Below are 57,671 nucleotides of genomic sequence, written 5' to 3' on the forward strand. Positions count from 1 at the left end.
TGCAGGGTATCGGGGATACCTACATAATAAAAACGTTTATCGGGTAACCTGCCCAGGTGAAACTTGCTGTCATTATCTGAAAAAGGGGCCTCCACCGGCCGCGACCAACTGCTGCCGTTATCCTTGCTTTCGGTAAGCCATAAATGGCCTTTCCAGCCTTTACCGGTCACCCTGAGCAGCATATGCAATACGTTGTCATCAGTTTCAAAAAATGAGCCTTCGCAAAGCGGGGGGAGCCCCGATTTTGCAGCGGGAGCATAAAACATAGCCGGGTTATCCTGCTTATAAAGTGAATCAGGATAAAAACTGCTTAGTTTCCAGCCCGTAAGTCCGCGGGGATCATCTGTGTAAGGGAAAGTGAAATTACCACTAATGATCAGTCTGCCGCTATTGGTAACTTCAGGCCCGTGGTTGGGTACAACAGGCAAATGCATATCAAGTGGTTGGCTCCAATGCTCACCGTCGGTACTGGTTTTAGCCCATAAATGGGTGTTATTGCGATGTTTGTCGTAGTCGCCATAATAGGCTACCAGGGTTCCTTTATATTGATAAAGCCCGGCGGCAGTGAGTACCGTGAGGGTATCGTTGATTTTGCCCGGAGTAGCTAATATTTTTAATGGCGACCAGTGTTTGAAATCTTTAGAAGTAGAATACACTACTCTTTGCCCCGGCGAATCCTCGTCAATCATTCCGTTGCTCCATATGGCCACAAAACGGTCTTTAAAATGAATGATGGATGCGTGATGGTTATAAAGCCACTCTTTATCGGGCGAGTAGATCATTGACCGTTCAATGTTTAACCTGGGTACTCCGGCTTCGGTTTGATAATTGTTGCGAATGGCCGGGGTTTGAGCATGGATATTAATGAGGGATAAAAAAAGGCAGATAACAAAAAGGAACTTAAATTTTACAGACATGATCCTAATTAACGTAAATTATCCGGTTAGTGGAAACGGAGTTGATAATTGGCGGACCATTTTGGACTGGTATCTTTAGTGTGCTGCGACATTAATATGCGAAAATTTTATAACAAAATCATGGCAATCCTTTTATCCCATAAATCAAGGTTCTTTTACTAAATTACGGGCTCTATCAAAATACATCATTTATGAAGCGAGCCTTACTCTTTATATTCACGCTTTCTGCTGTTTGTACCGTATATGCCCAACAAAAAAAAGCTTTAAAACCGGCTGATGTTTATCGGATCCCAACGGTAAGCGACCCGCAATTGTCGCCCGATGGCAAGTGGGTGGCTTATAGCGTTTCTGAAGTTGATACCGCAAAAGACCGTCGTGTATCACACCTGTGGATGCAGAGTTTTGATGGCAAAGAATCTATCCAGCTAACTCACGGCGACGAAGCGGCCTCGTCGCCGCGCTGGAGCCCGGATGGTAAATATTTGTCGTTCCTCTCTTCGCGCGATTCAAAAACAGGTTCGCAGGTTTGGCTGATCGACCGGCGTGGTGGTGAGGGTGCTAAGCTAACCAATATTAAAGGTGACTTAGGCGACTACGCCTGGAGCCCCGACGGCAAGCGCCTGGTAATGGTGATAGGCGACCCGGAAAACAAAGGCAAAGAAGAGCCTAAAACGCCAAAGCCAATAGTTATTGACCGTTATCATTTTAAGCAGGATGTAGTTGGATATCTTCAGCACTTGCATAACCATCTTTATTTAATTGATGTCGCCACTAAAAAGCTTGATACTTTAACCCGGGGCGATAAAGATGAAAGTTCGCCGGTGTGGTCGCCGGATAGCAAAACCATCGCTTTTGTCAGTAACCGAAGTGCCGATCCTGACAAAAACCAAAATACCGATATCTTTACTATTGACGCCCGCCCTGGTGCCAGTATGCTGCAGCTTACTACCTGGAGTGGGAGGGATGGCAACCCGCAATGGAGCCCTGATGGCAGGTATATTTCCTATCTCCGTTCAACCAGCGATGCCGATTACATGATGTACGATCAGAGCGTGGTATGCATTATGGATGTGGTTGGCCAAAATAATAAACCGCTTACCCTGCAGCTTGACCGGCCTGCTGCCGCACAAACCTGGGCTAAAGACAGCAAGAATATTGTATTTATTGTAACAGATGACCGCACGCGTTATTTAGCCAATATCAATATCAACAGCGGAAAGATCACTACGATAAACAAAGGCGATTACGTTTTTAACGATATAGCTACCAATCTTTCGGGCAATTGGATAGTACAAAAAACAGATCCATACACCCCTGCGGAATTATTTGCCTTGGAAGATAAAAAACTACGCAGGCTTACATTTCATCATGATGAATGGCTAAATACCGTGCAACTTGCTTATGCCAAAGGTTTTGAATCAACAAGTTCTGATGGTACCAAAGTGTCGGGGATAGTTTTAACGCCTGATAGTGTTCCAAATAAAAAGTATCCGCTAATCTTGTTTATTCACGGTGGCCCGGTTGGGCAGGATGAATTTAGTTTTGATGCTATCCGGCAAACGTTGGCGGCTGCCGGGTATGCCGTAGCGGCGGTAAATTATCGCGGTAGCAACGGTCGAGGATTAGATTACTGTAAAGCCATTTATGCCGATTGGGGCAATAAAGAGGTTAAGGATTTGCTTGGTGCTGTTGACGAATTAGAGAAATTAGGCATAGCCAACCCCGACAAGCTGGGCATAGGAGGCTGGAGTTATGGAGGCATCCTAACTGATTATACCATTGCATCTGATACCCGCTTTAAAGCAGCGGCCAGTGGTGCAGGCAGCGCGTTACAGCTTTCTGTTTACGGCAGTGATCAGTATGTGTTACAGTATGAAAGCGAGATAGGTGTGCCATGGAAAAATGCCGATAAGTGGATCCAGATCTCATACCCGTTTTTCCATGCCGATAAAATAAAAACACCGGTAATGTTTATGTCAGGTCTGCGGGATTTTAACGTACCAACCATTGGCAGCGAACAGATGTACGAGGCGTTAAGAACACAAGGTATCCCAACCGAATTGATATTGTATCCTAATCAATTCCATGGCCTTACTAAGCCAAGCTACCAGGTAGACAGGTTGCAGCGTTACGTGGAATGGTATGATAAGTATTTGAAAAAATAGCATTTTGATACGTCTCAACTGAGGCTTTTTAATCGTGTTTTTATGAAGTATGTTATGTTGATTTTGGTTGCATTGGCTTTTAAGCCCATATGTGCCCAAGTTGTTAAAAAGCCGCTTAAGCCCACGGATTTATATAAACAGCCAACGCTGATGGCTCCTCAGTTATCTCCCGACGGTAAATGGTTGGTTTACGAACTATCTGAAGTGGATACGGCTAAGGATAAGCGCATATCTCACTTATGGATGCAAAGCTTCGATGGCAAGCAGTCCATTCAGCTTACTTATGGCGATGAGCCCGCCTCTACCCCCAAGTGGACACCGGACGGTAAGTTTATTTCTTACCTGTCTGAAAAGGACTCGAAAAATGGTGGCCAGATTTGGCTGATGGACAGGCGTGGAGGAGAGGGGCATAAGCTCACCGATATTAAAGGTGAGATTGAAGAATATGTTTGGTCGCCGGATAGTAAGAAACTGGCATTAATTATAAAAGACCCGGAAAACAAGGGAAAAGAAGCACCCAAAACTACGCCACCTATCAAAATAGACCGCTATCATTTTAAACAGGATATTGAAGGGTACCTGCAGCATTTGCATTCGCACTTATACCTGTATGATGTGGGCTCAAAAAAGCTGGATACCCTCACCTGTGGCAGAATGGACGACGGCTCGCCACAATGGAGCCCCGACGGGAAAACTATTGCCTATGTAAGCAACCACACTGCCGACCCCGACAGAAATGAAAATACAGATATTTTTACAATAGAAGCTAAACCGGGTGCTGAACCTAAACAGCTTACTACCTTTACCGGTCATGATATTAATCCCGTTTGGAGCCCGGACGGTAAGCGTATTGCCTATCTCCGTTCAACAAGCGATGCTGATTATTTTATTTACCAGCATGATGTTTTATTCCTGATGGATGCCGACGGAAAAAATAATCGCCCGTTAACTGATCAGCTGGACAGGCCTGTTAGCAATATTGCCTGGAGCAAGGACGGTAAAGACCTTGAATATGTAGTGAGCAGCGACAGGATCCGTTATATCATCAGGTATAATTTGCTTCTCCGCAAATCGGTATTGGTTTATAAGGGAAATGAATGTAGCTTTTCTGATATAGCAGGCCATTCATTAGGAATATGGGTAGGGCGGATGACCACACCATATATGCCTAACGAATTGGTAGCTATTGAAAATGGCAAGGTCCGCCGTTTAACTTTTCACCAGGAAAAATGGCTGAGCGAGGTTAAGCTGGCTTATGTGAAAGGTTTCCAGTCGTTTAGTAACGATGGTACTTTGGTATCCGGCATTTTATATATGCCGGATAGCGTGGTTACCAAAAAAATGCCATTTATTCTTTACATCCATGGTGGCCCTACCGATCAGGATGAGTTTGAGTTTGATGAGATCAGGCAAACGCTTGCTTGTGCCGGGTATGCTGTAGCTGCTGTAAATTACCGTGGCAGTACCGGGCGCGGTATAGAATTTACCAAAGCCATTTATGCCGATTGGGGCAATAAAGAAGTTAAAGACCTGCTCGGAGCAGTAGATGAACTGGTTAAACTTGGCATAGCCGATAAAGATCGCCTTGGTATTGGTGGTTGGAGCTACGGCGGCATCCTTACTGATTATACTATAGCGACTGATACCCGCTTTAAAGCAGCTTCAAGTGGGGCGGGCAGCGCATTGCAGCTAGCTATTTACGGATCTGATCAATGGGTAATGCAGTACGACAATGAATTAGGGGCTCCATGGAAGAATGCTGATAAGTACATCAAATTATCTTATCCTTTTTTCCACGCCGATAAAATAAAAACGCCAACCCAATTCATGTCGGGCTTAAAGGATTTTAACGTGCCGACCGGTGGAGGAGAACAAATGTATGAAGCACTGCGGTCGCAAGGTGTACCAACACAATTGGTACTTTATCCCGGTCAATATCATGGTATCACTGTGCCCAGTTACCAGATTGACAGGTTGCAGCGGTATATCGAATGGTTTGATAAATATTTAGCCCCCCAGCCCCCTAAAGGGGGACCTTTTTGATAAGTTTAAACGAAATTTGAAAAGGCTTGAAATTAATTACTCAAGCCTTTTCAAATTCTTTAATTCATGAAATTCAACAAATTCGGGTTCAGACATTCTGATTTCAGATAGTCAATTTTCCTTCTACCGAATCATCAATGGTTTTGCCTATGGCTGCTCCTGCAAGTCGTTTTACGAATGCTATTGCATTGCCATGTTTATTGTCCCAATAATACCCCTCGGTAGGCTCAACTTTGATTACGCTGATACGCGGATCATCAATGCCTTTAGTAAACCATACTTTTAATGTCGGTTCCCATAGCTCTTTGATTTTTTCCTTGTCTTCGATAATGGTAGCGATACCATAAAGGTTCAAAAAGTCAGAGTATCCCGATCCCTGGAAAAGCAGGTGAACAAACGGATCTTTAGTTAACTCATCATTTTTATGACTGTCATTAGCGCTCAGGAACCAGAAATTACCTTCATCGTCAATTTGCTGTGCCGACATTGGCCGTACAGAAGCCGGCACGCCGGTTTTAATATTACTTACAAAGAAGCAGCTCTTTGCACTTTCGACCAGTTCCTTGATTTTAATCAGGGCTTCCCGGCCATTCAGGTCCTGCATGTTGTCTTCAGGCTGTTGTTGATTGATGCTATCCATTTTTAAGTTTTTGTTGGTAAATGATATAAGAGTAACCAATCAAAAACTCAATTGTGTGGGATTTGTTAACTTAATAGATAATTATTTATTTAGAAGTGATATATGGCGCCCCGATGCATTTCCGTTACGTCATTGCGAGTAACCACCAGAGAGACCCTGGAAAAAATCGTGATGACGTGCAAAATATATTTTAGGGAGTTGTGCGGAGGCCGCGTTAGGGACTGCAGTGTAAAGCCAGCAGCGTGTGTAGGGAGTGAGGGCAGGAAAGGCGAGGACTTGTAACGGAAAGCCCGGGCCGCAGGCAACGCCTATGTTATAAAATCAATTTGAAAAAAATATTTAATAATCAACAACTTACGATCACGTCATTATAAGGTACGAAGCAATCGCGAACTTTACAGAGGCATTAGCATGGCTTGGTCACAAGTCACCCCCTCCAGGGGCCACCACACAAGACTTGCGCCATTAAAAGAGAACATTGGCTGCCTACCCAAATACCACCATCCTGTCCGGATACTTAGAAGCGTAAGTGGCTACAATATTTTTGATATAATCATTCCCGGGATAGGGCGTAAGATAGCTTTTGAGTTGCTGCACATTATTGGCATCAAAGTAATGAGAGATATAGCCCATGCCATAAAACTGGCCTTTCTCAACTAAAATACAGCTATGCTCATCGCCCGTGCGACCTTCATCCCTGATGGCATAAGTAGGCAATGCCTGCTTGAGCTGATCGATGGCATTATTTACTTTTTTGTTATAGCTATCGATAGGCTCAACGCCTTCGCAGGCGCATGCGTTTCCGGCTGCGCCGGTACATGGCTCATTGTTTTTTTGTATAAAGCAAAGCTTAGGGCACAGTTCAAATGCTTCTATCAGTTTATTGAGCAGGTTATATCCGTCAAGCAGGGAATTGTAGGTATATATCGGATCGCTGTATTTACGATATTTATCCACCGCCAGGCGAATGTAGCCGCGCTGGTCTTCAAAAGCGTAAAGACAGAACGCGTTTTCGAAACGCTTTAACGAACGGTTGTATTTTGGCCAAAGGCGTTTGATTTCGATGGCCTCCAATACAAAGGCTATGAGTTCGGTGCCACAAACCTGGTAGGTTATCTGGTGGATATTGCGCAAAAACTCCTGTCGCTGAAAACCAGGATTATTGCCTGTAAAATGGCTGCTTACCCGTTTTTTAACGTTTTTGGCTTTACCTACATATATTACCTTGCCTTTTTGATCATGAAAGTAATATACGCCTGGTGTATATGGTAGCTGGTCGATATCCTTTTTTGACAGGTTGGGTGGCAATAGCTGGTCTTTTGAACCCAGTTTGAGAGATTGTTTAATATGCCCGTCCGTATCGCTGTTTAGTAACAGTGTAAACAGTTCGGCCGTAGCTTCGGCATCACCCATAGCGCGGTGGCGGCTTTGGTTATCAATACCCAAATGTTTACATAATTTGCCCAGGCTGTATGATGGCAATCCAGGCATTATTTTGCGACCAAGCCTCACGGTACACAGTTTATTGGTTTGCAGATCATACCCCGCGGCGGCAAGATGGTACCTGACAAAAGAGAAATCGAAGTTTACGTTATGGGCAACGAAGATCTTGCCGTGAATGAGATGATAAATATCGGCTGCCACGTCTTCAAAAGGAGGGGCATCCTTTACCATTTCATTGGTAATGCCGGTTAAGGCGCTGATATAGATAGGGATGTCACGCTGTGGGTTTACAAGCGTTTCAAACCGTTTCACTACTTTTTTACCGTCATGTATGCATATGGCTATCTCGGTAATGCCATTTGCGCTGGCATGTCCCCCGGTGGTTTCTATATCGACAATTGCATACATTATTTCAAATGTAATATAATTTTGCTAATTATTTTAGTTGGATTTAAAAAAGTCGGAAAGTCCGCAGTCCGGAAGTCCGAAAGTTTTTTGTTGGGGAGAAATCGATCGATCCAACTTATAAAAACAGAAACTAATAAACAAAAAGCCCCTGGGAAATTTTCCCAGGGGCTTAAATATCTTCCGGACTTTCCGACTGCGGACTTCCGACTAAAGACTAAAAACTTAAGACTTCTTATTCTTGTTAGCCTGAATCTGTTGTTGCTGGCGCATCATTTCTTCCATTTTAGCGCTAAAACCTGATTTTTTCTTTTTGGTATCTTCAGGTTTCTTTTTGTTTTCCTGGATCTGGGCATGGATCTTCTTATCATCAACCATGAATTTGATCAGGTATTGTTGTAAGAAGGTGAACATGTTGGCCAGGAAGTAGTAGTAGTTCAAACCTGCAGGGTAGCTGTTAAGCGTAAACAGGAATACAATAGGAGTGATGTAACCTATATATTTCATCTGTCCTGTAGCACCCGAGATCTGGTTGTTGAAATAAGTATAGATCAACGTTGAGATGGTCATCAGCAAACACATTAAGCTAACGTGGTTAACGCCGCCAAGGAAAGCTACAGGAGCAAACTTGATAACCGAATCATAAGTTGAAAGGTCATGCATCCACAGGAAACTTTCGCCCCTTAGCTCAAATAAACTTGGGAAAAAGCGGAAGAACGCGATAACAATTGGCATCTGAATCAGCAATGGTAAACAACCACCCAATGGGTTAACGCCTGCTTTTTTGTACAGTTTCAGGTATTCTTGCTGTAACAAAGTAGGGTTATCCTCACCAACTTTAGCTTTGATCTCATCCATTTCTGGCTTCAGCACGCGCATTTTGGCCATAGAAAGGTATGATTTGTAAGTAAGCGGCGACAACACCAGTTTCAACAATACAGTTAATACCAGGATAATTAAACCATAGTTCCAGTTAAACTTGTTAAGGAAGTTAAATACCGGCAATACCGCAAAACGGTTGATGTACTTTAACGGTCCCCAACCCAGGTTAACCATTTTGTCAAGGTCATGACCCTGATCTTTTAAGGTATTAAAACGGTTCGGGCCGAAGTAAAACTCCAAAGGTAAAGAACCATCTGCAGCGCGTGTAAGCGACAGATCGGCCTTCATTTGTTTTACATCAGTAGTATCATTAACATCGGTAGCAACGGCAATATCTGTTTTGGCTATGGTGTTTTTCGCGATCAGCACATTTGAAAAGAAGTGCTGTTTGAAACCAACCCAGGCCATTTTTTTATCGCTGATATTTTTCTGATCGTCTTTAGCTTCGCTCAGGTAATCAACATCGCCGTCAGTATTGTAGTAGTATACTGTAGAGTACTGGCGCTCCTGTTTCATGTCCTTTTCCTGTTTGTGCAGGCTGGCTGCCCAGTTCAGGTTATAGGTACTGCTGTTGGCAATTACAGCATCAAGGCCGGTAGGCTTAATGGTTAAGCCAAGTTTAAAGCCATCGCCTTTTAAACTGTATATATAATCAATATACTGGGTTGGGCTGTAGCTTAAACGCATAGTCACCGAACCTGAATCTTTTTCGGCTACGGTAAGCGCTTTTGCACTTGGTGTAAAATAGTAATTGTTGGTGTTGATATTGGCAACCCCGGCGGCAAACTTTAACCCAAACTGGTTATTGTCGCCACTAAAAAGTACCAAAGGCTTTTTATCAAAAGTTTTGTAGTTTTTTAATTCAACTGAGGCAACTTTACCTCCCTGGGTGCTTAATTTAATAAGCAGTTCTTTATTTTCAATAGTAACAAACTCTTCTTTGCCAACAGAAGCGGCGCCGAAAGGCATTTTCAATAAAGCCGAATCAATTTTGGCTGTTTTGGCAGTATCAAATTTAGCTGCGGTTTTTGCAGCGGCGGCAGCGGCTACACCAGCTTTTTTCAGCGAATCCTGATGCTGTACTGCGCGCTCTTTTTTAAGGTCGGCTTCCGATGGCTTTAAAAAGTATATCGAGCCGGCAATGATCGCCATGATCAGGAATAATCCTGTAAACGTATTTTTATCCATTATCTAATTATCGTACAATTACTTATTTTTTGCGGGCATAAGCCAGCGAAGCGGCGACAAAGTTAATAAAAAGTGGGTGCGGATTAGCAACTGTTGATTTTAATTCGGGATGAAATTGCGAACCAACAAAAAACGGGTGGTTTTTTAACTCAACAATCTCCACCAGACCATTGTCAGGATTTATGCCAGATGGGGTAAGGCCAGCAGCCTCATATTGTTTAAGATAGTCATTATTAAACTCATAACGGTGGCGGTGCCTTTCCGAAATATGGTTTTTCCCATAAATGGCAGCAGCTTTAGTACCTTTTTTAATATCGCAAGGATAAGCGCCCAAACGCATGGTGCCACCTTTCAGGGTGATGTTTTTCTGATCTTCCATCATGCCGATAACCGGGTGCGGTGTTTCAGGGTTCATTTCGGTACTGTTAGCATCCTCAAGGCCTAATACATGGCGACCAAATTCCACCACGGCGCATTGCATACCTAAACAGATCCCAAAGAACGGAATATTATTTTCGCGCACATGACGGATAGCCTGGATCTTTCCTTCAAAACCACGTTCACCAAAACCCGGAGCAACCAATACGCCATGCATGCCTTTCAGTTTTTCAACAGCGTTTTCAGGAGTTAACTGTTCAGATGGGATATATTCAATGCGTACTTTGCATTCCTGTTTGGCACCTGCGTGGATAAATGCTTCGGTGATTGATTTATAAGCATCAGGAAGCTCTACATATTTACCAACCAAAGCAATACGTACATCGGCAGTTGGGTTTTTAAGGCGACCAAGAAAATCTTTCCAGTTTTCGAGGCTTGGTTCGTTTTTGTGCGGAAGCTTTAACTTGGTCAGTACGGTTTTATCAAGCTGTTCTTTCAGCATCAGCAAAGGCACGTCGTAAATACTTGGCGCATCAATTGATTCAATAACTGCGTTGATGTTTACGTTACAGAATTGGGCTATTTTTTTACGAATATCGTTAGTTAAGTGATGCTCGGTACGGCAAACCAATACATCCGGTTGGATACCGTATTCCAATAGCATTTTTACCGAGTGCTGGGTAGGTTTGGTTTTCAATTCGCCTGCTGCTGCAAGGAATGGCACCAGCGTAAGGTGGATAACCAAAGAGTTGTTGGAGCCAATTTCCCAGCGGAATTGCCTAACAGCCTCGATATATGGTAACGATTCAATATCGCCTACAGTACCACCAAGCTCGGTGATCACGATGTCATATTCGCCGTTTTCGCCCAGGATGCGGAAGTTTCTTTTAATTTCGTCGGTAATGTGAGGTACTACCTGTACAGTTTTTCCTAAAAAAGCACCTTCACGTTCTTTGTTAATCACATTTTGGTAAATACGACCGGTAGTGATGTTATTAGCTTTTGAAGTAGGGGTATTCAAAAAGCGCTCATAGTGACCAAGGTCAAGATCGGTTTCTGCGCCGTCTTCGGTAACATAGCATTCGCCGTGCTCATAAGGGTTAAGGGTTCCCGGATCGATATTGATATAGGGATCAAACTTTTGGATGGTTACGCGGTAACCGCGCGATTGAAGGAGTTTGGCTAAAGAAGCAGAGATTATACCTTTTCCTAACGATGAGGTAACACCGCCCGTAACAAAAATATATTTAGTCATGATTTTTTTTGAAAATGACCGGGCTTTTATACCGCGACCAATTGTTTCTGTACGGGATACAAAAGTACGAAAATTTTCACGCTTCGGCGTATCTGTTTTTCAAAAAAGGAAACTGTTAATGTGTTTTGTTTGTAAGTTTCTTTTAAAGAGTAAGTTAGTTGTCCGTTTACAACTAGGATGCTCAAAAGAAAAGCGATGCTATGCACTTTCCTTTTGCCTGCTGTACATATCTATTTTACGGTGCAGTTCATTTGGGTTGAAAGGTTTGCTCACATAATCATTCATACCTACGGTAAAGGCCATATCTTGGATATCAAGCATGGCTGATGCGGTAAGGGCTATAATGGGCAGCTTTTTGTACTTATCGCCGGGGAGCTCACGTATGGCGCGGGTAGCCTGGTAGCCATCCATTTCGGGCATTTGCAGGTCCATTAAAACCATATCATAATCATGGGTTTGCACCAGCATTAAAGCAATCTCGCCGTTTTCGGCCACGTCACATTCAACTTCCCATTGTTTCATGAATTGTTTTGCCAGTATCACGTTGATCTGGTTATCTTCAGCAATTAACAGTCGAGTACCTTTAAGGCTTTTTAAGCGGTAAAATTCATCGCCATCGGCCGTACTGCTTAATTGTCTTTTACTGTTTTTAAAAGTAAGACTGAAGTTAAATACCGAGCCTTTACCATATTCGCTTTCGACAGTAATATCGCTGCCAAGCAGTTGCAACAGGCGTTTGGTGATGGTTAAGCCCAAGCCGGTGCCGCCATATTTACGTGTGGTATCTGAGCTTGCCTGGCTAAAACTTTCAAAAATATGGTCAATTTTATCGGGTGTGATACCTATGCCGGTATCGGCTATTTCAAAATCAATGGTTGATGAATCAGCTGTGTTGCCTGCCAAGGAAGCGGTTACGGTTACCTTGCCTTTGTGCGTAAACTTAACAGCATTGCTCATCAGGTTTGTGAGGATCTGGCCTAAACGCACAGGATCGCCAATGATTGCATTAGGCAAGTCCTGATCCATCATTAGTTTTATCTGGATATTTTTTTCGTTTGCCTTTTGCAGCAGGGCAAGGCGTATGTTTTTGATCAGATCGGTGAGACTAAAGTCAACACTTTCAAACTCAACGCCGCCGGCCTCTATCTTGCTGAAATCCAATATATCATTGATGAGCACCAAAAGGTTTTCGGCCGAAAACTTCAGGAAGTTCAGAAATTCCCTTTGTTCGGGCTTGGGATCCTGATGGATAAGCAGGTGAGTAAAGCCAATAACCGCGTTCATCGGCGTACGGATTTCGTGGCTCATGATACTCAGGAACTGCGCTTTGGCCATAGCAGCTTTTTCGGCAAGTTCTTTTGAATGGATGAGGGCAACTTCCAGTTCTTTGGCTTTTGCTATCCGCTCATGCAAAAAGCTGATGATATGGATGAGATCATCGTCCGAGTCGGAGATGTTTAGCTCAACATCAGGATTAAGCGCCCTGATAGCTTCCTTCAGTTGAGAGATGGAGCGCTGTTTGATTTCGTTTTGTAACCTCAGGTTATCAGTAACCGTTACATATTCACGTTCGCTTACATTAAAGGCATGATCTGCCAGTTTTATCGACTTTTCAAAGTTTTTGAAACTATTGTTAACTGCACCCAAAAACTGCAAAATAGCGCCATCTTCCAGGTATTGTGCGGGGAGCAATTTTTTTATCTGTTTATCCAATAAGTGATGGTACTCCATAGATCAGCGCTCGGTAATGGTTGTGATAGTCATGGTTTGGTTGTGCAACTCGCAATTCGACCCTTTATTAAGGGGGGATAATTCTCCGTACGAATAAAAGCCAGCCATAGATGTTTTATTCCCGAAAATATGCTTAGCCGCCATTAATTCTTCGTCTGTTCGCTCATTAAGTACCAATTTACGGCCTACACAGCTAATCAATATCGCCAGATCAGCCTGCTCGGGGCCGGTTATGGTATCGGTTGCTGCCGATGAGGAGGCGCTGATCAGTTTGTCAAAATTGGCTTTCATCAGGCGTACTTTACTGCCTTCGGGCAGGTTGCCTGCAAAAGTCATTGATTTTTCATCCTCGTTAACGCTCAATATAGTTCGTACCAGTTTTTTATCAGAGCCCTCAATAGTTAAGGATAACGGGAACAGCAGTGCCGAACCGGGTAGTTCTTTAGCATATTCGCCCAAATATTCTTTGTAAAGATCCAGTGCACTCTTACCGTCTATCTCAAAAAGTACATTTTTATCCGATCGGGTTATGGTTCGCTGAGGCCCAAACTCCTCCCAGCCCCCGCTTGAACCGTGGCTGATGTGCAGGTTATCACCATAAAAGCCAATGGCTATTACATTACCTTGTGCAGGAATCGCATTGAGGCTTGTAAACGTGCTGCTAAACCGAGCTGCGTCGCCGGCCAAACCACCGCTAACGGGAACCTTACCGGGGTTATCGCGGTTAAAACCATCAACCAGTTCGCTACCGTTTATAAAAGTTCCGTCGGATATGATGAATACGCAATTTAACCCTTGTTTATCCAACTGCGACATCAGAAAAGCACCGGTCTCGGCGCTGTTGGGCTGTTCGTTTACATGTGTAGCGGTACAGGCAATGGATGATTTTTCCAACTCAACTGCGGTAACAACAATGCTGTCGTCATATACATCACTGCCCATGATTTCACCCGATGTGGAGGCGAATACAATATTGGCATTTGGATAGCCCGCTTTAAGGTAATCGTAAATTTCGGGAACTGTAATTAACTGCGGCGCACCAAAAGCAAGCACCAGCTGACATTTTTCAGCATTAAAATTAGGATCGGCAAAGTAGTTTACCCACCCATTGTGTACAAAGTGATGTTGCCTTATCCTCATTGTGGTTTCAGGTTAATGGTTTCAGGTTAATAACACTGCTATGCTATACATGAAGTTAATGAATTACAAAGCAATAATTAGTTAAAACACGAAAGTATCAAACGCATTGTTGTTATGGTAAATAAACTTGATTTTTAATAGTAGAGCTATGTTTCAATAGTTTAGCAGCCGTTAATATTGTTTGTTTACGACTTATACGAAAGAGTTACGGTAAGGTTGTAAGCGCAGGAAGCGGTTCGTTAAAATTTAGGGAGTTTGATATTGAACAGTAAAAACTATATATCAAACTTTAGTTTTTCCAGGTCTTCAGGAACATCAACGGCATGAGTTTCCAGTTCGGTTTCAGCAACTTTAATGCGGTAGCCGTTGTCTATCCAGCGCAATTGCTCCAGGCTTTCGGCCTTTTCAAGCGGGGACACCGGCAGTTTGGTAACTTCCTGCAATACATCTGCGCGATAACCGTAAATGCCAATGTGTTTAAAAAAGGTATGAAACTCCAGCCAGTTTTCGGGCTCCTGGCCGCGGATATGGGGCAGAGTGGCTCGTGAAAAATAAATAGCTTCAGATAGTTTATTGATCACCACTTTAGGTGAGTTGGTATTATGGAGTTCCTGCTCGGTCTGGATTCTTTTTACAAGGGTGGCCAATTGTGTATCAGGGTCATTAAAACAGGCGGTTAGTTTTGTGATCTGTTCGGGGTCAATGAATGGTTCATCGCCCTGGATATTGATGATCACATCATAGCCCGGATGCAGGCTGGCTACCTCTGCACAACGGTCGGTGCCGCTTTGGTGGTTGGAGCCCGTCATTACAGCAACGCCGCCAAAATCGTTTACATGGTTAAAGATCCGGTCGTCATCGGTGGCTACAATAACTTCGCTCAGGCTCAAGCATTTTTTTGCCTGCTCGTACACACGTTGGATCATAGTTTTACCGCCGATATCAACCAGCGGTTTACCGGGAAAACGTGAAGACGCGTAGCGGGCGGGTATGATGCCTAAGATTTTCATTTTGTGCCTTTAAAACAACCCGTTAATCTCCCGTTCAATCAGGTTTACGATGGTAGCCATATCCTCGGTATTGTTCGCAAAATCAAGATTGTCCTTATCCAGGATCAGCAGTTTACCCAATTTATAATTGTTGATCCATTTATCATATTTCTCGTTCAGTTTTGAAAGATAATCTAAACGGATGCCTATTTCGTATTCACGGCCGCGGCGCTGGATATTGCTTACCAGGGTAGGTACCGATGCTTTTAAATAAACCAACAGGTCGGGTGGTTTAATAAACTCGGTTATATTCTGAAAAATTGATTCGTAGTTTTCGTAATCGCGCGTGGTCATCAAACCCATATCATGCAGGTTTTCTGCAAAAATATAAGCATCCTCATAAATGGTACGGTCTTGAATGATATTGTGCCCGCTCTTCTGGATATCGATGATCTGGCGGTAACGGCTATTCAGGAAGTAGATCTGCAGGTTAAAGCTCCAGCGTTTCATATCGCTGTAAAAATCCTCTAAATAAGGGTTGTTATCTACAGCTTCATACAATGGGTCCCACCCGTAATTTTTGGTCAGCATCTCGGTAAGGGTAGTTTTTCCGGCGCCAATATTTCCTACAATAGCTAAGTGCATACTTTTTAGTTCATGGGTTATAGTTCATGGTTCATAGCTGATGTTTTTGACGAAGCACTCCTGCTATTTTGAAATGAAACTCCGACTAATATACACTATGAACTATGAACTATCAACTACCCGCTAGTTAAAATTTCCTGAAGCCGATGATCTCTCTAACCTCTCTTATTGTTTTTGATGCGCTTTCGCGGGCTTTTTCTGCCCCCATTTCGGCTACTTTGCGCAGGTAATCGGCATCATTGGCAATGGCATTGATCCGGTCGCGGATAGGGGCGGTTGCCAGTACCATATCTTCGGCAAGCTGTTTTTTCAGATCGCCATAGCGGATAGCCATTTTATTATATAGTTCGTCAAAGTGGGCAACGGTATCGGGCGTTGATACTACTTTCATCAAATCGAACAGGTTTTGGATCTCCTGTGGTTTTTGCTGGTTTTCAACCGTTGGGCCGCTGTCTGTTACCGCACGCATTACTTTTTTACGGATGGCTTCCGGAGTATCACCCAAAAATATGGCATTGCCTTCGCCTTCCGATTTGCCCATTTTTCCTTTGCCGTCTAAGCCCGGGATCTTTACCAAACTTTCGCCAAAGCTAAAAGCAAAAGGCTCAGGGAAATAATCGTGATTATAAAGCCTGTTGAAACGGTTACCAAAAGTGCGGGCCATTTCAAGGTGTTGCTCCTGATCTTTACCTACGGGCACTTTTACGGCTTTGTGTATAATGATATCGGCAGCCATTAATACCGGGTAGGTAAGCAAGCCTGCGTTAACGTTTTCGGGGTTGGCGCGTACCTTGTCTTTAAAGGATGTTGCCCGTTCCAGTTCGCCCAGATAAGCGTTCATGTTCAGGTACAGGTATAGCTCGGTAACCTCCGGTACATCTGATTGTACATAAATAGTAGCCTTTTCAGGGTCGATACCCGCGGCCAGATATTCTATCAGCACCTGTTTTACATTGCCATGCAAGTTGGCAGGTGTGGGGTGTGTAGTTAACGAGTGGAGGTCGGCAATAAAGAAAAAGCAGTTGTATTCATGCTGCATTTTTATAAAGTTTTGCAACGCTCCGTAATAATTTCCTAAGTGTAAGTTTCCGGTCGATCGGATACCACTAACAACAGTCTCCATAGTGTGGCGAAAGTAAGGAATTTTTCTATTTTTGGTGATGATGAAAATGATATTGAGAAAAGTGCATGTATATCTTTACGTTGTAAGCGTGGCCATGGGCTATCTTATATTATGGCCTTTTTTCTATTATTTTTCACGCAAACCTGAGCGTTATCAAACCCTCAATTCATTCAGAAGGTTCTGGGGGTTAGTTAGTTCGGCCTTTGTAGGGATTTTTTACCGTTTTGAATATGAACAGCCGATTGACTGGAGTAAGCCTTATATCATTTGCCCCAATCACAGCTCCAATCTTGATATTTCGGCAATGTGTATCCTGGTGAAAAGTAATTGCTGTTTTATGGGTAAGCAGGAGCTTGAGGAAGGCCTCGTAACCGGGCTTTTTTTCCGTACGGTGGATATCCCTGTTAACCGGGATAGCAAGATGTCATCATTCCGGGCATTTAAAAAAGCATCCGAAAAATTACAGGAGGGCGTGTCGCTTATCATATTTCCCGAGGGGGGGATTTCCGATAACTATCCGCCCCAGCTTTGCCCGTTTAAAAATGGCCCCTTCAGGCTGGCTATTGAACTTAAAATACCTATCATCCCGGTAGTGTCGGCAAATACCTGGCAGATACTTTGGGATACCGGCATTAAGCACGGCAGCAGGCCAGGGATTTCTAAATTTAAGGTCCATAAGCCTATTGAAACCGCCCACCTGAGTATTGACGATGCAGATGCATTACGCGACGAAGTGTTTAGGATTATGGACCGGGATTTAAAGCTTGGGAACCCTGTTCCTACCTTCGCTTAGTCAATTATATAACAACAGACCGGGAATTTGTAATATATTTGTACATAAACCCATTTGAACGGCCTTTATAAATTAAATGATGCCGACGCTTTGCGCGATGAGGGTTACCCTACTATAATATAAAAATTACAACAGGCATGACCATTGATAAAGAAACCGTTGAAAAAGTAGCCCACCTGGCCCGCCTTGAACTTACCGAGACCGAAGTACAGGATACCATGAAAGATATGAGCAAGATACTTGATTTTATGGCCAAACTAAATGAGGTGGATACCACGGGTGTTGAACCGCTGGTTTATATGACCACCGGGGCCAACGTGCTGCGTGAGGATGTGGTTAAACAACAAATTACCCACGAAGAAGCTTTGGAAAATGCTCCTAAGCATGACGATGACTACTTTTTAGTAGCCAAGGTTATTGAGAAATAAGTTTTTAGTCCGAAAGTCGGGAAAGTCCGAAAGTCGGTAAGTCGGAGAAGTCCGAAAGTTAAGAAGGTAGTAAGTTAGACTGAAAACTTGCGGACATCGGACTTACGGACATCGGACTATCAACACTAAAAATAAAAACCACTGTAACATTAGGCACCCTTGTGCAGTCCAAATAAAAAATAATTCATGGAGCCAACAAATACTGCCAAACCGTTAATTACTATAAAAGATATTGGGCGTAAATACGTAATAGGTGCCGAGGTGATCCACGCGCTTAAATCTGTTTCGCTGTCCATTAACAAAGGCGAGTTTGTTGCTTTGATGGGCCCTTCTGGCTCGGGCAAGTCAACCCTTATGAATATTTTAGGCTGTTTGGATACCCCAACCAAAGGGCAATACATCCTTAACGGGATAGACGTAAGCCACATGACCGATAGCCAGCTTGCCGAAGTGCGTAATTCGGAGATCGGTTTCGTATTCCAAACTTTTAATCTGTTGCCTCGTAATACTGCCCTGGATAACGTGGCCTTACCGTTGATCTATGCTGGTGTTAACAAAGAAAAACGGATGGAACGTGCCGGCAATGCATTGAAGAACGTAGGTCTTGGCCATCGTATGGATCATAAGCCCAATGAACTTTCAGGCGGGCAAAGGCAGCGTGTTGCTGTAGCAAGGGCGCTGATCAATGATCCATCCATTATCCTGGCCGATGAGCCTACCGGTAACCTTGATACTAAAACTTCTATCGAGATCATGGGCCTTATTGAAGATATTCACGCCAAAGGCAATACCATTATCCTGGTAACGCACGAAGAAGATATTGCCTTGCACGCCCACCGCATAGTACGTATGCGCGATGGTTTGATAGAGAACGATTACGTTAACACCAACGTTCAAACTGTAGACCGCAGGGTAGAGGAGGTGTAAGCCCATCGCCCCCCTGAAGGGAGAGTTATAGCGTTTATTATTTGTTTAATGATGCAGTAATCTTCGCCGTGAAACAACTACAAACAGGCAGCTTTTACGGGCAAACCAATCAAATAACCCATTTACACGGTATCACCATAACCGATACCGAATATACTCTTGATAAGGTAGACTGGCATTACCATGAAAATGCCTACTTCACTTTTATACTGGCCGGTAATGTTATTGAGGGTAATAAAAAGGAAGTTTATCATTGCCCGGCAGGCAGTTTATTATTCCATAACTGGCATGACCCGCATTATAATATTAAACCCCAAGGTTTTACCCGGGGCTTTCATATCGAGTTACAAAAGCACTGGTTTGATGCGTTGGAGCTAAAACAGGATAAGCTGGAAGGCAGCTTTGCCGTTCATGCCCCGGACGTTAAATTTCTTTTATACCGTATCTTCAAAGAATCAAAGATCGGTGACGAGCTGACCGCAATAGCTGTAGAGTCGTTACTGCTGCAAACGCTTCATAAAATGCAGTTGAGTAATGAAGGTTTATTGCGACAGGTACCCGCATGGGTTAACAGACTAAAGGAACTACTGGTCGATGATCCGGCCCACAAGCATACGCTTGCCGAACTTTCGGAAGTGTTGCGGCTTCACCCGGTTCATTTATCCCGCGATTTTTCAAAATATTCCCATTGTACTATAGGCGAATATATACGCAAGCTCAGGGTTGAAAGGTCGTTTGCGTTGCTGGCAGATGATGAATTGTCGTTAACAGCTATAGCCTTTGCCTGTGGATTTGCCGATCAAAGCCATTTTTTGCGCTGTTTTAAACAATTTAGCGGAAGCAATCCATCGGCATACCGCAAGCTTTTATTGAGAGCATGTTAATCCTGTTCTATTTTATATATGTTGATTGAAGCAGATTTGTAATATCTAAACAAATAAAAATGAAACGTTATTTACTCATAATCATCATTATACTTATAACGACCTGTAAAATATTTGCGCAGGCAGGTAATATTATCGAACCTGAGCCTATTGCCTCGACTTTACAAAAAAACAACATGGGTAAAGTGGTTTTTGAGGCGGATACGATCCCGCTTGAAAAGCTGCAACAAACAGATTTGTTAACAGGCTACGAAGCTAAGCCTGCCAATAATTTATATATGCGGCTTTTGCTGGCCAATTCATTAACCAATTATCAGCATAGTTTACAGCCGTCAGCAAGTGTTGAGCAGTTGAACCAGGGGAATTTTCAGTTTACTTTTTATGTAGATGGCAAGCAGGTTTACCAGGAAAATCTGCACAAAGGAGCCAACCTGCCTCAGGTGAAAAATACAAAGACTTCCATTTTTGTGCCACTCATCAGTAACCGGGGTGAAGATTCATGGGGGCGTTTTTTATGGGGAAGGTTTATAAACCATGGCGGAGACGACGCACTTACAACAGGGAAACATCAACTTAAAATAGAAGTACGGCCGTATGTTGCCGTGCCCGATTTGAAAGTTGGTGAGTTGATAGCAAAAGGCGAAATAAGTTTTACTGTTCCGGCAATTGATCCAAAGGATGCTCAACTACAGCCCATAAAGCCTGGTAGTGGCTGGCCGTTATCAAATGAGGCTTTTGATAAAAAGAAGATCATGGAGATGAATGCCCTTATTGCCGGTAACAGGTTTAAGCAAATCACCAGCGTGGTGGTAATCAAGAATGGCAAGCTGCTCATTGAGGAATATTTTAATGGCAGTGCCCGTGATTCGCTGCATAATCCGCGCTCGGTGGGTAAAACATTTGCTTCGGCCATGATGGGTATTGCTATTCATGATGGATACATTAAAAGTGTTGATCAAACCTTAAAAGAGTTTTATGACCTTAAAAAGTTCAGTAATTACTCGCCTCAAAAAGATAATGTAACGCTGAAAAGCCTGCTTACCATGAGCTCGGTTTTTGATGCGGATGATAACAAAAGCGATTCACCGGGGAATGAGGAAAACATGTATCCTACAGATGATTGGGTAAAGTTTACGCTCGATCTTAAAACAGATAGCGGCAAAATTGCAGGCAAACAGTGGAATTATTTTACAGCAGGCGTAGTGGCATTAGGGGATATCCTAAATAAATCTGTACCGGACGGGTTAGATAAATACTCGGCCAATAAACTTTTTAAACCGTTGGGCATAAGTAATTACCGATGGCAATATACCCCGCAAAACGTACCTAATACGGCCGGGGGGCTGCAAATGCGCTCGCTTGATTATGCCAGGTTTGGTCAGCTATATAAAAATGGCGGTGTGTGGAATGGTAAGCAGGTATTGCCGCAAAGCTGGGTAAGAGAGTCATTTACCAAACACCTCAGCTTACCTAAAGATGTTGTGGGAGAGGGCTATTATGGTTACCTGTTTTGGAATAAAACCTATACAGTAAACAACAAAGCTTACGAAACCTATTATTGCTCGGGCAATGGCGGCAACAAGATCTTTGTTTTTACCGATCAGCCGCTGGTAGTTATCATAACTGCCGAGGCCTACAACACACCATACGCACACCCACAGGTTGATAAAATGATGCGCGATTATATTTTGCCGGCGGTTTTGAAATAGTAAATACGCATGTAATCTGTATCTAATTAAAAAAGAAGCCTGTATTTCTACAAACTTTTTTACTTCGATATGTTTTTCAAAACATAAAAAAGTGGCTCGCTGATATTGTATTTGAAAGGGCCGAAATCAAAAAAGGCATTTCCGATAAGCAGATCGGGTTTTTGATCTCCGTTTATATCACCGGCATCAAGGGTTACCGCGCGTTCAAATTTGGTATCGACAGGGAAAGCATAGGGCATAAAATTTAAGTTTCCGGTATTTTTTAGATATACGAAACCTTCTTCCGGTTGCCTCGCATCGGTGAAAAGACTAATGGTTGCGATATCAATATTGCCATCGGCATCAAAATCTTTGGCAATTGCTTTATAACACCCGTTTATGGGGTAAAAATATTGCTGTTTGTAGTTGCCTTTTCCGTCGTTCAAAAAAATGTAAACGCCATGGTAGGGTTTTAGCACCAGTGTGGCATTTCCGTTATCGCCGCAGGTATAAACAATGTCTTTATAACCGTCATGATTCATATCAACCATTTCAAAATAAGATGACCCGTAAATAGGAGGGAATCTTAAAATTTCCTTTGCTTCAAATTTACCACCTCCTTTATTTTCGAAATGAAAAATGCCTTCTTCCCCCTGTGCAAAAAGTACATACAAGCCGGGCAGTCTGTTGTCCTGGTAATCAATATATGCTTTTATAGCCCCAGGTAAAGTACTTATTACATGTTTGGTGAAAGTACCATTCCCAAGGTTTTCCATCCAGCAAAGTTCACCTGTTATACTTCCAAACTCACAAATAACATAGTCGATTTTGCCGTCGTTATTTAAGTCGGCTGCCAGTATTTGAACCGGGCGACCAAGTTTATCAAAAACAGGGCGGGCAGCTAATTGCATTTTACCTTCGGCGGTAATTGTCAGTTGCGTTATAGTTCCCAGTTTATCGCTGTTTGCGCCCAACTCGTTACCTATGGTACAAACCATGGTATTACCATGATCAAAAAGTATATCAACCACTGGTCCGGTTGTTGATACTGAATCGATAACGTTTAACTGGGCTGATAGCAGATAAAGCTTTTTCGTTTGCCCGTTGGCCACAAAGATGCGGGCTGGTTTAACGCTGTTGTCTATTTTTACATAGCAGCCCAGTACCTGTTTGCCCTCAAATGATTGCTTGGGCTTTTGGATGCTAAAAAAAGGGAGTCCGCGTTTAATGGCAAAAGGCCTGTTTTGTGCAGGTAAGGCAATGGGGGCCGTGTTCATGTAATAATCAATGATATCCTGCCATTGCTCCTCATTTAATACCGGCTTGCCGGGCACTATTAAATCGTCGCCCTTGATTGTTCCTACGTATGATTCGCCCCGGTGAGATTTGATGCCCATGCGTAACCCCATTTGCGGAAATACATTTTTCCACTTAAACCTGTTAAGCAGGGCCGGATCGGGCAGCATATGGCACGAGCGGCAGTATTGTTGTGATAAGACCTTCCCCCTGGCAATACTTTGCAATGTTGCAGTTGGATAGTCAGTACTTAGTTCATGGCCGGCATTATCCTGGTTATTTTCAGAGATATGCCATAGTGAGTAAACCACTAAAGTGCCTATAATCAAAACAATAAAACCAATAATTACAACTTTACGATTTTTTGCAGAGCAGTAGCTCTTGGGTTTATTACTCATGAATGTTTAAAAGGCGATTGTTAGATTAGTTGCAATGTAATCAGAATATATTGTACTCGGATTAACGACGAATGAAGAATATGAAATCCTCTTTAAATACATAACCCCGGGCAATGCCCAGGGTTATGTTAAATCCATGTATCAATTTTTAATAGCCTGGATTTTGGACCAGTTTTTTGTTTTTATCGATTTCGGTTTGCGGAATAGGCATCCAGTTTTGCCGCTCGAAGAAGGTGTTTGTGAAAATTTTAACCGGGGTATAAGTAAATCCAGAGCCGTTAGCTTCGATCTTCATACCATATTCCGGCGAGGTGAGCACGCCGTTTGGCCCTGTGGTTATCAGCCATCTTCGGATATCAAACCATCGCTTATCTTCAAAAGCCAGCTCAATACGGCGCTCACGATGAATGTATACCCGCATTTGATCTTTTGTTAGGCCCGGTGTTACAGCCGGTAATGCCGAGCGCGCCCTTACCTTATTAACGGCATCATAAACTGATGCATCCGGTCCTACGGCTTCATTTTGCGCTTCGGCATAACTCAATAATACCTCGGCATAACGGAAAATGATGTAATTGGCAAAACTTGGCGCCAGGTTGATACTGGTTTGCCCGGTGATACTTTCATCCAGTGTTTTACGGGCATTGTAACCGGTATTGGAAATATCGCTTGTGGAGCCAAGGTCAATCTGGTTACTGCCACCAATGCGCGATTTAAAAATATCGCCCTGCCATGGAGCCCCATCAAATAAAATAGACTGATAGAAACGCTGCTCGCGGTGTACATAAGGCGCCTGAGGATTGTATCCTGATGCGGCATCGGTAATAGGCAAACCATTATCCATGGAGTAATCATCGACAAGGCCTTGTGTAGGAGCAAGGTTGCCCCACGACTGCTGAACGCCGTTTACATAAACAGGCCCCAGGTAACCTTCGCGGTGACTGCCCTTAGCGGGGCCGGTAGCATAGCCGCGGGCAAAAATGGTTTCAACATTCCAGTTGTTTGCCGACAGGAACTGGTCGGCATAGGAGGTTGCAGAAGTATTGAACAAGCTGTAAGTGCCCATATCCATTACTGATTTATTGGTGGCGGCAGCCTTACTCCATTTTCCTGCATCACTGGCAGTGTTCACCAGCGGGCTGGCAGCAAAAAGTTCAACCCATCCTTTAAGGGTTAATGCTGCACCTTTCGTAGCTCTTCCGGTTTGTGCTGCTTTTGTGGGCAACACAGCAGCAGCGGCATCACAATCAGCTTCAATAAAGGCAACTGTTTCGTCAATTGTGGCACGGGCAGTAAAAATGTCGCTACCGTTGCGATTATCAAGTGGCACAGTTATAATAGGGACACCGCCATAACTTGTAAATAATATTGAATAAAAGTAAGCTCTCAGAAAAGTAACCTCTGCAACACGCTGTTTGTACCAGTCGTCGGTATACTTGGCTTTATTTAATGCTGCCTGCTGCAGAAATACATTACATTTACGTATTTTGGTATAATTGCCTTCCCAATCCCACATACCGGAAGGGCCGGTGGGTACGTTGCTTGGCCCGATGGAACCGCCCCTTACCGTTGCCTGTCCGTTTTCCCAGGCTGCCCCGCAAAAACTATTATCGGCATATTGATCTAAGGCCTGATATTCGTTATTGACGTCAGGCAGCTGATTATAGATGTCGTTTACAAAAAGGTCCGCGTTACTTTGGGAACTGAATGTAGCTACATCAGTTAAAAATGCTTTGTTAGGAACACTCAAAGAATCATCTTTTTTACATCCACCGATACTTACAACAAGCAAAGCAAGTAAAAAAAGCTCTCTGTATTTTTTAAAAATCTGTTTCATCGCTTTCTTATTTTAGTTAAAATGTGGCGTTTAAACCTAATGAAAATACACGCTGCTGGTAGTAATTGGTATTACTACCGCTGTTTTCAGGATCAATGATCTCTTTTACATGCGGTAGATAGTTAATTACATTTTGCCCGGCAACATAGATCCTGATTGACTGGATTTTGTTTTTCAACAGCTTGTTTGACAGTGTGTAGCCAAGCTCAAAGCTTTTTAAGCGGATATAAGAGTCATTTCTGACGAACCAGGACGAAGTTTGCGTGTTATTTGATGTTGGCGTGCCTGTAACCCTTGGATATAAGGCATTTGGGGTAGCGGGCGTCCAGTGATCGTCATATACCAGTTGGGAGGCCGAACCGGAAGCGTTGAAAGGGAAAGCAAAGTAGTTACTGATAACGATGTTGCTGTTACCCGACCCCTGGAACAAAACGTCGAGATCGAAGTTTTTAAATGTAAGTCTCGGCTCCAGACCGTAGATGATCTCCGGGGTATTTGGATGGCCTATTACGGTTTGGTCATTAGCATCGATCTTACCATCCGGTTTACCGTCCGGCCCGCTTAAATCAGCATATTGGATATCACCTGGCTTAACCGGCCCGAAAGAAGGAACCGGCAACCCGGTTTTGAGCGTTCCATCCGGGTTAAAATCTGTCGTTTTAAAATAACCTAAGGCCTGGTATCCGAATATGGTATTAAAAGGCCTGCCTGTTAGTCTTCTGTTAGGGTTGTTCGCTGTTGCACCGTTTTCGTAGGTCTGTAATAGCTTGTTCCTTGCAAAGGTAAAGGTACCTGTAACGTCTAACCTTAAATCTTTTGAAAAGCTATGTGAGCTTTGCAATGTAAGGTCGATGCCATGGTTGCTCATAATGCCACCGTTTACAAGCCCTACACCGAGGCCATATTCGCCAGGTAACGTATTTCCGATACTTACCAGCATATTCCCCCTTTTTTCATAAAAATAATCGGCTTCAATACTTAATAAGCCTTTCCATAAGGTGGCTTCAAATCCAATGTCTGTTTTAGTCGCTTTTTCCCAGCCGATATTTGGATTACCCTGTAGTGCCTCATTGATGCCCTGTGTTGCACTGCCATTCAAAACGGCAGAATTTGCGTAGGGATTATAAGGGTTAAGATACTGATAAGTTTGAATGGCCCCATTTATTCTTGGATAGGCACCCGATTTACCCCAGGAAGCCCTGAGTTTTAAATTGTCAATCCAGGTAATATTATCTTTGATGAATTTTTCTTCAGACAAGCGCCAGCCTGCAGAAAAAGCCGGGAAGAAACCATAACGGTGTCCGGGAGCAAATAAATAGCTACCATCATATCTGCCCGTTGCTTCAAACAGATATTTTTTATCGTACGAATAACCTACCCTGTAAACATAACCAATTTGCTTTTGGCCACTTGAACGGCCAAAGTTGGTTGCATCGGCTGCTGCCGGGCCGCCAAAATCCAATTCATCGATGTCAAGGTTGTAGTTATATTTAGTGGCCCCAAATGTTTGGTATTTTACCCGGCGGCTTTCAAACACGCCTAAGGCAGTAATATCGCTTTTACCAAAAGACCCTGAGTAAGATAACAATCCCTGGATAGTTAAAGTATGGTTCTGGCTGTAGTTTTCAGAAAATGTAGCCTTTGAATTACCCTGTATACCCTGCTTATAAGTGTAGGGAGTAGTAGTTACATCCACATTATAAAAAGGTATCGGGGTTGTGTAAATACGCTGGAACGAAGTTTGATTTCCTGTGAATAAGGGATCGGGCCCGTTGTCGTAGCTGAGCACACCTTTCAGGCTTAAACCTTTAATAGGAAGCTTTTGGTCAATGGTAAATTGGGATAGTACCGCTGTGTTTTCGTTGAACTGATAACCGCTGTGATAAATTTCGCCGATAAGCGATTGCCCGATATAGCCGGACCATAAGCCGTTGCTATAGTAAATGGGGGTGGTTGGGGCCTGGCGCTGCGCCTGCCCTATGATGGTTCCTGCACTTTGCGACGGGAAGTGCTGGTCTTCCACATAACTGTTAACCGATAAGGATACGGTAGTGGTTTTGGTAGCATTTGCTGTTAAATTTAACGAACCATTGTACTTGTTAAGATAGGTTGGATCCCACATACCGGCCTGGTGTGTGTACCCTAATGCAGCAAAATACTTAATATCATCGGTACCGCCGGATAGGGTAACATTATGATAGGTGATGGGACGGTTTCTTTGGATAATTTGTTGCAAAGGATGGCCATCCGGGTGCCCGTCAGGGTCTGAGTGATCTTTAAATTTTTGAATATCATCTGCTGTGTATGCCGGTGGCTGACCATCATTGGCATTGGCCTCGTTACGCAGCAAAGCATACTCATATGAGCCTACAAATGTTGGCACCTTAGTTGGATTCTGAATACCGTAGTAACCATTATAAGTTAACGTTGGTTTACCCGATTTACCTTTTTTGGTAGTCACCAGGATTACACCATTTGCACCGGCCACACCGTATGGAGCAACAGCGGCAGCATCTTTTAACACGGATACGTTTTCGATGGTATTGGGGTCAAGGCGGCTGAAATCACGTGGTACACCATCAACCACAAGCAGGGGGGAACTGCCGCCGTATGATCCGATACCCCTGATCAGAATATTAGAACCATCGTAACCCGGTTCGCCACTCCCTTGGGTAATGATTAAACCAGAGGCACGGCCAACCAAACTGTTGGTTAAGTTAACTACCGGTTTTTTTGCAATTTCGGTAGTTTGAATGGTGGATACGGCCGCGGTTGAAGATGTTTTCTTCTGCGTGCCATAACCTACAACGATAACTTCATTCAGGTTCTTTGCATTTACCTGCAGCCTGATGGTTAACGAGGTTTGTCCGTTAAGTGGAAACTCTGCCTGTTCATAGCCTATATAACTAACGATCAGTACCGCGTTAGGTTCGGCATTAAGGGTGAAGCTGCCGTTTACATCGGTAACAGCGCCCACACTGGTTCCTTTGATCTTTACAGATGCACCGATGATGGTTTCGCCGGTGGTTTTGTCAATTACTTTACCTTTAATTGGTACAGCAGCAGCATATCGGTTAAGTTTTATTCCGCTAAATGAGTTAAAGGCAGTTGCCGCATAGCTGCTCGTTTGCATAACTATCAGCAGGATCAGTGATAAAACTACTGATCCGGGTTTTCTTCTCAAAGATATTTTATCAGGTAAAAAATATTGCATAATTGGGAGTGATTAAAAATTAAAACTTGGCATTAGTTAATGCGTCTGGATCATGGTCCGTTTTTGTTTTTAGTTTTTCTGTTTTGCCATTATTTTTTGTTTAGGTTATTAAATGAGTTAATAGGTAGTAATTGTTAAAGTCACAGTTTAAATTCAGGGTGAAATTCAAGCAGCAATTTCAAAGAACAGTGGCAGCTTCCTGTTTTAAGCCGGCGTTAATAATTATAGCTGTGGTTTTTTAAACTCAAGAAGCTATATTATTTCACAGCGCCAGGACGCTAACTTTTAATAAATGAAAAATCTGTACAAATAGGCTGTTATAATATTTGCAAGGGTTATAACAAATAGCCTGCGTTAATTGGTTATCACAATTAAGCGCTATTTTTTTGGAAAAAAAGGGGGCAAAGCTGTAAAAAAAAGGGGATAAAATCCATGAAGTGATACTTGTTTAACATAAAATTGTCTTTAATGTATCATTTTCGCCTTGGAATAATGTATACATGACAGGTTTTAAGGGCAGTAAGCTAAACTTATTATTCTCCGGGATTTTATTTTTTTTGATATACCCGTACGTAATCAACTTCAAAACGTTTAGGGAATTTTGTTTCGGATGGATCACCGCCATTGTCGCCCCCGATGGCAAGATTAAGTAATATATAATGAGGCTGCATAAAAGGGTTAAATTGACTGCCATCCTGGTTAACCAAATCTTTCAGGTCCACGCGGTTAAGTAAAAGGTCATCCACATACAAACTAATTGAGGTTTGATCCCAATCCATGCGCCAGATATGGAATTTTTTGCTCCAATTGGCTTTAAAGGTGTTCAGCGGTTTGGCGTTGCTATACCATTTGGCTTTATAGGGTACCTCCGTGCCACAGGCAATGTTAGCCAAAAGCTTATTCCGGTAGTATTCCATGATGTCGATTTCTCCGTTAGATGGCCAGGGTTTTTCCATCCCCAGGGTCCAAAAGGCCGGCCACAGTCCGGCATCGGTAGTGATCCTGGCACGCATAACGAACCGGCCGTATTGAAAACTGTGCTTATTCCTGGTATTAATGCTCGATGATGTATAATCTATAAATTGCCGTTTCTGCTTCCAGTTGGTACTGTTGGGCACGTATTCCGGATTTGGCAGGTGCACCCGTTGTGCCTCAATGATCAGTTTACCACCGCGGCAAACTGCGTTTTGTTCCTGGTACCATTGACCTTCGTTATTACGTACAAACCCTGATTCAAATCCCCAATTATCCTGATTGGGGGGGCCATTGCTGTTAAATTCATCTGCCCAAACCAATTTATAGCCGACCACGGTATCCTGCTGGCATTTACCCGTAAATGGAACAAATATGAGCAGTGCAGCAGCGATTATTTTGGTGACCATAACGGAAAAATAATTATACGTTTAAATGTGGTATTTGATTTTGTACTCAAACAAAATAAGGCATATTTTAAAGCGCGATACAGGGGCAAAATCATAAATTTAAGGGGTTGAAATTTGGTTTAATCCATTTGATGCTTTTTTTAATGAACTACCGGGTTTTTTGCTGCCTAATCCGATATAACAAAACAGGTATTTAATTTACCGGAGGTTTTTCAAATTCATTTAAACGGTATGAAACCTGAAAATTAGCCCGGTGTTTTTTGATAAATTCGGAAGGGTTGACGCCAAATTGTTTATTGAATTGTTCCCTGAAATATTTTATATCGCTGATACCTACCTGTATTGCGGCCTCATTGATATTACAATTAGTTTGGATCAGGAGTTCGGCAGCTTTACGCAGGCGAACAAACCTGATAAAGTTATTAATTGATTGTCCCGTAGTACTTTTGATCCTTTTAAATAATGTTGGGTAACTGATACCTATTGCATCGGCCAGGGCATAAACATCAAAGTTATCGCTGTTGAAATTTTGCTCAATAACAGTAATACAGTTGTTGAGCAGGTCTTTATTTTCCCGCGAAATATTAATGGCGATGTTTTCTCTGGTAACTTCTTTATAAAAGTATTGCTGAAGTTTGGTTTTATTTCTCAGTACGCTTTTAACTCTGGCTGTAAGCACTTCTTTATCAAATGGTTTTCGCAAAAAGTCAATTGCGCCCTGTTCAAGGCTTTTTACCATGATATCGGGTGTGGTATCGCCGGTGAGCAAAATAACCGGGATGTGTTTTATGGCGGTATCTTCCATAATCATTTTACACAAATCCAACCCGTTTATCCCATCCATAACAATGTCGCTGATGACCAGGTCTGGGATGTACTTTTTAATCAGCTCAAGACCAATTGTGCCATCTTTTGCCTCGAGGACTATATAATCGGCAAAAAATATCTTTTTGATATATGCTCTTATCTGCTCATTATCATCAATAACAACAATGGTGTGCTTTTCCTGGCTAAAGAGTTCAAGTTTCTGCAATTCATTATGGGGTTCTACAAGGTCTTTGCTGTCATGATCTATAAGGTCATTCACAAAATTGTAATCAGGAGTTGCTACAACATTTATCTCATCTGGCGAAAAGTGTTTTATCCCTTTTAGCAGCTTTAGCGTAAAAGTGGTTCCGCCGTTTTTATTATTTATATAATTTATTGTACCCTTATGGCAATCAGTAAACATCTTAACCAGGTATAAACCAATACCGAACCCTTTTTTAAAGTAATTATTATCTTTTACCTGGTAAAATTTGTCAAACAGCTTATCGCCGGTTTCGGCGCTGATACCAATACCGTTGTCCGTTATTTTAAAGTAAGTGTGTGTGTCGTCTTCCTCTACCAAAACTTTGATGGTGCCATAATTTGGCGTAAACTTAATAGCGTTGGAGATCAGGTTAAATAATGAGATCTCAATTTTCTCTATATCGGCAAATACAGCAATATTGGGGCTTGATGTTTCAATTGTATAGTTCAGCTTTTTGATTTTAGCCTGGTGTACAAAGCATGAAAACACCTCCTCACAAACGCGCGCAAAATTTATCTCGCTTACGCTTAATTGTGCATTTTCGCTTTCGGTTTTCCGAAACAGCAACAGATGATCAACCAACCCCAATAAGCGGCGTGCATTTCGGTACACTATTTTAAGTTCATCCGAATGGCTTTTATGTTTATCCAGCAAATCTTTGATAGGGTTAATAATAAGCGTAAGAGGAGTTCTGAACTCATGCGAAACGTTGGTAAAAAAGGCGAGTTTCTTTTCATTCAGTTCCTTTTCCTTTTCAACTTTTAAGTTGGCCAGGTTAACTTCAAATTTAAGCTTGGTCTGTTTTTCGCGGTAAAGGAAATAAAGGTATATCAATCCCAAAAAGACAGTCAGGTATAATCCGTAGGCCCACCACGTTCTGTACCATGGCGGAAACACAACAACCCGGATACTTATCTGTTTCGGCATCCAGTTTCCTCTTGTATCGGTTGCTTTGATCCTGAGTGTATAACTACCTTCGTCTAAATGGGTATAATTGGCCGATAGGGTTTTACCCACGTAATTCCACCGGTGGTCCCAGCCTTCAAGATAGTATGCATAATTAATTTTATCAGGAAACGAATACTCAATGGCTGTGTAATGAACGGTGAGTGCAGCTTGCGAATAATTAAGTTTAATGGTTTTAAGATCGGCCACAGATTGATTTTTTAACAGTTCGCTTGAGCCATCGGCCTCTGAATTGTCAATTTTTAAGCCCGTAATACGAAGATCAGGGTGATGATCTGTAACCTCGATACTGTTGGGGTTAAAAATATTAAACCCATTGATGCCTCCAAATGCCATATTCCCCGATTGCATCCTGATAGCCGCATTATAATTAAACTGGAGGCTTTGTAAGCCGTCGGAAACGATATAGTTTGTAAAGCTGTTTTTTGCCGGAGAAAACCTGGTTAGGCCGTTATAAGTACTACACCATAAGTTTTGCTTATTGTCTATGAGGATATTCAGGATTGAATTACTCGGTAAGCCATCGGCTTTGGTATACCTTACATAACCCATATCTTTAATGTCAAATTTCAATAAACCGCCGCCTTCGGTTCCTATCCACAAATGATTTGAATTATCGTTGGCAATTGCTCTTATACCATAGCCAACATCAAAAAAACGATGCTTTTTCCTTACAGTATCAATTCTTATAAGCCGGGTATAATTACCTGCCCACAATGTCCTGTTCCTATCTTCAAATATGCAGTGTATGTTAACCAGCTTTTCATCAAATAGTTCAAACAGGTCTTTTTTATAATTATAAAGATATAACGGGCCGCCCCTTGTAGTACTCGCCCATAAATGACGGTGCGAATCTTCATAAAGTTTCCAAAAGTTTTTATCGGAGGTTTGGGTTGATGTATTGTAGCAACCGTAGTGCTTAAATTGCCCGGTGGCTTTATTAAATTTATCAATACCGCCGTTAAAGGAAGCTACCCATATTTTATTGTCGAATGTTTTCAGGATACTCACAATAAAATCAGAGCTCAGGCCTCCGCCGGTTGATGCATGGGTATAGCCCGTAAATACATTATTTTTAATATCCCAGTAAGAAAGCCCGCCACCATCGGTACCTATCCAAAGGTTATGCTTTTCATCTTCGCAAAAGGAAAGGATGAAGTTGTTGATCACACTGTTTTTGTTGAAAGGATCATTGTTATATAGCGCGAATGGCTTTTTGAAATAATCAACAACACTAACCCCTCCACGTAGGGTTGCAATCCATTTTCTTGATTCCCGGTCATGAAATACAGTAGTAACAGCTCCACTACGCAGAGAACCTTCTTTATTGCCGTTGGTAATGAAAGTTAGTTTGCCATTATCTGTATTTAAAATATTGATGCCTCCGCCGTCTGTGGCTATCCATATATTACCTTTTTCGTCGAGGGTTAGGTTGGATATATTGTCGCTTGTAAGTTTGTTGGCAATAGCATGGAACCTGTTGATAGTTTGTGTTTTACCGTTAAATATAAACAAACCGTTTTCGGTGCCAATCCAAACATTGCCCGCTTTATCTGTAAGCAGGCAACTGGCACTATTGAGCTGACTATTAATGATATTTATATGTTCAAATTTGGGATCATAAAAACCAAGCCCTTTGTTTTTTATAAACACCCAAACACCCGCACGGGTTGGGCATATTGCTTTTACACTATAATTGTATTGTTTAGCAATGCCCGCTTGCAGGTATAGCTTCCTTGTTTTATCATATCGCAATAATCCAAGTTCATCAGTTCCGATATATACATTGTTTTCTTTATCGGTTACAATAACATTGATATTTGAAGCTATCTTAAACCGGACCCCGCTGCTGTGTTCCTGAAAGTATTCCGGATAAAAATAGGAGTCCTGATAATTATAAAAAACAAGTCCCCTTTGGGTGCCTATTAATACTTTATTACCAAAACCGTTTAAGGCGCTGATGTGATTGTATGGGAGCGATTTATTGTTATTCCACTCATTCCTGTAGATCTTAAATTCATTACTATCGTAACGGTTTAAGCCGTCATAAGTGCCCATCCATATAAAGCCGTATTGGTCCTGGTACAGGGAGGTGACTGCATTATTTGATAATCCGTTTTCAATGCCAAGATACCGTACAGGCTGCCCGGAGGTGAAGCTAAAAGCATTTAGATAAATGAAAAGGAACAGGAAACTAAAGTATACTTTCGGATTTAAAACAGTATTTATCCTGCTATACATTATGAATTATTAGTTAATAATTGGTAGGTAAAAATATCAAAATCATCCGTAAAAGGATTGTGTTTTTTGCTCCGAACGATAATGTTACAGAGTAGGAGGAAGGCTAATGCAAAGTGGCGCTGTTGATAAGAGTAATGGTATGGGCTCATAGGCTAATTGTTTATATACTAACTGATAGTTAGCTGTCTTGTTTGGATTGGCAATTTATTTTACCCCCTTAAATTTAAGGCTTTACCCCCCTTTTTTCTGATTCAATTATTGCATTTTTGATTTAACAACCAATTGGGCCTGCATATCGACCTGTCTTTTTCTTTTTAGAACAGTAAACTTATAGTTACATATCAAAATAACCTGCTATGAAAAAACGTGGACTCTTTTTTTCGATACTGAATATTGTATTTTTATCGGGCCTGCCAATGTTACTGGCGCTTAAAAGCCCCGACCCGAAATTGAAAGTGAAATGGGAGCAGCTTTTTAACGGAAAGGATTTAAAGGACTGGACTGTTAAGATCAGGAAGCATCAGTTAAATGAAAATTTTGGCAACACTTTTAGGGTTGTTGATCATAAAATCCAGGTGAATTATGATCAGTATGAAAAATTTGATGAGCAGTTTGGTCATTTATTTTACAAAAAACCTTTTTCATATTACCTGATCGGTGTGGAATATCGTTTTACCGGCAACCAGGTAAAAGACGGGCCCGGATGGGCATACCGTAACAGCGGCGTTATGATCCATGGACAAGATCCTAAAACAATGGGGCTCGATCAGGATTTCCCCGTGTCAATTGAGGTACAATTGCTGGGAGGAAACGGTAAAGACAAGAGACCGACAGCTAATGTGTGTACCCCGGGGACGCAATATGTGCTTGATAACTCGGTTGTTAAAAGTCATTGCCTTGACTCAAAATCGGCAACCTTTCATGGTGATCAATGGGTTAGGGTAGAGGCTTTAGTGCTGGGCGATTCGCTGGTGGTACATTACGTAAACGGAGAAGAGGTGCTGCGCTATCAGCGCCCTCAATTGGATCCGGTTGGCGGAGCAGAAGAGGGTGCGCTGCTAAAGAGCGGAACAATTTCTTTACAAAGCGAAAGCCATCCCGTTGAGTTTAGAAAGGTAGAAATTGTTAACCTTGAAAAATATGCGCATGATCCTAAGCAATTAGCCGCGGTAATACAGCAACTAACAGCCGAAAAGCGGATCCCTAAACAATGAAAATATCCCAAGCAATTTTAAATTTGACCTATAACCAATAAACAACAATGTTAAAGTTTTCCCTATCCCTGTTTCTCTGTATCTCCTTTTTATTAACGTTCAAATATTTTGCAAACATCCGCGATAATGGACCAAAGTTCAGTGTTTTAGCTTCAGCTCAAAGGCAAGATTTAAATCATTCTAAGAGCGACTCGCTTCATTGGCCTGCCGGTTTTACAATTACCAGGTTTGCAGGGCCTGATCTTACACCAAGTCCGGCTTGTTTGGCCGTGGCTGCTACTGGCGAGGTATTTGTTGGGGTTGATATGATTGGCTCATTGGGTAAAGACCCGGGGAAAGGTCGGATAATTAAACTTATAGACAGCGATAACGATGGTAAGCTGGATAAGCATACAGATTTTGCCGATGTTGACGATCCGCGGGGCATCCTCATCATGGGCGACCAGGTCTTTGTGCTTCATACCGTTTTTTCAAAAGAAACCGGTAAAGCAAATGGCATGATCCTCGAAGTTTTTGAAGATAAAGATCATGACGGCATAGCCGATGGGCCGCCAAAACCACTTATTGAACATTTAAGTAATGCACACATGCTTGCCGAACGCGGTACAGATCACGCAACCAATGGTATCCGCATGGGCATTGACGGATGGATCTATATAGCTGTAGGCGATTTTGGTTTTCATGATGCAACAGATCGCGATGGTAAAAAACTGACCATGCTTGGCGGCGGTATTATAAGGGTGAGGCCAAACGGCAAAGAAATGGAGGTTTATACACACGGCACACGCAATATTTATGATGTTGCCATTGATCCGTATATGAACGTATTTACCCGCGATAATACTAATGATGGAGGCGGCTGGAACATCCGTTTTTCGCATCATATCCAATCGGGCGAATATGGTTACCCCTTGCTTTTTCAGCATTTTACCGACGAGATTTTGCCTGCATTGGTTGATTTAGGAGGTGGTTCGGGCACTGGTTCGCTGTTTATGGATGAACCTACCTGGCCGGCGCAATATAACCATGTACCCATGACGGCCGATTGGGGCCGGAGCGAGCTTTATATAAACCGTGTAAAACCGGATGGCGCCAGTTTTACACAGGCAGAAGAGCCATTTATTGAATTGCCACAGATCACTGACCTTGACGTGGATGGATCAGGAAGGCTCTACCTTTCGGCCTGGGATGGCGCCGGGTACTCAGGCAGTGCATCAAAGGGATATGTTATCAGGGCGATACCGAACGGATGGACATATAAAGCTTTTCCTGATGTTAAGGCGATGTCGGTAGCTGATTTAGCCGGTATGTTAAAATCAGAAAGTGCCGTTGCAAGATTAAATGCTTCACAGGAGCTTATTGCAAGACCGGCAGAGGAAAGTGCCAGGGCTGCTTTGGCAATAGCGTCAGACAAGGGAGCGCCATTATACGCAAGGGTAGCAGGCGTTTTTACCTATGCTCAAATTGCGCGGGAAGGTGGGATAGCTAATCTTGTACAACTTGCTCTGGATGATGCATTGAGGGAATTTGCGTTGCGTGAGTTAACCGATAGGAAAGATGGTATCGCACAGGTACCGATAGCTCCTTTTTTAAGTGGTTTAAAAGATCCGTCGCCGCGCGTGCAGGCTGCTGCAATTATAGGCCTGGGACGCCTTGGACGTTTAGAGGCGGCTTCCGAATTGCTGAAAACCAAAGTGCCTGCAAGCTTTGTAGCGCCCGCTAAAAATACAGAGGGCCCGCATGCCACTCCCAATTCGGCCATAATATTGCCTCACCTGGCTGTCAGGGCGCTTGTAAGTATGAATGCGGTTGATGCATGTGTTAGTGCAATCGGTACAACCAATTCAACATTGGCATTGTGGGCATTACGTTATATGTACGATACTAAAGCAGTAAATGGTTTAATTGCTGCTTATCCAAAAGTTAAAGATCTAAAAACAAAGAAACAGATATTGATAACACTTGCCCGCCTTTACAAGCAGGAAGCACCTTACGATGCATCATGGTGGTGGGGAACCCGGCCAGATTCACATGGCCCTATTTACAAAGGGATCACCTGGGATGCTTCACCGCGTATCGAAAAGTTTCTGACACTGGAGCGGAGCAAAGCCGGCGCTACAGGTAAACAGTTTTTTGCTGATCTGAACGAGCGCCATCAAATGGGTATTACAGCATTTGGAGGAGAAGAAAAAAATACCGCGCCAAAAGAAGCTAAAGTGGATTTGGCAAAGATCCTGAATAAAAAAGGACAGATCGGTAATACATCAATCGAGGATGTGATGTTGATGTTGGCCAAAGTTAAAGGAGATCCCAAAATAGGGAGAGCGCTCTTTACACGACAAGGTTGTGTTGCCTGCCATAGCCTCACCCGTGGCGAAAAGTTAAAAGGTCCGTTCATGGGGCAGATCGGCTCGATCATGAACCGTCAGCAGATCGCCGAATCCATTTTAAAACCGAGCGCTTCTATTTCGCAAGGATTTGCCACTGTGATGATAACAGCTAAAGGCAACAAAAACTATATGGGATTTATTACAGACGAGTCGGCCCAGAAAATAGTGATGAGAAACATCACCGGGGACGTATTTACCATTAAATCAAGCGATGTGCTTACCCGTAAGGAATTAAAAACGTCTATGATGCCTGTAGGCCTTGCCAATGCATTATCATTTGATGAGTTTGCTTCACTGGTTACTTTTTTATCTCAGCAAAAAAATTGATCCGGGAGGCTAAGGTGAAGTGATTGTTTGAGAATCAGTGGCCATAAAGTATATTAGTATTTAATTAACCGGTAACCTGCCTTCCGTTTAGGCAGGTTACTGGTTTGAATTTAAAATCAGTAGTATGCAACACAAAGCTGTATCGCTCAGGCCGTTCATTGGTGCCAGGGATTTTGAAACCTCACGCAGTTTTTATCGCGAATTGGGTTTTGAAGAAGTTCTATTAGATGCTAACATGTCGGTGTTTAAGACCGGGCAGCTGGCATTTTATCTTCAAAACGCCTATGTTAAAGATTGGGTAGATAATACGATGCTGTTTCTGGAAGTTGATGACGTTGCCAGTTACTGGAACGAATTGCTGGCTTTAGATCTACCTTCAAAATATGCCGGTGTAAAATTAACCCCCATCCGTGTAGAACAATGGGGGAGGGAATGTTTTTTGCATGACCCGTCCGGGATCCTTTGGCATTTTGGCGAATTTTCTAAGCCTTAATTCTTTTTGGTTGATGAAAGGTCAAAAGCAATTGTATTAGCCTGCGGTTTTAGTCGAAATAGTATTCCGTTCCCCGGTTCGGAGAATATCCCTTTGGTGGCTTTGAAAACGTACGGAGTTCCTTCAAAACTGCAGTTAACTTGTTTATCTCTAATAGTTTCAAAAGGCAGTTTCGCTCCGGAGGCTGTGGTCATATCAAAATACCAGTTATCAACTTGCGTGCTTACCAGTTTTATTGATAGCTGTTTTTCATTCAGGTCGATTTCAAAAGTACCTTTAAACGATGTGAGTGGCCACGATATGTGAAGACTTTCCGCTGTTGGATGGGTATAAACCGGATCTTTACCTGTTAAAGGAATTTCTTTGCCGTTAACTAATGCGTTAAGCCTTAATCCAGCTATCTGACTGGGCTTGCTCCAGATATAGCCGTCTATCACCGGTAGGGTGAAAAATGTGCATTCGTTTGAGGTTGCTACCTGTTTGGTATAAACTGACGGGAAATTTTCATCAAAAAGGTGAAGGTCGCGGATGCGGAGATTACCTTTTTTCCATATCAGGTTAACCCTATAAAAGCGACTGTTAAACCATACGGTTTTCAAATCACTTTCGCCAAGGTCATGACTTACGGCGAATGATGTTGCCGGAGTAACTTTGTATTGTTTTTTAAACCAACGGCCCGAAGTTTCCATGGTTTCTACCCTGATCTTGTGCTCATCTCTTAACCGGGCTATCAATGGCATCTGGATTTCGAAGCCCTTAGCCATGGCATCCCAGGTAAAAGAATTTTCCTGGCCAGCCTGGGTATAATTGAAGCCAAGTGCTTTATCTTCTGTAAACGATTTAAAGAACCAGTTTACCCAGTCGGCATCGCCGCCTCCAAATTTGTAAACAGGCTCTAAGGTCACCACACCCTGGCGTGTTGTGCCAAGGCCATTATCGTACTGCCTTATCGGATCGCTGCCGAGCATCCTGAAAATAGGTACCGGAATTTGGTTGGCTGCATTTTGGGCGGGCATGTATGAGTTGATCTTGCTGGGATAGTAAGCCTGGTTCCAGTAACCACCCCATAAAGTATAGCCGTCTGTACCATACTGATCCTTACAATTGGCCGATGCTACAATATGATATTTTTGATACATATACTCAAGGCTGTAGCTGTCAATAAACCATGACGCAACCGATTTGGGGTAATAACCGAATACTTTTTTAAAGTCGGTCATGTAAACATCTATCAACTTTTCGCGCTCTTTAGGTGTATAACCGGTAGAGAAGCCGATGTTTGCGCGCCAATCCCACGGATAACGGCCCCGCCATTTGAGGCCGGCTTTTTCAACCTGGGGTTGGGGAATTTCCCACCATGCGCCAATTTCGAATGAGTTACGGGGCAAAGCTTTCAGCAACTTTTGATATCGCGGATCGATCAGTGCATCGTACTGCAACAGAAAAGTACCGCCAAGCTTATACTTCTTCATAATCTCCACCTGTTTCACCACAGTTTGGTATAACACATCCTCTGTAATAGCCGAATCCCGCGGTTCAAGCAAGCGGATGAAATTAACGATGTTGACGATCCGCGGCGTTGACGGTTCTTTAACTGAAAAAGTTTGACTATAGGAGGAGAGGTAACATAAACATATGCAACAAATGCTGGTAATAATGAAGCGGAAATTACTGCGTAGGTTTTTCATGGAGATGGATAGCGTAAATGGGTTTAAACGGGGGGAATTACCCTGCTTTGATATAAAGCTTATACAGGTAACTAAGCTATTTATAACAATAAAATCAACTGTCCTCATCTGTCTTTAATTTTTATTAAAAGCAACCATGTCACTTCATCGTAATAATTCATACATTTATTTAAAACAAATGTTTTAATCAAACGATTGATTAATTTTGTGCCATTATTTAAGACATAAAACTTTTATCAAATGGCCGAGTCAGGATTTAAAAAGTGGATAATTACCATCACGGTAATTATAGCTTCATTGTTAGAATTAATAGATACAACCATAGTTAACGTTTCCATTCCTCAAATTCAAGGTAACCTGGGGGCTACGATAACCGATGCTGCCTGGGTTGTAACAGGATATAGTGTAGCAAACGTTATCATTTTGCCCATGTCGGGCTGGCTGAGTAGTTTTTTTGGGCGTAAAAACTACTTTTTAACTTCAATTATTGTATTTACCATAGCTTCGTTTTTATGCGGAAACGCCAGCAGCCTGACCGAACTTGTTGGCTTCAGGATTTTGCAGGGCTTAGCAGGTGGGGGACTACTTTCAACATCACAAGCCATCCTGATTGAAACATGGCCGGCGGAGCAGTTGGGTACAGCTACCGCATTGTTTGGGTTAGGTGCAGTTGTGGGCCCAACCATAGGGCCTACCATTGGCGGTTACATAACAGACCATGCCGCATGGCGCTGGATTTTTTACGTGAATATACCGGTAGGCATCCTGGCTTCGATCTTTACGGTGATGTATGTAAGAGTAACGTCTCGTGATGGGCGGGATAAACCTATTGACTGGTGGGGCATTGTTTTACTGGCCATTACGGTAGGCAGTTTGCAAACCATATTGGAGAAAGGGGAGGATGAAGATTGGTTTGCCACTACATACATTATAGTGCTTACCTGTACAGCGGTTATTGGTTTGCTGCTTTTTTTATGGCGCGAGTTAAGTACCGACCATCCTATTGTTAATTTCAAGATCATGCGTCATCGCAGCTTTTCGGCCGGGATGGTTACTTCCTTTATACTTGGTGTTGGCTTGTACGGGTCTCAGTTTGTTTTCCCGGTTTTTTGTCAAAACCTGCTGGGTTTTTCGGCACAGCAAACCGGCGAGATTTTGCTGCCGGGTGGTTTATTCACCATTATGATGATGCCTTTTGTGGGGATTATGCTTAACAAAGGCCTGCCTGCACAATTTATGGCTGTAGGTGGCATGATATTGTTCTTCGTTTTCTCCTGGTTTATGAGTGGCTCAACACTGGCATCAGGTACCGGTGATTTCTTTTGGCCTTTAGCTATCAGAGGGATCGGTTTGTCGCTGCTTTTTGTACCGCTCACTACCATTGCCATCGGCGGCTTAAAAGGTGCCGAAATAGGGCAGGGCACCGGTCTAAACAATATGATGCGGCAGTTGGGCGGCTCGTTTGGGATAGCCGGTTTAAATACGCTGATCCATATCCGTGTGGCAACGCATCGTAATAACCTGTTAGACCATATCAATCCATATAACACTTATTTTACCGATAGATATAATGCGCTACTGCACGGGTTTATGGCTAAGGGGAAATCATTTTTTGATGCTTCAAAAATGGCGTACGCTGCTATTGACGGTACTATAAACAAGCAAAGTACACTGCTAAGCTATAATGACGCTTATATTGTGGTTGGCTGGGTAATGCTGGCTGCCATTCCGCTGATATTTTTAGCGCCGATTGTAAAAGGTCAAAAGGCCGTGGCAGATACACATTAATCAGTCCTGGATGATATATGTTTTTGAATGACTAAATTTGAAACATATATCATCCATGACTATAACCGCCGAAACAACAACCGAAGAAAAAATATTGAGTGCAGCCAGGCGCATCTTTACTAAAAAAGGCTTCCTGGCAACTACCGTACGCGATATAGCTACCGAGGCCAATACCAACGTTGCATCAGTTAACTATTATTTCCGCAGCAAGGAAAATCTTTTTGCGTTTATCATGGACGAAACCATAAAAAAGCTTTTCGATAAAATTGAACCTGTTTTAAATGATGAGTCTTCTTCAGCCATCGAAAAGATAGAGATTTGTGTAGGATACTATATCGACCAGCTTTTGGAAAACCCGGATTTTCCATTTTTTATGGTGAACGAGGTGCTCGCCGGGCAAACCACCTTGCCTATGGTCGAAAAAATTAAAACGCTAACTGATTCTGTTTTTGCCAAACAGCTTTACGCATTGCAGGCCGATGGCGTTATGAAATTTCATCCTGTTAACCTGATGTGGAATATTGCCGGTATGATTGTTTTTCCTTTTCTTGTGCGACCGCGGCAACTGGAGGCCGGTTATTTTGATGCCGCCGAATTTACAACGATGATAAAGGAAAGAAAGAAGCTGATCCCGATCTGGATAGCGCAGGCCTTGAAGGGCGTGTAGAATATCGACCTTTATTCTCCGATGGCCTTCATAGTAAACATGCCGCTGTAATACTTTCGGTAGGCATAACCCAGCAGCAGGTTAGGCACAACAAGTGTAACCCCCATAAGCCAGCCCTATGGTACCAAAAAGGTATGGAACAACAATACATTTAAACTTATCGGGAACAATACCACCGCCGAAAACGGCGCGTAACGATTAAACATCAATGATAGCCCGCCTACTATTTGTATCACCTTTTGCATGGGATAAAAATAACCTGTGCCTTTAAGCCCGGCTATGAATGCACCTGCTTTACCGGTATGCAGCGGCTGATAAGGAATAAAATGTAAAAAATAATCGAGCCCGAATATCAGGTAAAGTGAGCCGAGCAATACCCGGCAAATCAATGTTGTCGTTTTCATGATTGTTTATAACGGGGTTGAATTTATCGAAAATTAGTGATCAAACTAATACTTTGAAAATATTATAAACGATATAAACAAATCGGGGAAAAAGAGTTCGGATAGTATTTAACGGGCAATAATGTACAGGTGTTCTTCCTTTAAAAAATCCACAAGATCAACTTCCAAAACCTTTGCTATTTCAATGAGCCTGGCAAGGGTAAGCTTAACGTTGCCCAGCTCTATTTTGCTGAACGTGTTTTGCGATACTTTGAGTTTGTAGGCAACGTAAAATTGGGTGTAATTTTTTTCTTCCCTAACGGCACGGATCCTGTTGGCTATAAGTTTTTCGGTAAGCATATTTTTCTTTAAGTTGATTGGTTGTTTAATGGATAAACGTAATCATGAATGCTTCGGATTGGGGGATATGGCGAATAAACACTTAGGTTGTTTAATATAATTTAATAATAGCCTTACTCTAAAATAGGATATGGTTAATGTGTTGATATTTAGGTTTTTGTGTTGTTATTGATCGCGGCTTAAATCTGCCTTGTATTATGCTCCGTAGCTTCTTCCAAACAATTAAAGCAATAACATATGAAAAAGATGATCATCGCGGCCATTGCATTAGTAACTTTTGCAATAGCTCCTAAAGCTCACGCTCAAACCAAAATGGTAGGTGGTGCGGCTATGTACCCAACTAAAGATATTATCGATAACGCGGTAAATTCAAAAGACCACACCACACTTGTAGCTGCGGTTAAAGCTGCAGGGCTTGTTGAAACTTTGAAAGGCGATGGCCCGTTCACTGTTTTTGCGCTCGTTCTTGTTGTGTGTTTCGTTGATACCAAAGAATATTCAGACTTGTCGTTTTCAGAAAATATTAAATATCGTCATCACCTGTTGTTCACCTTCAGCAGTGTCATCGCCATTCTTGGTGATGTTGCTTCAAAAAATAACTAAATTGTTTTCAATTGCAAGTAATATTTCTAGTATAATTGTTCGTTGTTTTTCATATCATAATAAATAGCGTATTCATCAATGGTCTCCTCACCTGAATATCATTAAATCGTATTAACAATTCTTCAATGTGTTGCGCTCGTCATCAAAGGATCATAAAGATATTGGTTCTTCACTTCTTTCAAACAGCTGTAAATATCCGCTCTAATGTATCAAATGGCATTCAATTCAATTGTGGAATCAATCAGATGTCGTTCATCATGAATAAAATGTTGACCTGAAGCAAAATCTTGGATATTGATTTCTTGTTCTAGTGTAAAATTATATCAAATGTCCTTGGGATGATGAGGTTGAAATTGTTCCTCAGGAACAAATGCTGGTTGGTATTTATTTATCTTGTTGATTTGAATTATTCTTTTCAGTTGGCGGACGCAGGTGTTGGCGTCGGCGTTGGAGCAGGCGTTGGTACCGGTGTTTTTGGTTTCTTTTTATTTTTACCCGGTACGGTATCTGTTTGCATTGTATACTTCGAAACAGTAACACTATTATTCTGAAGCTTGTGGCCGTTTGCCAATGCAAATGAGCCGGCTAATGACAGGGCAATAGCTGCGGCTGCTAATCTTAAATTTTTCATATTTTTCGTTTTATTTATGAAAAGTTAACTATTAATATAACTTTCATTTGTCGTAATAGTTTTAAAATTTATAAATCAGTGCTAACCGTAGTTGAAGCCAGATGCGTGAAAGAATGCTGTTCTAAGGCTCGTAAATACGTAGTGTATTGTGGGTTTATATCGAGCCCTTATATTTGTGACTAACATCAACATACACCACCTATGACCGAACTTGAAAAAATGATATCCGGCAAGCTATATAATGCCGGGGATGCCGAACTTGTTGCTGCCCGTTCAAAAGCCCGCCAGTTATTTACGCAATATAATGCCGCTGGCTACGACGATAAGGAAACCAAGACCGCACTGCTAAAGCAATTATTGGGCGATTTTAAGGGTAACATTGATATTCAATCGCCATTTTACTGCGATTATGGCTTTAATATAACAGCGGGAGATAATTTGTTTCTGAATTTTAACTGCATTATACTGGATTGTGCCCACGTTACCTTCGGCGACAATGTGTTCCTGGCGCCCAATGTGCAGCTTTATACAGCTTATCACCCGCTAATAGCTGCCGAGCGCATCAAAGGGCCTGAGTATGCAGCTCCTATCACAATCGGCAATAATGTATGGCTGGGCGGTGGTGTAATTGTATGCCCTGGGGTTACTATTGGCAATAACACTACCATAGGTGCGGGGAGTGTAGTAACTAAAGATATTCCGGCCAATGTTGTAGCTGTTGGCAATCCCTGTCGGGTGATCAGAGAATTGTGATTTCAGATTTCATTGTGATTTCGGATTTCGGAATTTCGATTTCGGATTTGGAAAATTGTTTGCAAATCGCAGGGAAAATCGAATAACTCCTGTTTAGGTTGCATGCAAAGCCACAAAGAGAAAGAAACTCTTTTACGCCTTCGCGTGAAATTACCGGAGTACTTATTGGAATGGGAGATTTTAAACTGATAGCACTGGCGATGGCTTTGTGCTGTCTTTTAATAACTTCAGTTCGGCAACAATAATAAAACTTACAATTACCAGGAACGCCCATGAGCTTATTTTTTGATAATCTACCACTGTCCAGGCATGGTGTTGATAAGCATAACGCCAGGCCCCAAGCCGTGTTGCTATATTTTCGGCAAGCCAGATAAAAAAGCCAATCAGCATAAAAGCCAATATGGTTGGCATATGATATGCTTTACCCTGTAAATGAAATACAACAACCGATCGCCAGAAGTAATAAAGGATCAACACGCCAATTCCGTAGCGCACATCAGGGATAAAGTGATTGCTAAAAAAATTAAGGTATATCAAAATACCAATGGTGCGGGTGACGTACCGGCTGGGCCAGTTTTGTATTTGCAGGTTAAGCCTACGCCAGGCCTGGCACATATAGCTGGCAACGCTTGCATACATGAAGCCGCTGTATAGTGGTACGCCGCCTATTTTTATATAAGCAAATTCGGGGTAGGCCCATGACCCATAGTGAACTTTAAAAAGTTCCATCAGCAGGCCCTGCAGGTGAAATATGCAAATTACCAATACTTCATCTTTAGTTTCGATGCCGGTATAATACAGAGCAGCCTGGATAAGCAGGCAGCCTATCAGCATAAAATCGTATCGGGGCAGTACACCGGTAAACAGATGCGAAAGTGCCAGCATGGTAAATAAGAAAACAGGGAACAGACAGGAGAGTGCCTGATGCTCAACAAAAATGAAAAAATGTTTGATGGTTGTTTTCATAAATTAGCTTAAAGCATATGCCTGGTCCATCTCCCTGATCTGGGTTTTATATTGTATCGGCAGGAGGGCGTTCCTTAAAAACTTTCCGGGTTTAAGGTTTTTTACTGCTTTATATATCTTTAAAACGGGCCACAACCAGGCTGTTTTACCCAAAGGCAGTTGTTGGCTCACTTGTGTGGGTACAGTTAATAACTGCGCTTGTTTCAGGATCTGGTAACGGGTAAAACCAAGGTGCTTTTTGTACTGACGATATAAATCGGCAGTAAAGTCGCTGTTAATAAGGTTATGCTCAAGATGATCCTGTCGCATCTGCAGGTAGTAGTTATAATTTATCGGCAGGCCTTTTAGCTGCATTCGATCACCAACGTTATAAAACACATTAAATACCTCAGTTTTTTCAGCAATGTTGAGCGGCTTTTCCAGTAATTCATATGAACGGATAGACAGATCGATCAGAAGAAACAGTACATCACGATAAGCCCAGTCGGGTATTTGGGAACCGCGGGTTGTTTCAACGTTTTTGTGTATGGCAGTTATCTTATCAATTGCTTTTAAAGCCGCTTCATGCTCCGAAAAAATGATCTGCCGGGAATAAGCTACGGTGCTAAACAATCGCGCTAAAGGATCGGCCGGAAGTTTTCCCGTGAAATAGAGCCAGTCGACAGCTTTATTTAAAGCAAATTCAGCTGCTGCGCCTGCAAAAATAAACAGGATGGTATCTGCCTTGCCCCAAATCCTGCGCACTATTGAATGTTCATCTACAAAAAGTTCCATACTATATATTTTTTGTTTGCCCTTGCTCTTTTTAATATAAAAGTACTTTGTATTTCAAAGTTAATAAATGTTTTTATGCCCGCAACAGATGAATGTAACTTTTTATCACCCGGGAAGAGGTAGCTTTTATTTGTGCTGCTAACTTTTGTGGACTTTTTAGGTTGTTTAAAACTTAATTGCTAATTTTTGTAGTTTTTAAAATGCAACAGTTATACTTGTATTTTAATTTAAGCAGGGATATGGTAAACGCAGTTTTTGAGTTTGAATTTAATAATCAGGTTATTGAGTTTGATATAAGCGATAAGGATTTGATGATAAACGCCACAGAGATGGGCAAAATATTCGGAAAAAATCCGGCCGAGTTTTTAAAGTTGAAGCAAACCAAAGATTTTATAGAAGAATTAAAAAATTTGCCCTTGCCTTTTAATGAAACGAATGAAGAGCGCAGTTATGCAGATAATCAGGCCGATTTGGAATCGATGATATTTGTAAACAAGATAGACGGTTTGTGGATGTGCGAGATCCTGGCATTGAAATTTGCGGGTTGGCTAAACCCTAAATTTGAGGTTTGGGTTTACAGTACCATAAGGGAGTTTTTGCCCAATTTGCGGGATAATAATGAAGCCTATAAACAAATTGTAAAGTTTGAAGATCAACTGGAAAAACTCGTGAAAAAACTACAGGGCAACGCAGATTTTCAGTCGTATATGCTATTGCAGGAAAAACTGAAAAAGCTGCCTTACAGGATCAAAAGAAATAATCAGGCTACTTTAAGACAGTACAGACAATTAAAGGCGATTTAATTATCGTTTTGCGGAGAAGGCATCTTGTCTTCTCCATTTTACTTTTCCTCTTTCGGCAATATCCCTAACGCTGTTTTGCCAACCTAATGTCATTAAATCGCTGTTGATTTAGTATTAAATAATTGTTATCCTATTTTTTTTACTTTCGCTTCTTATTAGCTCCCCGGGGTAAATTAGGTTTGATCAATTCCTGCCGGTCAAGCCTTTTGGGAAACTAAAGCAACGTGTTTTTCATGGAAAGTAAATTGAGGTTGGCCGAATATAAAGTGCTTTTATACAGGCTTTTTTTGGGGTATTTATTCTATTTTATTGCAAGGGTATTATTCTTCGCGTTCAACACACACCTGTTTGCTGTTGATAGCGTTTGGGCTTTGCTTAAACTTTGTTATTACGGTATGGCTTTTGATACCACGGCTTTACTGTATATCAACAGCCTGTTCATCCTGCTCAGCGTTTTGCCCTTAACTGTAAATACCCGGCCGGCGTTTCAAAAAGGCATGGCTATCCTGTACTTTGTTACCAACTTATTGGCATACGCCACCAACTTTGTTGATATCATTTACTATCGCTTTAGCCAGGTGCGCTCAACCAAGGCAACGCTTGATGTATTGGCCGATGAAAATAACAAAAAACTGTTGTTTACCCATTTTTCTGAAGCTTATTGGTATGTGATCATCATATTTATCCTATGCTCCATTTGCTGGATCTGGCTGTACAAACGGGTGAAGTTAAAGCCAGCCGTTGTGAAGGATCAGAAAATATATTTTTTATCATCGATAGTGTCGTTCCTGCTGATCCTTACACTGGTTATCGGAGGCATCCGGGGCGATTTTGCGCACAGTACGCGGCCTATCAATATGGTTGACGCATATAAGCACATCACTGTACCTAACCAGGGCGATATCGTGCTGAATACCCCTTTCGCTGTTTTCCGGACGCTTGGAACCAATAATTACAAGCTCCAGCATTGGGTTGACGAGGCTTATATCGATACCAATATAAAACCTATAAAACAATATAGCACCAAACCGGTTGCCAAGCCCAACGTGGTGATCATTATACTGGAAAGTATGGCCCGCGAGTATTGGGGCAGCATGAACCGCGATGTTAATATACCGGGCTTTAAATCATATACCCCTTTTTTAGATTCGTTATCTAATAACAGTCTTATATTTACCAACGCTTATGCAACCGGCCGGCAATCTATTCATGCTGTATCGTCGGTAATAGCTGGGATACCGTCGTTCCAAAATGCTTTTACCTCATCACCGTATGCCAAGCAAAAGATCCAGTCGGTAGTGTCTGTTTGTGATAGTATGGGGTATCAAACCTCATTCTTTCATGGGGCAGCCAACGGATCGATGGGCTTCCAGGGCTTTGGCAGTATTTTAGGTTATCAGCACTATTATGGCCGTACCGAATATAATGATGATAAAGATTTTGACGGCATTTGGGGGATTTGGGACGAACATTTTTTTCCGTTCATGGCACGCACGCTAACCGATCAAAAGCAGCCTTTTATGGCTACCCTGTTCACGCTGTCATCGCATGATCCGTATCAACTGCCCGAAAAATATAAAGCAAGGTTTAAAGGCGGTCCGCTGGCTATTGATAAATGCGTTCAGTATACCGATAACTCTTTAAGGATCTTTTTCAATTACGCTAAAACGCAGTCATGGTTTAACAATACCATTTTTGTGATCACCGCCGATCATACCAGCCAAACTTATTATCCCGAGTATAGTAAACAGGTTAACCGATTTGCGGTGCCTATCCTGTTTTACAGTGCCAACAGCGCTTATAATTTGAAAGGAGTGCGTACAGATCTGGCATCACAAATGGATATTTATCCAACAGTGGTGGATCTGATCGGTTATAACAAACCCTTCAGGTCTTGGGGCAGAAGTTTGGTAAGTAACCTTCCGGATGAGCAGCCCAAAGTGATCAACTCAACAGGTAATATTTACCAGTTTATGCAGGGTAATTATACCTACCTGTTTGATGGTAAAAACTTCACCGGCATTTTCGCAGTGACTGATAAAGGCCTGGAGAAAAACCTGATGACGGCTCAACCCAACGCCGAAATGCAAAAAGGCATGCAGGATTGTAAGGCTTTGATACAGGATTATACGGATAGGATTGTGAACGGGAAATTGGTGGCGAAGTGAGCGTTTTGCAGGGGATAACTGCGCTTGCTATGTACATCTGTAAGATAATCCACACTCCCCCAACTTTTCAACAATGCCCTAAAACAGCTGTCAATGCATTAACTTTACCCGATTAACAGAAGGAGTAACCGCTTGGCTAAAGATACTACCAAAGAAACCCCCTTAATGCAGCAATATAATGCTATCAAAGTAAAGTACCCCGGTGCTTTGCTGCTGTTTAGGGTGGGCGATTTTTATGAAACATTTGGCGAAGACGCCGTAAAAGCTGCCGGTATTTTAGGTATCGTACTAACCCGCCGGGCAAACGGCGCCGCTACACATATTGAGCTTGCCGGTTTTCCGCACCATTCGTTGGATACTTACCTGCCTAAGCTGGTTCGTGCAGGGCAGCGTGTGGCTATCTGCGATCAGTTGGAAGATCCTAAAACTACCAAAACTATTGTTAAGCGCGGCGTAACCGAACTGGTTACCCCCGGTGTGGCCACTAATGATAATATCCTGAATCAAAAAAGCAACAACTATCTTGCTTCGCTGCATTTTGAAAAAAACAGCATTGGTATAGCGCTTATTGATATCTCGACCGGCGAGTTCATGACCGCCCAGGGCAATAGCGATTATATTGATAAGCTGCTGCAAAGTTTTTCGCCCAGTGAGGTGATCTACCCTAAGAGCCGCACGCGCGATTTTAAGGATACCTATGGTGACCGCTTTTACACCTATGCCCTTGACGAATGGCCCTACAGCGGCGATTATGCTAATGAAACATTGCTCAAGCATTTCGGTGTAAAATCACTCAAAGGTTTTGGTATAGATAAACTAAACTTAGGCATCATTGCTGCCGGTGTAGCCATTCATTATTTGAATGAAACGGAACACCGCAACCTGGGCCATATTTCGGCCATCAGCAGGATTGAGGAAGACAGGTACCTTTGGCTCGACAGGTTCAGTATCCGAAACCTGGAACTGGTAGGCTCGGCCAACGAAAATGCTATGACACTGGTTGATGTGCTTGACCATACCTGCTCGCCTATGGGTGCACGATTATTGCGCCGCTGGATTGTAATGCCGCTTAAGCAGATTAAGGCCATTAATGACCGTTTAGGTGTGGTTGAATACCTGATAGGCAATGAAGAATTGCGTGAAGAACTACTGCAATACCTGCGCCAGATAGGTGACCTGGAAAGGTTGATCTCCAAAATTGGCTTGCAAAAAGCTAACCCGCGCGAAGTTTGCCAGTTGAAAAAGGCATTAACCGCTATAGCCCAGATCAAGCGGATTGCCGAATCATCACAAAGTGCCCCCCTGCGTGCCATTGGCGAGCAGTTAAATCCCTGCGCACTTATTTGCGAAAAGATAGAACGTGAATTGAACCCCGAGCCTCCGGTAATGCTGGTGAAAGGCTCGGTGATGAACGAGGGGATTAATGATGAGCTTGATCGTTTGCGCAAGATCGCTTTCGGCGGTAAAGGATACCTGCTGGAAATTCAAAAGCGCGAAGCTGAATTAACGGGGATCCCATCGCTTAAAGTATCCTTCAATAATGTGTTTGGCTACTACCTGGAGGTTACCCATGCCCACAGGGATAAAGTACCAACGGAGTGGATCCGCAAGCAAACACTGGTAAATGCCGAGCGTTATATTACCCCTGAGCTTAAGGAGTACGAGGAGCAGATTTTAGGTGCCGAGGAAAAGATCCTGGCGCTTGAAACGAAATTATATAATGACCTGCTTTATTCGCTGGCTGAATATATTAAGCCGATACAGCTTAATGCCCAGTTGATAGCCCGGTTGGATGTGCTGCTCAACTTTGCTACCATCTCCATTAAAAACTACTACGTAAAACCCGAGATAAACGAGGGGAAAGCGCTTGACATCAAAGGCGGTCGTCATCCGGTTATTGAAAAGAACCTGCCGATAGGCGAGGAGTATATTACCAATAGTGTATTTCTTGACTCGGAAACCCAGCAGATCATCATCATTACCGGTCCCAACATGGCTGGTAAATCGGCTTTGTTAAGGCAAACCGGCTTGATTGTACTGATGGCCCAGATGGGGTGCTTTGTACCGGCTAAGGCAGCAACTATAGGCCTGGTTGATAAGATCTTTACGAGGGTAGGGGCTTCAGATAACCTTTCATCCGGCGAATCGACCTTTATGGTGGAGATGAACGAAACGGCCAGCATCCTCAATAACCTGAGCGACAGGAGCCTGATCTTGCTGGACGAGATCGGTCGCGGTACATCAACCTACGATGGGATTTCCATTGCCTGGTCAATTGCTGAGTACCTGCATAACCACCCGACTGCAAGAGCTAAAACGCTGTTTGCAACGCATTACCATGAGCTTAACGAGCTTAGCAACTCGTTTAACCGCGTTAAAAACTTTAATGTATCGGTTAAGGAAGTAGGGCAGCAGATCATCTTTTTGCGTAAGCTGGTACCCGGTGGCAGCGAACACAGCTTTGGGATCCACGTGGCTAAACTGGCAGGCATGCCCTCAAAAGTGCTTACCCGCGCCAACGAAATTTTAAAGAAGCTCGAAAACGAACGTACCGGCGGTGAACATATCAAAGAAAGTATCCGTAAAGTGCAGAAGCAAGCTGTACAAATGCAGATGTTTTCGATAGATGACCCGGTACTGGTGAAGATCCGCGATACGCTGAACAACCTTGACGTAAATACACTAACCCCGGTTGAAGCGCTTATGAAGCTGGATGAAATCCAAAGGGTGGTGAAGAGTTGATTTTTTGATTTGCAGGTTTCAGATGTGCAAATGTGCAGATTGTTCGAACCCTGATCTTCCGCTCAGAAACTTACGAAGTTTTTAAAATTTCGTAAGTTTGGCTTTTTTCAGCATCTGCCCATCTGAAATCTGCACACCTGCACATCCACTCCCATGTTAATATGTTAAAAACATCCGCATCCTCTCAATAAACATTAAAGCTAATTTTACTTTATGAGCATATACCTGCGTCGTAGTTTTTATTTGTTTATACTTTTCCTTTCCCCATTTATATTAAGTTCATGTCACTCGCGCAAGGCCGCAATGCGCGGCCAGCCGGGTGAGGTGGTTAACCCATCGCCTGATATCGCTTCAAAATACTCCGGAATTATGGGGGTTGATAGGGGAGATATTCAAAACGGGCGTCTTTATGCTTTTATTGATCAATGGATGGGCACGCCCTACAAATTTGGCGGGCTTGATAAAGACGGCGTTGACTGCTCCGGTCTGACTTTTTTACTCGAACAACAGGTTTATGGCATCACCATTCCGCGCATGACCAGCAAGCAGATCACCGTGATTAAACGGAAATATGAGGACGAGCTAAAAGAAGGCGACCTGGTATTTTTCGATTTCGATGGAAAGCAATTTAGCCATGTAGGTGTTTACCTGCAAAATGGGTATGTTGTGCATGCAAGCTCACGTCGCGGGGTTATCATCGTTAAACTGCGCGATCCATCTTTATATAAATACTTTTCAAGGGCCGGTTCTATTGAAAACGTACCTACAAGCATGAATTAAAAAACACGAATTTTAGAAGGATTTTTGCGAATTACACGAATATCCGGTTAAATCGTATTCGTGTAATTCGTAAAAAATTAGAGCTGATTTGTGCCGTAATTTTCAATAATTTTGTGCCATCATGGCCGATAAAAAAGACGATTACTCATTCTGGACGAAATATAAACGCTTTGCAGGCACCGAGATCATGCTTTATGTGATTATGGTGATCGGTATTATCCTCGGCATTGTAATATTTAGTTACCTTTAACCAAGGTGACGTTATCATTATCTACATCAGCAATTGACTGATAAAAATCAACAAGATCCTGATAGGTATCTTTACTATATGTCCCATCAATAATCTGCAGCTTGCGGCTGTATATCAGCTTATCCCCGTTTACCGTTGCGCTTGATTCAAACTTTCCGAAAGGTTTTTCGATACTTACTTTCTTAGGGCGCATATCAACCTTGTATCCTGCAGGCAGGGTATAGGTGATCTCATCCTCGTCAGTATATCCCCGGTTGATATAAACGTCGTTATGGCGGTTGCGAACCTCACGTAATGGTGACGTTATGCGGTTTGCCGGGTTGGCCAGGAAAATTATTTTTCCCTCAGATACTGAGCCATAATCCGTAGCCGAAATTTTTAGCGTTTCGGTGGTGTACGGCTGTTCAATTTTAAACTGCTTCAGGTCTGCATTTTCAATTTCAAGGTTGTTAATGGGATAGATCTTCTTCAGATCTTTGATCTGCTCGGTTTTCGACTCATAGATTACATGGTCGCGGTCTTCGTAATTAGTGCCCCTGAAGTTGGTAACCATTGTACCTGATAAATTACCGTTGGCGCTTAATGTAAAATTGGCTTTGCGCTGTTCAAGATTAGCCTGGGCCGTGTATTTGGGCGTATGCATTAATTTGCCACCCAGCGGGGTGCAGGCCAGTACAATCCGGTCGTCGGTAAAATCACCTAAAAAGCCAAAAGGTATGTTCTGACTGGTACATTCTAAAAAGGTGGTGTCATTTTTAAAAGGGAGGCATAAAATAACGTGGTTGCCCTGATCCAGGCTCGCAAAATCGGGCTGAAAGTTTACTTTAGACGCTCCGGCATACACCACGCAATAGTATGACTCAATGTCGACCGCCTTTAACAAGGCTTGCGTGTAGTTAACGAGGGCTTTGCAATCGCCGTAATTTTGAGCGTCAACATCCAATGCCGTGAAGGGTTGCAAACCGCCTATCCCTACTTGTATGCTAATGTAATGGGTTTTGCTTTGCATGTATTCATAAACCTTACGGGCTTTGGCTTTAGGATCGGTTATTGATCCGGTAAGCTCTTTCATTTTTGCCACAGTTTGAGGCGAAAGTTGCTGACGGCCTGCATTAAGCTTGTCATATTGCCATTGGCCGAGTTCTTTCCAGTTGGTAAATGAGCCGCTGATACCGCGGTAAATGAATTTTTCGGGCGCTATTTCCAGGCTGGGCATTATTGATCGGTAAACAGGGCTGTAAGGCTCATGCCTTAAAGCCTTAAGGTTGTTAATTTGCCAGGTGTATGTTTGCAGTCCTTGTTTATTGGTGCCGATTGTTACCTTAACCGGCAAATTGGTTTGTTTGTATTTGATCTTAAAATCGGGCTTGCAAATTAATGTATACGAGCTTTTCTCAACAGCTATACCATCCGAAGGGATAGGTCGCCAGCTTTCAAGGTCAAGTGATTGCTTCGACTTTACATCGTACTCATAACTTACAGTGTAAGGATAATCAGCTACCCTGGGCTGATAGTGTTTTATCTTCAGGTCGGTAAAAAGCGAAAAGCCATCGTGGTTGCTGTCATCCTCAAAGTCGCTTTCCGAAAATTTGCCGGTGGGTTTGCCCCATTGGTTGTAAACTATGCCCTTTATATCCTTAATATACCGGCTTTTGTCGTGCCATATGGCTACATCAACGTCATCGTCGCCATTTTTATTTAATACGGTTATTACTTCTTTTACATGGTAAAGTGTGTTGTCAAGGTCCTTAACCTCAACAGTAACTTCTTCATTGCGTACTACCGAGCTGGCATAAGGCAAAAGGTCTTTTGAGATGAGCGATACGTCATAGTTGTCCTGTGCCTTTACACAGGTTGCAGCCGAAATTATAAAAAGGGTGGTAAAAAATGCTTTCATTATTTTTTCTTGAAGATCATGTCTCCTTTTTCGGTTAGGATGATCTTGTTAAACAGCTCCTTAAGATAAGGGTACTCGGCCGAGTCATAAACTGATTTGTTGAACTGGGTAATGTTTGAAAAAGTAAAGGTGTTATTATCCTGGCTTTCAAACGTGCTGGCAAACATGCCTCCTTTGTTTGGCAAGGAATAGGCCACTACCTGCGGCGGGGTTTCAATGGTGTATTGGGCAGGCAGATGCATTACCAAAACCAGCCTCTTGTCCGAAGCAAAGGCCCAGTCAACAGGGTAATCACGTTCGGCAAGTTTGAAAGGGTTAGTAGTGCGTTTCTCCCAAAAGTAAGGGTTAAAGGCAAGTTTATCATGATTGGTATTATCAAATGCTTCTATCTCTACTTCAAAGGTTTCACGTAACGGATTTTCAAGGCTGTCGAGGTTTGTAATGTCTGATTTAAATACTTTTAGCTTAGGTTGTTTCTCATCAAAATCTTCAACATATTCGTCAACCGTATTGAATTTTTTAATGGCTTTGCGTTTTTCGTAAGCATCATAGCCTTTATAGTAATTGGTTATAGTGCCTTTTAACTTACCATTATCAAGTAACGTCAGATCGAACATCCGCGTAGTGGCCGCTTTTTGCTGGGTGCTCAGCTCTATCCAATATGACGGTTTATTAAGGCTGATCACCCTGCCCTTATCGTTTATACATTTAAGAGGAAGTAAACCGAAGGACAATAGCGGATCGGTAGCATCGAGCAGGTAGGTTTGATCGCCAATAGTTAACCTGGCTATAACATAGTTAAAGTCGTTAAGAACCGGATAAAGATTATTTACCATTCCGTGGTCGCGGGTCGAAAGTACTACAGCTTCGGCATTAAGGCCGGCTGCACTAAGCGCGGTGATAAGTGTCAGGTTAATATCTGCAATACTGCCGGCATGTGTATCCAGCGCTCTCTTAACGCCGTCGGTACTGTAGATACCAATATAATCGTTCCATTTTATCTGGCTTTTGATCCAGGCATACAAGGCCTTCGCTTTGTCAAGGTCGGTTGTTTTACCCGCAATTACCGGTGCAATGCGCTCTTTGAGCAGGCTTGTGCGTTTCATTTGTACGCCAAATTCATCGGATATCTTTAGCTGGCGATCAACATCGCTCCATTCTTTTGTTACTACGGTTTTAACGCCGGTATAGGGATTGGTAACCTCAACCAGCTCAAAAAATATTGCTGATAAAAAGTTTTTACGGGCCGTCATATAATCCTCATCAACAAACGCCGGGATATCCTTCATGTTGTAAGTGATATGCGAGCAATCAGCTTTTGAGCCGCCCGATGAAAAGCATTCGCGCTCAACTTCCGAATTACTTTTGGTTAATTTCAGCACCCCTCGTAATGAGGCATTAAATGTCCAGAAGCCTGGGATATGTACTTCATACTGCGAATTTATTTTGGGGATATCGTCCTGGAATGTCCACCCTCTGAAATGGTCCCAGTATGGTGATATAAGTTCGTATTTAAACTCAATAACGCAGCCGGGCCGTAATGCAGGTAGTGCAAACTTTACAGTGCTGCCATATTTATAGTCTTTAACGGTAAATACCTTCTTTGAATCAAGCTCGGCCTTTTGAATAATACCGTTGTCATCTTTATAATAAGTAAAGCCGGTAACGTTGTTGACCTCTTCTGCCGAGTTATCGCCATTGTGTATAGGTATTTCTATGGTGCCGTGAGTTAGCCCTTCTTTGGTAAATATTTTAATTTTGGCATGGTAAGTATGTATGAGCCTGATATGATCCATGTACTCATCTATGCGGGTATTGCCAAATTCGTTTAAAAAAACGGCGTTTGCCTGCGGATCTTTATCATATTTGGCCATTTCAATCTCCTGGTCGGTGATTCCTGTTTCAAATTCCTGTGCGGCAGCTT

General features: G+C 42.6%; 41 protein-coding genes and 1 pseudogene (2 of these 42 running past the window's edge). 19 read left to right on the forward strand and 23 right to left on the reverse strand.

The genetic code is table 11. The features are described 5' to 3' along the window. Positions 1 to 917 carry the 5' portion of an exo-alpha-sialidase gene (locus ACEN9X_RS22125; RefSeq protein WP_413667196.1) on the reverse strand. Its footprint begins 232 nt before the window's first position, so only the first 917 of its 1,149 coding nucleotides appear in the window; it begins with the start codon at positions 915 to 917; the stop codon falls past the left edge of the window. A 191-nt stretch (positions 918 to 1,108) separates the two neighbouring features. Here ACEN9X_RS22125 and ACEN9X_RS22130 point away from each other — a divergent pair, with 191 nt between their 5' ends. Beyond that, a complete protein-coding gene (locus ACEN9X_RS22130; protein ID WP_413667197.1) occupies positions 1,109 to 3,082 on the forward strand; it encodes an alpha/beta fold hydrolase in 1,974 nt (657 codons plus the stop codon). A 150-nt stretch (positions 3,083 to 3,232) separates the two neighbouring features. Continuing rightward, on the forward strand, positions 3,233 to 5,125 hold the full coding sequence (locus tag ACEN9X_RS22135; protein WP_413667198.1) for a prolyl oligopeptidase family serine peptidase: 1,893 nt from the start codon (positions 3,233 to 3,235) through the stop codon (positions 5,123 to 5,125). A gap of 103 nt (positions 5,126 to 5,228) precedes the next feature. Here the strand turns inward: ACEN9X_RS22135 and ACEN9X_RS22140 are convergent, their stop codons facing one another. The 9 genes from ACEN9X_RS22140 to trpS all read right to left on the reverse strand — a co-directional run bounded on the left by ACEN9X_RS22140 (position 5,229) and on the right by trpS (position 16,944). Then, a complete protein-coding gene (locus tag ACEN9X_RS22140) occupies positions 5,229 to 5,765 on the reverse strand; it encodes a pyridoxamine 5'-phosphate oxidase family protein (protein ID WP_413667199.1) in 537 nt (178 codons plus the stop codon). Positions 5,766 to 6,251: 486 nt separating this feature from the next. Further along, positions 6,252 to 7,616 carry an exonuclease domain-containing protein gene (locus tag ACEN9X_RS22145; protein ID WP_413667200.1) on the reverse strand — a complete coding sequence of 455 codons (1,365 nt, stop codon included), beginning with the start codon at positions 7,614 to 7,616 and terminating at the stop codon, positions 6,252 to 6,254. A 222-nt stretch (positions 7,617 to 7,838) separates the two neighbouring features. Beyond that, positions 7,839 to 9,683 carry a membrane protein insertase YidC gene (gene yidC / locus ACEN9X_RS22150; RefSeq protein ID WP_413667201.1) on the reverse strand — a complete coding sequence of 615 codons (1,845 nt, stop codon included), beginning with the start codon at positions 9,681 to 9,683 and terminating at the stop codon, positions 7,839 to 7,841. 22 nt (positions 9,684 to 9,705) lie between these two features. Continuing rightward, positions 9,706 to 11,316: a CTP synthase gene (locus ACEN9X_RS22155; RefSeq protein ID WP_413667202.1), complete on the reverse strand. Its 1,611-nt coding sequence runs from the start codon at positions 11,314 to 11,316 to the stop codon at positions 9,706 to 9,708. A gap of 198 nt (positions 11,317 to 11,514) precedes the next feature. Next, positions 11,515 to 13,047: an ATP-binding protein gene (locus ACEN9X_RS22160; RefSeq protein ID WP_413667203.1), complete on the reverse strand. Its 1,533-nt coding sequence runs from the start codon at positions 13,045 to 13,047 to the stop codon at positions 11,515 to 11,517. Between the two features lie 3 nt (positions 13,048 to 13,050). Then, the gene (locus ACEN9X_RS22165) at positions 13,051 to 14,187 is read right to left on the reverse strand and encodes an FIST signal transduction protein (protein ID WP_413667204.1); all 1,137 of its coding nucleotides are present in this window, start codon (positions 14,185 to 14,187) and stop codon (positions 13,051 to 13,053) included. A gap of 275 nt (positions 14,188 to 14,462) precedes the next feature. Continuing rightward, the gene (gene kdsB, locus ACEN9X_RS22170) at positions 14,463 to 15,197 is read right to left on the reverse strand and encodes a 3-deoxy-manno-octulosonate cytidylyltransferase (RefSeq protein WP_413667205.1); all 735 of its coding nucleotides are present in this window, start codon (positions 15,195 to 15,197) and stop codon (positions 14,463 to 14,465) included. Positions 15,198 to 15,206: 9 nt separating this feature from the next. Further along, the gene (locus ACEN9X_RS22175; RefSeq protein ID WP_090524476.1) at positions 15,207 to 15,821 is read right to left on the reverse strand and encodes a deoxynucleoside kinase; all 615 of its coding nucleotides are present in this window, start codon (positions 15,819 to 15,821) and stop codon (positions 15,207 to 15,209) included. A 127-nt stretch (positions 15,822 to 15,948) separates the two neighbouring features. Further along, entirely contained in the window at positions 15,949 to 16,944 is a 996-nt protein-coding gene (gene trpS / locus ACEN9X_RS22180; protein WP_091211325.1) for a tryptophan--tRNA ligase, read from the reverse strand. Positions 16,945 to 16,981: 37 nt separating this feature from the next. Between trpS and ACEN9X_RS22185 the strand changes: the two genes are divergently transcribed. From ACEN9X_RS22185 to ACEN9X_RS22205, 5 genes are all read left to right on the forward strand, one after another. Then, entirely contained in the window at positions 16,982 to 17,737 is a 756-nt protein-coding gene (locus tag ACEN9X_RS22185) for a lysophospholipid acyltransferase family protein (protein WP_413667206.1), read from the forward strand. Positions 17,738 to 17,874: 137 nt separating this feature from the next. Then, the gene (gene gatC, locus ACEN9X_RS22190) at positions 17,875 to 18,165 is read left to right on the forward strand and encodes an Asp-tRNA(Asn)/Glu-tRNA(Gln) amidotransferase subunit GatC (RefSeq protein ID WP_121227576.1); all 291 of its coding nucleotides are present in this window, start codon (positions 17,875 to 17,877) and stop codon (positions 18,163 to 18,165) included. A gap of 186 nt (positions 18,166 to 18,351) precedes the next feature. After that, entirely contained in the window at positions 18,352 to 19,092 is a 741-nt protein-coding gene (locus tag ACEN9X_RS22195; RefSeq protein ID WP_413667207.1) for an ABC transporter ATP-binding protein, read from the forward strand. A gap of 68 nt (positions 19,093 to 19,160) precedes the next feature. After that, complete coding sequence (locus tag ACEN9X_RS22200; protein ID WP_413667208.1) at positions 19,161 to 19,976, forward strand: helix-turn-helix domain-containing protein; 816 nt, start codon at positions 19,161 to 19,163, stop codon at positions 19,974 to 19,976. Positions 19,977 to 20,035: 59 nt separating this feature from the next. Further along, the gene (locus ACEN9X_RS22205; protein ID WP_413667209.1) at positions 20,036 to 21,685 is read left to right on the forward strand and encodes a serine hydrolase domain-containing protein; all 1,650 of its coding nucleotides are present in this window, start codon (positions 20,036 to 20,038) and stop codon (positions 21,683 to 21,685) included. Between the two features lie 59 nt (positions 21,686 to 21,744). Here ACEN9X_RS22205 and ACEN9X_RS22210 read toward each other — a convergent pair whose 3' ends face one another. The 5 genes from ACEN9X_RS22210 to ACEN9X_RS22230 all read right to left on the reverse strand — a co-directional run bounded on the left by ACEN9X_RS22210 (position 21,745) and on the right by ACEN9X_RS22230 (position 34,070). Beyond that, on the reverse strand, positions 21,745 to 23,358 hold the full coding sequence (locus ACEN9X_RS22210; RefSeq protein ID WP_413667210.1) for an FG-GAP repeat domain-containing protein: 1,614 nt from the start codon (positions 23,356 to 23,358) through the stop codon (positions 21,745 to 21,747). A 148-nt stretch (positions 23,359 to 23,506) separates the two neighbouring features. After that, a complete protein-coding gene (locus ACEN9X_RS22215; protein WP_413667211.1) occupies positions 23,507 to 25,195 on the reverse strand; it encodes a RagB/SusD family nutrient uptake outer membrane protein in 1,689 nt (562 codons plus the stop codon). 16 nt (positions 25,196 to 25,211) lie between these two features. After that, the gene (locus tag ACEN9X_RS22220) at positions 25,212 to 28,409 is read right to left on the reverse strand and encodes a SusC/RagA family TonB-linked outer membrane protein (protein WP_413667212.1); all 3,198 of its coding nucleotides are present in this window, start codon (positions 28,407 to 28,409) and stop codon (positions 25,212 to 25,214) included. A gap of 548 nt (positions 28,410 to 28,957) precedes the next feature. After that, entirely contained in the window at positions 28,958 to 29,791 is an 834-nt protein-coding gene (locus ACEN9X_RS22225) for a family 16 glycosylhydrolase (RefSeq protein WP_413667213.1), read from the reverse strand. A gap of 193 nt (positions 29,792 to 29,984) precedes the next feature. Next, a complete protein-coding gene (locus ACEN9X_RS22230; RefSeq protein ID WP_413667214.1) occupies positions 29,985 to 34,070 on the reverse strand; it encodes a two-component regulator propeller domain-containing protein in 4,086 nt (1,361 codons plus the stop codon). Between the two features lie 356 nt (positions 34,071 to 34,426). Between ACEN9X_RS22230 and ACEN9X_RS22235 the strand changes: the two genes are divergently transcribed. The 3 genes from ACEN9X_RS22235 (at position 34,427) to ACEN9X_RS22245 (ending at position 38,494) form a co-directional block, all read left to right on the forward strand. Then, entirely contained in the window at positions 34,427 to 35,284 is an 858-nt protein-coding gene (locus ACEN9X_RS22235) for a DUF1080 domain-containing protein (RefSeq protein ID WP_413667215.1), read from the forward strand. 47 nt (positions 35,285 to 35,331) lie between these two features. After that, complete coding sequence (locus ACEN9X_RS22240; protein ID WP_413667216.1) at positions 35,332 to 38,001, forward strand: hypothetical protein; 2,670 nt, start codon at positions 35,332 to 35,334, stop codon at positions 37,999 to 38,001. A gap of 124 nt (positions 38,002 to 38,125) precedes the next feature. Continuing rightward, a complete protein-coding gene (locus ACEN9X_RS22245; RefSeq protein ID WP_413667217.1) occupies positions 38,126 to 38,494 on the forward strand; it encodes a glyoxalase in 369 nt (122 codons plus the stop codon). On the opposite strand, the gene ACEN9X_RS22250 is transcribed toward ACEN9X_RS22245, so the two are convergent. Continuing rightward, positions 38,491 to 40,182, reverse strand: a complete 1,692-nt coding sequence (locus ACEN9X_RS22250; RefSeq protein WP_413667218.1) for a hypothetical protein — start codon at positions 40,180 to 40,182, stop codon at positions 38,491 to 38,493. The genes ACEN9X_RS22245 and ACEN9X_RS22250 overlap by 4 nt on opposite strands. 240 nt (positions 40,183 to 40,422) lie before the next feature. Here ACEN9X_RS22250 and ACEN9X_RS22255 point away from each other — a divergent pair, with 240 nt between their 5' ends. Next, complete coding sequence (locus ACEN9X_RS22255; RefSeq protein ID WP_413667219.1) at positions 40,423 to 41,970, forward strand: DHA2 family efflux MFS transporter permease subunit; 1,548 nt, start codon at positions 40,423 to 40,425, stop codon at positions 41,968 to 41,970. A gap of 55 nt (positions 41,971 to 42,025) precedes the next feature. Further along, positions 42,026 to 42,637: a TetR/AcrR family transcriptional regulator gene (locus ACEN9X_RS22260; protein ID WP_091211341.1), complete on the forward strand. Its 612-nt coding sequence runs from the start codon at positions 42,026 to 42,028 to the stop codon at positions 42,635 to 42,637. Between the two features lie 116 nt (positions 42,638 to 42,753). Here ACEN9X_RS22260 and ACEN9X_RS22265 read toward each other — a convergent pair whose 3' ends face one another. After that, the gene (locus ACEN9X_RS22265) at positions 42,754 to 43,041 is read right to left on the reverse strand and encodes a DoxX family membrane protein (RefSeq protein WP_413667220.1); all 288 of its coding nucleotides are present in this window, start codon (positions 43,039 to 43,041) and stop codon (positions 42,754 to 42,756) included. Positions 43,042 to 43,149: 108 nt separating this feature from the next. Beyond that, positions 43,150 to 43,380 carry a helix-turn-helix domain-containing protein gene (locus ACEN9X_RS22270; RefSeq protein WP_413667221.1) on the reverse strand — a complete coding sequence of 77 codons (231 nt, stop codon included), beginning with the start codon at positions 43,378 to 43,380 and terminating at the stop codon, positions 43,150 to 43,152. A gap of 237 nt (positions 43,381 to 43,617) precedes the next feature. Here ACEN9X_RS22270 and ACEN9X_RS22275 point away from each other — a divergent pair. Then, a pseudogene (locus ACEN9X_RS22275) lies at positions 43,618 to 43,839 on the forward strand (fasciclin domain-containing protein); the annotation flags it as partial. Between the two features lie 559 nt (positions 43,840 to 44,398). On the opposite strand, the gene ACEN9X_RS22280 reads toward ACEN9X_RS22275, so the two are convergent. Next, complete coding sequence (locus tag ACEN9X_RS22280) at positions 44,399 to 44,614, reverse strand: hypothetical protein (protein ID WP_413667222.1); 216 nt, start codon at positions 44,612 to 44,614, stop codon at positions 44,399 to 44,401. Positions 44,615 to 44,815: 201 nt separating this feature from the next. On the opposite strand from ACEN9X_RS22280, the gene ACEN9X_RS22285 reads away from it, so the two are divergent. Next, entirely contained in the window at positions 44,816 to 45,367 is a 552-nt protein-coding gene (locus tag ACEN9X_RS22285; RefSeq protein WP_413667223.1) for a sugar O-acetyltransferase, read from the forward strand. A gap of 180 nt (positions 45,368 to 45,547) precedes the next feature. Here the strand turns inward: ACEN9X_RS22285 and ACEN9X_RS22290 are convergent, their stop codons facing one another. Together ACEN9X_RS22290 and ACEN9X_RS22295 are read right to left on the reverse strand one after the other, a co-directional pair. Continuing rightward, positions 45,548 to 46,333, reverse strand: a complete 786-nt coding sequence (locus ACEN9X_RS22290; RefSeq protein WP_413667224.1) for a DUF817 domain-containing protein — start codon at positions 46,331 to 46,333, stop codon at positions 45,548 to 45,550. A 3-nt stretch (positions 46,334 to 46,336) separates the two neighbouring features. Continuing rightward, positions 46,337 to 47,107, reverse strand: a complete 771-nt coding sequence (locus ACEN9X_RS22295; protein ID WP_413667225.1) for an oxygenase MpaB family protein — start codon at positions 47,105 to 47,107, stop codon at positions 46,337 to 46,339. Between the two features lie 200 nt (positions 47,108 to 47,307). On the opposite strand from ACEN9X_RS22295, the gene ACEN9X_RS22300 reads away from it, so the two are divergent. From ACEN9X_RS22300 to ACEN9X_RS22320, 5 genes are all read left to right on the forward strand, one after another. Further along, on the forward strand, positions 47,308 to 47,910 hold the full coding sequence (locus ACEN9X_RS22300) for a KilA-N domain-containing protein (protein ID WP_413667226.1): 603 nt from the start codon (positions 47,308 to 47,310) through the stop codon (positions 47,908 to 47,910). A 233-nt stretch (positions 47,911 to 48,143) separates the two neighbouring features. Continuing rightward, positions 48,144 to 50,078 (forward strand): LTA synthase family protein, encoded by a 1,935-nt coding sequence (locus ACEN9X_RS22305; RefSeq protein WP_413667227.1) that lies wholly within the window; start codon positions 48,144 to 48,146, stop codon positions 50,076 to 50,078. Positions 50,079 to 50,210: 132 nt separating this feature from the next. Beyond that, positions 50,211 to 52,820, forward strand: a complete 2,610-nt coding sequence (gene mutS, locus ACEN9X_RS22310) for a DNA mismatch repair protein MutS (RefSeq protein ID WP_413667228.1) — start codon at positions 50,211 to 50,213, stop codon at positions 52,818 to 52,820. Positions 52,821 to 53,033: 213 nt separating this feature from the next. Further along, the gene (locus ACEN9X_RS22315; RefSeq protein WP_413667229.1) at positions 53,034 to 53,600 is read left to right on the forward strand and encodes a C40 family peptidase; all 567 of its coding nucleotides are present in this window, start codon (positions 53,034 to 53,036) and stop codon (positions 53,598 to 53,600) included. A 121-nt stretch (positions 53,601 to 53,721) separates the two neighbouring features. Beyond that, positions 53,722 to 53,850 carry a hypothetical protein gene (locus ACEN9X_RS22320; protein WP_262494037.1) on the forward strand — a complete coding sequence of 43 codons (129 nt, stop codon included), beginning with the start codon at positions 53,722 to 53,724 and terminating at the stop codon, positions 53,848 to 53,850. On the opposite strand, the gene ACEN9X_RS22325 is transcribed toward ACEN9X_RS22320, so the two are convergent. Both ACEN9X_RS22325 and ACEN9X_RS22330 read right to left on the reverse strand, forming a co-directional pair. Further along, positions 53,837 to 55,747, reverse strand: a complete 1,911-nt coding sequence (locus ACEN9X_RS22325; RefSeq protein ID WP_413667230.1) for a DUF3857 domain-containing protein — start codon at positions 55,745 to 55,747, stop codon at positions 53,837 to 53,839. The genes ACEN9X_RS22320 and ACEN9X_RS22325 overlap by 14 nt on opposite strands. Further along, positions 55,747 to 57,671 carry the 3' portion of a DUF3857 domain-containing protein gene (locus tag ACEN9X_RS22330; protein ID WP_413667231.1) on the reverse strand. The gene runs 49 nt beyond the window's last position, so only the last 1,925 of its 1,974 coding nucleotides appear in the window; the start codon falls outside the window, past its right edge; it ends in the stop codon at positions 55,747 to 55,749. Before ACEN9X_RS22330 ends, ACEN9X_RS22325 begins: the two co-directional genes overlap by 1 nt.

Source organism: Mucilaginibacter sp. Mucisp86, assembly GCF_047324315.1.
Classification (GTDB): Bacteria; Bacteroidota; Bacteroidia; order Sphingobacteriales; family Sphingobacteriaceae; genus Mucilaginibacter.

Excerpts from the sequence above, each read along its gene's own strand:
- yidC (WP_413667201.1), bottom strand. The coding sequence starts at position 9,683 with ATGGATAAAAATACGTTTACAGGATTATTCCTGATCATGGCGATCATT.
- ACEN9X_RS22280 (WP_413667222.1), bottom strand. The coding sequence starts at position 44,614 with ATGAAAAATTTAAGATTAGCAGCCGCAGCTATTGCCCTGTCATTAGCC.
- ACEN9X_RS22320 (WP_262494037.1), top strand. The coding sequence starts at position 53,722 with ATGGCCGATAAAAAAGACGATTACTCATTCTGGACGAAATATAAACGC.
- ACEN9X_RS22195 (WP_413667207.1), top strand. The coding sequence starts at position 18,352 with ATGGAGCCAACAAATACTGCCAAACCGTTAATTACTATAAAAGATATT.
- ACEN9X_RS22140 (WP_413667199.1), bottom strand. The coding sequence starts at position 5,765 with ATGGATAGCATCAATCAACAACAGCCTGAAGACAACATGCAGGACCTG.
- ACEN9X_RS22260 (WP_091211341.1), top strand. The coding sequence starts at position 42,026 with ATGACTATAACCGCCGAAACAACAACCGAAGAAAAAATATTGAGTGCA.
- ACEN9X_RS22250 (WP_413667218.1), bottom strand. The coding sequence starts at position 40,182 with ATGAAAAACCTACGCAGTAATTTCCGCTTCATTATTACCAGCATTTGT.
- ACEN9X_RS22230 (WP_413667214.1), bottom strand. The coding sequence starts at position 34,070 with ATGTATAGCAGGATAAATACTGTTTTAAATCCGAAAGTATACTTTAGT.
- ACEN9X_RS22210 (WP_413667210.1), bottom strand. The coding sequence starts at position 23,358 with ATGAGTAATAAACCCAAGAGCTACTGCTCTGCAAAAAATCGTAAAGTT.
- ACEN9X_RS22135 (WP_413667198.1), top strand. The coding sequence starts at position 3,233 with ATGGCTCCTCAGTTATCTCCCGACGGTAAATGGTTGGTTTACGAACTA.
- ACEN9X_RS22295 (WP_413667225.1), bottom strand. The coding sequence starts at position 47,107 with ATGGAACTTTTTGTAGATGAACATTCAATAGTGCGCAGGATTTGGGGC.
- ACEN9X_RS22240 (WP_413667216.1), top strand. The coding sequence starts at position 35,332 with ATGTTAAAGTTTTCCCTATCCCTGTTTCTCTGTATCTCCTTTTTATTA.
- ACEN9X_RS22220 (WP_413667212.1), bottom strand. The coding sequence starts at position 28,409 with ATGCAATATTTTTTACCTGATAAAATATCTTTGAGAAGAAAACCCGGA.
- ACEN9X_RS22215 (WP_413667211.1), bottom strand. The coding sequence starts at position 25,195 with ATGAAACAGATTTTTAAAAAATACAGAGAGCTTTTTTTACTTGCTTTG.
- ACEN9X_RS22270 (WP_413667221.1), bottom strand. The coding sequence starts at position 43,380 with ATGCTTACCGAAAAACTTATAGCCAACAGGATCCGTGCCGTTAGGGAA.
- ACEN9X_RS22145 (WP_413667200.1), bottom strand. The coding sequence starts at position 7,616 with ATGTATGCAATTGTCGATATAGAAACCACCGGGGGACATGCCAGCGCA.
- ACEN9X_RS22225 (WP_413667213.1), bottom strand. The coding sequence starts at position 29,791 with ATGGTCACCAAAATAATCGCTGCTGCACTGCTCATATTTGTTCCATTT.
- ACEN9X_RS22315 (WP_413667229.1), top strand. The coding sequence starts at position 53,034 with ATGAGCATATACCTGCGTCGTAGTTTTTATTTGTTTATACTTTTCCTT.
- ACEN9X_RS22185 (WP_413667206.1), top strand. The coding sequence starts at position 16,982 with ATGATGAAAATGATATTGAGAAAAGTGCATGTATATCTTTACGTTGTA.
- ACEN9X_RS22205 (WP_413667209.1), top strand. The coding sequence starts at position 20,036 with ATGAAACGTTATTTACTCATAATCATCATTATACTTATAACGACCTGT.
- ACEN9X_RS22175 (WP_090524476.1), bottom strand. The coding sequence starts at position 15,821 with ATGCACTTAGCTATTGTAGGAAATATTGGCGCCGGAAAAACTACCCTT.
- ACEN9X_RS22235 (WP_413667215.1), top strand. The coding sequence starts at position 34,427 with ATGAAAAAACGTGGACTCTTTTTTTCGATACTGAATATTGTATTTTTA.
- gatC (WP_121227576.1), top strand. The coding sequence starts at position 17,875 with ATGACCATTGATAAAGAAACCGTTGAAAAAGTAGCCCACCTGGCCCGC.
- ACEN9X_RS22325 (WP_413667230.1), bottom strand. The coding sequence starts at position 55,747 with ATGAAAGCATTTTTTACCACCCTTTTTATAATTTCGGCTGCAACCTGT.
- ACEN9X_RS22300 (WP_413667226.1), top strand. The coding sequence starts at position 47,308 with ATGCAACAGTTATACTTGTATTTTAATTTAAGCAGGGATATGGTAAAC.
- ACEN9X_RS22305 (WP_413667227.1), top strand. The coding sequence starts at position 48,144 with ATGGAAAGTAAATTGAGGTTGGCCGAATATAAAGTGCTTTTATACAGG.
- ACEN9X_RS22255 (WP_413667219.1), top strand. The coding sequence starts at position 40,423 with ATGGCCGAGTCAGGATTTAAAAAGTGGATAATTACCATCACGGTAATT.
- ACEN9X_RS22160 (WP_413667203.1), bottom strand. The coding sequence starts at position 13,047 with ATGGAGTACCATCACTTATTGGATAAACAGATAAAAAAATTGCTCCCC.
- ACEN9X_RS22290 (WP_413667224.1), bottom strand. The coding sequence starts at position 46,333 with ATGAAAACAACCATCAAACATTTTTTCATTTTTGTTGAGCATCAGGCA.
- ACEN9X_RS22155 (WP_413667202.1), bottom strand. The coding sequence starts at position 11,316 with ATGACTAAATATATTTTTGTTACGGGCGGTGTTACCTCATCGTTAGGA.
- ACEN9X_RS22165 (WP_413667204.1), bottom strand. The coding sequence starts at position 14,187 with ATGAGGATAAGGCAACATCACTTTGTACACAATGGGTGGGTAAACTAC.
- ACEN9X_RS22245 (WP_413667217.1), top strand. The coding sequence starts at position 38,126 with ATGCAACACAAAGCTGTATCGCTCAGGCCGTTCATTGGTGCCAGGGAT.
- ACEN9X_RS22265 (WP_413667220.1), bottom strand. The coding sequence starts at position 43,041 with ATGAAAACGACAACATTGATTTGCCGGGTATTGCTCGGCTCACTTTAC.
- ACEN9X_RS22285 (WP_413667223.1), top strand. The coding sequence starts at position 44,816 with ATGACCGAACTTGAAAAAATGATATCCGGCAAGCTATATAATGCCGGG.
- ACEN9X_RS22130 (WP_413667197.1), top strand. The coding sequence starts at position 1,109 with ATGAAGCGAGCCTTACTCTTTATATTCACGCTTTCTGCTGTTTGTACC.
- kdsB (WP_413667205.1), bottom strand. The coding sequence starts at position 15,197 with ATGAAAATCTTAGGCATCATACCCGCCCGCTACGCGTCTTCACGTTTT.
- trpS (WP_091211325.1), bottom strand. The coding sequence starts at position 16,944 with ATGGAGACTGTTGTTAGTGGTATCCGATCGACCGGAAACTTACACTTA.